The sequence below is a fragment of the Actinoplanes sp. NPDC049118 genome, assembly GCF_040648555.1.
Lineage (GTDB): Bacteria > Actinomycetota > Actinomycetes > Mycobacteriales > Micromonosporaceae > Actinoplanes.
Map to the genome: position 1 here is coordinate 253,754 of NZ_JBEZDY010000007.1, position 56,748 is coordinate 310,501.

The window sequence follows — 56,748 nt, forward strand, 5'->3', positions numbered from 1 at the left end:
GGGTTCGCGTTGCCAGGAGCCGGTGTCGGTGCGGCCGCCGGGCCGACCCCCGACCTCGGGTTCGCGTTGCCAGGAGCCGGTGTCGGTGCGGCCGCCGGGCCGACCCCCGACCTCGGGTTCGCGTTGCCAGGAGCCGGTGTCGGTGCGGCCGCCCGGCCGCCCCTCGATCTCGGGCCGGCCGTTGATCTGGGGGCGCCCGTTGTTCTCCGGTTCGCCCCGCCAGGAGTCCTGGCGCGCGCCGTTCTCCGGCCCGCTCTGCCAGGAGCCGGTGTCGATGCGCCGCTGACGGTCGCCGACCTCGGGTTCGCGCTGCGAGGAGGCCGGCTCACTCTGCCACGAGCCCGTGTCGCCGCGACCCTGCCGGCCGCCGGCGTCTCCACTGCCCGCGCCGGGCTCGCGCTGCCAGCTGCTGGTGTCCGTGCGGCTCTGCCAGCCGCCCGCGGCACGGTCCCGGGGCTGAAGGGGCAGCGGGATGACACCGGTCTCCGCCGCGCTCTGCGCCCACGGGTCCACCGGCGGTCCCGGCTCGGGATCGCGTCGCCACGAGCCCGTGTCACGCCAGCCGTCGGCGCGCGTTTCGCCGGCCCGTGCCTCGTCGCCGCTGCGCCAGCCGTCCGAGGGCGACGACGTGCGCCAGCTGTCGGTGCGTGGCTGGTCGGCGCGGGCCTCGTCGGCGCTGCGCCAGCCGTTCGTCGCCGGCGGGCTGCTCTGCCAGCTGCTCGTCGTCGTGTTGGTGCGCCAACCGTCGGTGGCCGGCGGCTCCGGCGTGTCCCGTCGCCAGCTCGGCTCGATCGCCCCCGGATCCTGGAACACGGGCATGCTGCCGGTGTCGGTGTGCCCCGCCCAGTTGTCGGCTTCCGTTCGGCCGCTCCAGCCCGTACCCCCGCTGGTCCGGGATCCGATGTCGGGCGCGCGACGGCGCCCGCCCTGCACCGGGCCGTCGCTCAGGCCCGCCTGGCCGGCGGCCGACTCGCGGCGCCACGCCGCGCGGTCGTCCTCTCGGACCAGGTGGCGGCCGTCGTCGATCGGCGCCGACCAACCTCCCGGGTACTTCGTGCCCGGAGCCGGCCGACTCTGCCCCGCCTGCGCCTCGGTGCCGGGGCGGGTGGGCTCGGCGAACTGCTGCCAGCTCGGGCGGCTGTCCCAGGCCGGGCGGCTCTCGGGCTCGCGCTGCCGCGGCGGCGGGGCGTCGGCGGGCTGCCAGGTCGCGGCCGGATCGGTGAACTGCTGCCACGCCGGCCGATCCTCGCTGCTCGGCGCCTCCCAGGGCGGGGTCGCGCTGGGCTGGCCGCTCTGCCACGAGTCCGCGGGCCGCTGCTGCCAGGACGGCGTCGCGTCCGCGGGCCGCTGCCGCCAGGACGGTGTCGTGTCCGCGGGTGGTTGCTGCCAGGACGGCGTGGCGTCCGCGGGCTGCCAGGTCGGCGTGCCGGTGGAGGTCTGGTCGTCGGTCGGCGGGGTCGGCCAGGCCGTGCTGGAGATGGCCGGCAGCCGCGTGGGCGCCTCGGCCTGCGGGGGGAGGTTCTCGGCGTCGCCGCCTTGCCAGGCCTCCGTCGTCGTGCGCCAGCCGTGCGAGCCCGAGGCGGAACGCCACTCGGTGGTCTGCCGCCAGCGGGCGCTCTCCGTGGTGGCGCGCCACTCGGAGGTCTGCGTGCGCCAGCCGACACCGTCCGCGGGCAGTACGGGCCTGCCGGTGGCCGCGACATCGGACCAGCGACTCACCGTTCCGGACTGCTCACCCGACGGAGTCTCGGGGTTCTGTGCCCAGGCATCCGCGCGCAACGACCAGGCGACCGCCTCGGGAATCGGCTGCATGCTGCCGGTGTCGGCGGGTGATCCGGTGCCCCAGACGGTGGCCCCCGGCCTGGAAATCTCGGACGAATCGGGATCATCCGGGCGATCTGTGGGTGTCCAGGACCCCGACGCGCTCCTTTCGCGCGGCAGGCGGGCGCCGTAGTCCCAATCCCGTTGGTCCACGGGAAAAGCGTGACGTGCATCCGACCGATCTGCAACGCCCTGGAGCGACGGCTTGGTCACGGAGGCCAGCTTTTTATCTCTCCACACGCTGGGGACGACAAATCTGCTGGTAGGGAAGGCGCGTCCCGCTGCATCCCCAGGCGTTGTACACAGGCTGTGCACAGGGCCGCGCACAGGCCTACGCGACTTGTCCACAGGTTGTCCCGAGACTCGTCCACCGGCGCGCTTGGGTCTGTGACGTGCGGCTTCGTATGGTTACCCGCGCCGGATCATGTCCTCGTCCGGGCTCGTGACGAAAATTTTGCGAATTTGTGGTCCCGGTCACCCAGGCGAGGACCGCGATCACCCGAAAGTGTCGTACCCGGACTGTTCGATCACGGCAGAACGACGATGAAGGGGTAGGTCGGCATGTCGATCACCGACGACGCACGACCGGAGTCCCGGCCGCAGTCATCGCCAGGGGGCAAAGCCCCCGGTGGCCGCCCGCCCGGAGCAGGTGGGCCGCCACAGACCGGCGGCTTCGACAAATCCCCACCGCAGGACATCGCGGCCGAGCAGAGCGTGCTCGGCGGCATGCTGCTCTCCAAGGACGCCATCGCCGATGTCGTCGAGATCCTCAAATCGCACGACTTCTACCGCCCGGTCCACGCGACCGTCTTCGACACGATCCTCGAGCTTTACGGGCGAGGCGAGCCGGCCGACGGCGTCACCGTGGCGGCGGCGCTCTCCGACTCAGGCGACCTGCAGCGCATCGGCGGCGTGCCCTACCTGCACACCCTCATCGAGAGCGTGCCCACCGCGGCCAACGCCGCCTACTACGCCCGCATCGTCTCCGAGCGCGCGGTGCTGCGCCGCCTAGTCGAGGCGGGCACCAGGATCACCCAACTCGGCTACGGCACGGGCGGCAACGGCGGCATGGACGTCGACGACATCGTCGACCTGGCCCAGCAGGCCGTCTACGACGTGACCGAGCGCCGGGTCAGCGAGGACTTCGCCGTCCTGGCCGACATGCTGCAGCCGACGCTGGACGAGATCGAGGCGGTCGGCGCCACCAACGGCATGATGACCGGCGTCCCGACGGGCTTCTCCGACCTCGACCGCCTGCTCAACGGCCTGCACGCCGGACAGTTGATCATCGTGGCGGGCCGGCCCGGCCTCGGTAAGTCCACGGCGTCGATGGACTTCGCCCGCAACGCGGCCATCCGGTCCAACTGCGCCAGCGCCATCTTCTCCCTGGAAATGAGCAAGATCGAGATTGTGATGCGGCTCCTGTCGGCCGAGGCCCGCGTCCCGCTGCACGTCCTGCGCTCGGGCCAGCTCTCCGACGACGACTGGACCAAGCTGGCCCGCCGGATGGGCGAGATCAGCGAGGCCCCGATCTTCGTCGACGACACGCCGAGCATGAACCTGATGGAGATCAGGGCGAAGTCCCGCCGCCTCAAGCAGCGCCACAACCTGAAACTGATCGTTGTCGACTATCTCCAGCTGATGTCGTCCCCGAAGAAGACGGAGAGCCGCCAGCAAGAGGTCGCGGAGCTGTCCCGAGGCCTGAAGCTGCTGGCCAAGGAGGTCGAATGCCCGGTGATCGCGGTGAGCCAGCTGAACCGTGGCCCGGAACAACGTACGGACAAGCGCCCGCAGCTGTCCGACCTGCGTGAGTCCGGCTCGATCGAGCAGGACGCCGACGTGGTGATCCTGCTCCACCGCGACGACTACTACGACAAGGAGTCACCGCGGGCGGGCGAGGCGGACTTCATCGTGGCCAAGCACCGAAACGGCCCGACGGACACGGTGACCGTCGCGGCCCAGCTGCACCTGTCCCGCTTCGTCGACATGGCGATCGTCTAGGAAACGTCCCGGTCGGGCCCTGGCCCGGCCGGGACGCCGCCGGCGAGACGGGCTGAGCTCGTTCGGGAGAGCACGCCTATCGTGGCGCGACCACGAACTCGGAGCCCGGTTCCGGGGGCGAGTAGTTCAGCGGGGACCGGCCCAGCAACGTGACCCTCGTCGGCCGGGCATCGACCCAGAGGGTGAAGAGGCGCCGCTCGGCCCCGTTCGCGACGGCGGAGGCCCCGGCGATCCGATCCGTGAGCCGCCGGCCTCGTTGTTCGAGCAGGCCGCTGACGCTGTCGAGGCCGCCGGCGGCGGAGGAGGCATCGCCGAGGCCGGCGCAGTGCCGCTCGCTGGTCGCCGGTGAGTGACTGAAGGACGCGCTGATCTTGCGGCTCGCGTGTCGACCTCGCGCGCACGCTGGACGGCCGCTCTGGCGCGGGAGGGAATGGCCCGTCAGTCCGCGGACGGCGTTACGTCCGGGGTGGGCCGAACTGCCAGCCCATCCGCTCGCCCTCCTCGCACATCTTCTGCAGGGTCGCCTCGCTCGGAAGCTCCGTTCCCAGCGTCTCCCGGGCGATCCGTTCGGCCGTCGCCCGATCGATCACCTGCGTCCGGTCCTGGTACTTGTCGTCGTAAAGCATCGGAACCGCCAGCGCCGGGGCGTAGATCCATGCCTTCCGGGGGGCGCTCCAAATTACCGCCTGGAACGGCTCCTGCGATTGGACCTGGTAGGCGATCAGGCTGGTTGTCGCGCCCGACTGGTCGGACTTCAGGACCGCCTGATAGTCGAATTTCTCGTCGGCCATCCTCGTCATCCGATCTGGTGCCAGGGAATACTTCATCGTAGGTCAGGCCGTAATGGTTCAGTGCTTCCTCGACGGACGTGCTCTGCCGGTCGAGGTCAAGAGCATACGTCCTCCATACGGAGGGCTCGTCGGCGATGAACCGCTCGAATGTCGTGTCCACGGTCTTATCGATCGGTAGCCGATCCAACTGATCCGGTTGGTGGGACGCCACATACCTTTCCTTGTTCATCGCCAGCATCTTCAGGAAGGCGTCCACTCGCAGGTGGGCCGGCGCGAGCTTAAGGCGCAGGGTCTCGTAGTGGAGATGAGTGTCATCGCTGATGCTCAGCGAGATTTCTGTCGGAAATTGCAGTTCGAACAGGAAACCCTCAGAATCCCTCAACGTGACGTTCAGTCCGTTGTGGCGGCCGCCGCCGTTCCAGAAGTTGACGATGCGGTCCGTCTGAAAGCCTAACTCCCCGAGTCTGCCGAGCACTGATTCGACAGCGTCGACGTATCCTTCCTCGCTGAGCTGCACGGAGAATCGGACCCGATCCTTCACTCCGGACAGGAACTCGGAGACGTCGAGCATCTCGAACTCGGACTCGACGGCGAAACTGCGTGCGAGCGAGTCGGCCGTCTTGACCCGGTGTTCCTCATGCACGACCTCCATCGACGCGTGAAGGCCGCCGTCATTCAACTCCGCGACGACCTCGTGAAGCTGTGCGGAGATGCGCGCTGCGACGGGTTCCGCCTCTCGGACCGACTCTTCGATGGCCTGGCGGTCGTCTGCGGGAAGCGAACGAAGCAGTTGACGTTCGGCCTCTCGGGGGTCGAAGTCGCCCTCGGGTTCGGTGTTGCCCGGGTCGTCGGCGGCGCCGGTCGGTTCCAGGGACGAGCGGCTCCACAGGCCCGCCCGGTGGTAGGGCAGGGGCGCCAGCTCGCCCCGGCCGTTGACGACGACCGCGTCCATCGACACGACGTTGCCGTCGTTCTGTCGGCCCGTATGGGTGTAGAGGGGAACGTCCTCCGACAGCCGGCCGGTCTGTGGATCCAGGAACAGGATGGTGCCGCCCTGGTTGACCGCCGCCCAGGCGTGCGCCGTTCCCTCCTCGGAGTCAGTCACGATGAAGGCGAAGGCGCCGTGGCCCGCGTTGTAAAGGTGGTTGTGCAGGTTGGTCATGGCCGTGTCGACCGCCTGCTTGGCCTGCCGGTGGTCCAGGCCGCCGACGTACGGGCACAGCCCCTGGAACTCGCCGCGCACCGTGTCCTCGATCCGCGCCAGCCCGTGGTCCTCCGCGCCCAGCGGCCGGGTGGGGTCGCCTTGCGCGTACGAGTCGAAGGTGCGCGGCGCCGACACGCGGGGGCGACCGTGCAGGTACGTGTCGAACAGCGAGAGCACGCCGTCCACGCAGTTGATTCCGCGGGTGGGGTCCGCCTGCGGGCCGCCGTCGTTGGCCAGGCCGAACCATTCGCCGATCCGCGGATCGGCCAGTCGTAACACCGTGCCGTCCGCGGCCCGCGGCATGGCGTTTTCCAGATCAAGCTGGTGTACGGCCAGCGGCGCGCGCAGGCCGCCCCGTCGCCCGTACGGCCGGCTGTGTTCGACCGGCGGCGGAATGTCGTCGCCGGTCAGCGCGGACCGATCGCCGGTCTCCACCGCGCCGACCGCCATGGTGCCGACGTCGTCGTTGATGCGGATCCAGTCCGCGGGCTCGACCTCGACCCGGGCCGGCGCGAACTCCCCGGCGAGCACCGAGTCGGCTCGGGCCTCCAACGCCGCGGCGTCTTCGCTGGTGAGTCGCGCCTCCGCGCGCAGATACTCGCCCTGAACGGTTGCGCCGGCGGACAGGGCCGCGTCCGCCTGCCAGCCGAGTTCCAGCACCTTCGCGCGTTGGTCGTGTGCGATTCGCATCAGGTATTCGGCGTACTCCGCTCGCCGGTTCTCCTCGTGCGTCCTCCTGGCATGCGCCATGTACTCGCGGTAGGAGCGGTCCTCGGCGAGCCGCGGGGCCGGAGCATCCCGTAGCGGCGCGGTGTCCGGCGCAAGGGCCCGGGCGATGGGGTCGACCGGAGCCGGCCTGGGTTCGAGGGCTTCCGCGATCCGATCGACCGGCTGCCGCGGCGATGGAATCGGGCGGGGCCGCCGGGTCGGCTCAGGCTCCGGCCGCGGCGGTGTCGGGTCGGGGCGCGGCGGGGGCTCGGGCCGGGGGTTCGGCTCGGGCAGGGAGTGCGGGTCGGGTTGCTCTGCGCGGGTCCGCCGGTCGTCCGGGGAGGGATCGACGGCCGGCGCGGCCCGGTACGCCGCCGAGTAGTAGATCGGCGCCGGTCGCGGGGGCGGAGGCGGCAGCGTCGTCCGCCGCGGTCGCCACGCCCCGTCCGGGCGGTCCAGGAACGGCATCGGGATGCCCTGACCGTTCACGACCAGCGCGTCCAGGGCCACCACGTTGCCGGGATCGGGCCATCCGCGGTGGCCGTACAGCGCCTGCGACCCGGTGACCAGCCCCGACTGTGGGTCGACGAACAGGATCTCGCCGTTCTGGTTCACCGCCGCCCAGGCGTGCGCCGAGCCGCCTTCCCACGCGTTCACCAGGAACGCGAACGAACCGTGGCCGCCGGCCAGCAACTGCGCGGACACGTCCGCCAGCGCCCGGTCGACCCGCTGCCGGGCCACGCCCGGTTCCTCACGGGCCACCATCGGGCACAGTGACTGGAGGCGCCCGCCCGTCGCGTGCTCGACCCGCTCCAGTCCGATCTCCTCGCCGTACAGCGGCTTCTGCGGGTCTCCCTCGCTGTAGGCGTCGAATGTCCGCGGCGCCGAGACCCGCGGCCGACCGTGCATATAGGTGTCGAAGAACGAAAGCACGCAATCCTGGCAATTGATCCCGCGCGTCGGATCGGCCTGCGCGCCGCCGTCGTTCACCAGCCGGAAGTACGGCGCCCGGGGGTCCGCGAGCCGCAACGGGCTGCCGTTCCTGTCGCGCGGCATGGCGTTCTCGAGCTCGGCCTGATGCCGGGCGAGCGGCGGTCGCAGGCCCGCCCGGTACCCGTACCGTCTGGTCCCGTCGATGGACGGCGGATGGTCGCTGTCGGTGAGCATCGAGCGGTTGCCCACCGAAATGCCGCCCAGCGCGAGGTGCCCGCGGTCCTCGTTGGCCCGGTGCCATTCGTGCGGCGCTATCTCGATCAGCGAACCCGGCGGTGGCGTCCAGTTCGGATCCCTCAAGGCTGCGACCTGCGCCTCGGCGCGCTCGGCGTCCGCGACCGCAAGCTCGACGGTGGCCTTGAAGAACGCCGCCATGCCCGGGTCGAGCTTCAGGTAGCGCGCCACCCGGGCGGATCGCCGCGCACTCCTAGCCCGTCGTCGAGCACTCTCCGCTTTCCCCTCGAAGAACTCGAGGGCATCGGATCGCCGTGCCCGCGCATGGGCCAGGCGCAGCGCCCGCACATGCCGCAGGTAGCCGTCCACCTCCGGCGACACCCCCGCGGCCTTCGGCGCGGACCACCCCGCGGGTGGGCCGCCGGCAACGAGAACCGCCGGGTCCGGGTCCGATGACGGTACGTCCACAGCCCCGTCCCGCGGCCCGCCGTGCCCGCCGGGCGCCCAATCGTGTGGCGGTCGCGGGGGCGGGGTCCCACCGGGTTCGGCCCGCCCCGGAAGCACGCCGGCGCCGAGCCCTCCGACCGCCGGCGCCCCGGCGTCGAAGAAGCCCGGGGGAGGCAACCCGCCGCGCGCGGGCCCAGCGATACCGGACCCGGCCCTGCTGCCCGGCTCGGCAGAACTCTCGACAGGCGGGGTAGGGGCGGCCGCGCCGGTCTCCGATGGCGCGACGGTCGGCCCGATCCCGGTTGGAGTGAGTCTGGCCCCGGTTCCGTGTGTGGGCGTGGGCCCGGATCCGGTTGGGGTGGGCGTGGGCCCGGTCCTGGGTGTGAACGCCGGCCAGGTCCCGGTTGGAGTGAGCGTCGGCCCGGTTCCGGGTATGAGCGGGGGCCCGGTCCCGGTTGGGGTGGGCGTGGGCCTGGTTCCGGTTGGGGTGGGCGTGGGCGTGGGCGTGGGCGTGGGCCCGGTCCCGGCTGGAGTGGGCATAGGCCCGGTTCCCGGTGTGAGCGTGGGCCGGGTTCCGGTAGGGGTGGGTGTAGTCCCAGTTCCGGGTGTGGGCGTGGGCCCGGTTCCGGGTGTGGGCGTGGGCCCGGTCCCGGGTGTGAACGTCGGCCCGGCCCCGGCTGGTGTCAGCGTCGGCCCGGTCCCCGACGGTGTGGGGTTCGAGTCGGTCCCGAACGGTGACCAAGGGCTGAGCCCCGCTCCCGAATCCCCCATACCGAACAGCCCAGGTCCCGCGGCCCCGGCGACGGTTGGTCCGGGTGGTGCCGAACCAGCAACCGTGGACCCAGGCGCCAGCGATCCGGTAACGACCGGACCCGGCTGCGCCGATCCGGCAACGACCGGGCCGGGCTGCGCCGACCCCGCGGCAACGGAGGGTTCGGACGACGCCGGCCCGGCACCCGACGGCGCGGAGGCCATCGGTCCGGCAGCAGACGGCGCGGCCCCGGCCGGACCGGAGGAGGGTCCGGTGCCCGTCAAACCGGGATCCGGCAGCGGCGCCGAACCCGACAGGCTGTGCCCGTCAGCACCCACCGGCGAGCCGCCGGGCCCACCGCGCCCGGCGGGCCCACCCGAGAAGTCCGGCTGCGCACCCGACGCGGGATCTGAAGAAAACGATGACGGCCCGGCCCCCGGTGACGCAGCATCTGCCGAAACGGGCACCGGCCCGGAGTCAACCGGGGAGAGGTCGACCGGCAGGGTGGACGGAGCAGGCACATCGAGGTCGCCGACCCGGCCGGCCAGCCCCGTCGAGGCCCCGCCCAGCAACGCTCCGCTCGCCCCCGAGCTGGCCGACTTCGCCACGCTCTCGAGATCCGGCAGGTCGCCACTGACCGCGGCCCCGCCGAACTCGCCCAGCACCTCGGCGCCGGCGCCGCGGGTCAGTCCACTGTGGCGCTGCCCACGCCCGATCCCGGCCCCGCTGGCCGCGAATCCCCCCGCGAATCCGCCGGCCGCGGACATGCCCAGGTCGCGGGCGTCGATCCCGTCGGCCCGCCCGGTCGAGTTCTGGTAGAGCTGGATCCCGCCGCTGGTGGCGAGCTCCTCCCGGGCCTCGTCCAGGCCCTCCCTCAGCCCGTCCCGGCCGAGCTGCTTGAGGCCCGCCTTGGTGGTGAGCTGCCTGGTCGCACGCTCGCCCGCCTCCTTCAGCGTCTTCTTGATCGCCTTCTTGCTCAGCTGCTCGACCAGGCGCTTGAAGATCTGCTGGATGGCGATCCGGGTGGCCGCGATCAGCCCGGCCGCCGCGGGCGACGCCGCGCCCAGCGTCAGGGCCACCGCGACGGCCATGCCGATCAGCTCGATCAGGAACAGCCCGATCTCGATCCAGGCCTCGAGCTTCGCCCCCTCGATGTCGCAGCCGCAATCCTCGACGAGTTTCCCCAGCTCGTCGGCGATCGCCAGCAGCGAGTTGAGCGGCGCGTTCTCGTCGGCGGCGAGCTGCTGCCAGGCGCCGCCGAAGGCCTGCGCGCCGGTGCCGCCGTAGGCCGACAGTACCTGACCGGCCGCGTCGTAGGCCTCGTCGCGGGGCTCCGCGAGCCGGCGGGCGATCGCGTACCAGCGGTCGGCGACGTCCCAGGTGGCCTTCTCGTCGCCTTCCGGCCAGTCGAAGCCCACCACCCATTCGAGCGCCTCGTAGGCCCATTGCGGAACGTCGAACGGGCAGTAGTCCAGCGGGTGGGGTATCGGGCTGGGCAGGATCGTCACGAGCGTTCCCTGTACGTCCGATCCACCCGTACGGCTGCGTGGTGATCCGTCTGCGTGGCCTCGCGGACGGCCTCGACCACCGCGTCGCCGAGGCCTTCGACATAGCCGGCGAGCTTCTCCCAGGCCTCGAGCACCTGCTGCTCGATCGGGCGGTAGTTCTTCTCGAAGGCCTGGCCGATGGCGTCGGCGCCCCACGGGCGTGCGGCGCTCAGCGCGGCCAGTTCGGCGCCGGGACCGGTTCGCAGCCGGGTGAGGTGACTACCTGCCGAGGCCAGGTCGCGCCCGCCGTTCGCCGCGCGATCGGGGTCGAGCCAGAGCTCCGCCTCAGGCATCGCCGTCCGCCTCGCGCATGATCGCGTCCTGTCGGCGCAGCAGCGAGCCGAAGTCGTTGTCCCTGATGTACCGCATGGGGCCCGAGTCCGCGGGAAGATACCCGGCGACCAGCTGCTCTACCTGCTCCGATGTGTTCGCGGCCGCACGCGCCACGGTCGCGACGATCTTGCGGCCGAGCTCGCCGGCGTCCATGTCGCGGTAGATGCGGCGGTCCAGGCGCAGGTCCAGGAGCTGGCCGCGCGGGCCGACGGTCGCGCGGATCAGGCCGTCGTCGGAGTCGGCGCTGACCCGCAGCTCGGCGAGCCGGCGCTGCATGTCGTCCATTCCGGACCGCAGCCGGTTGTACTGGCCGTACACGTCGTCGAAGCGCGCTCGCAGCGCGTGGTTGGCATCGCGGTCCGCCATGTCCGCCACGGTCGTCCTCCCCCAACACCCGACCCATCGATCGTGGTGACATTACCGGGCGGCGCCACGCGGCGTGGTCCGGTAGTTTCAGTCCGCACACGGATCGCGGCGACAGGGGGTCTGATGATCACGCTGGAGGACGCCGAGGAGATCGCAGCCGGCTGGGCCCGGGGCGAATCCGAGCGCCGGGGGTACGAGTGCACGCCCGTGGTCTCCGAGTTCGACCTCGGTTTCGTGGTGTGGACGAAGCAGCCGCCGACGGTGCTGCCGATCCCGGGCGACGGCGCCCGCACGGTCATCGACCGCGCGACCGGCGCGCTGTCCACCTACCCGGGCGTCCCGGCGAACGTGATCGCCGAGCTGTACCGCACCCACCAGCCCGCGGTGGCCGCGCGGCGGCGGACGGTCGACCCCGAGGTCGAGTTGCGGCGCAACGCGCGGCGCCGGCCGGCGCCCACCACGGCCGCGCATCTGACCGTCGACGGGCAGCTCTTCATCGCCCGGGGCGCCAAGGGCGATCAGGAGATCGACCATCACCCGCTGGTCGCGGACCGGCTGCACGGTCTGGATCCGGCCGAAACGGTACGCGGCGCCGAACGGCACGCCGAGCTGATCGTGCTGTCGGACGCGCTGCACGAGGCGGACCGGCAGCGCGGCGAGCCGTTGACGCTGGACGACGCGCGCACCCTGCTCCGTACGGCCGACTTCGAGGCCTTCTTCGTCCGGGACCAGGGGGACCCCCTGGGCGGGACGGCCGCCCGGCCGTGCGAATCGTGCATATCCGTCCTGGTCGACTTCGCGCTGTTGCCGTGGTCGCAGCTCGCGTTCGTGGAGCCGTTCCGGCCGTATTCGGACAACATCGCGCAGCCGGGCCGCTTCCCCGATCACGTGGCCGGGGCGCTCGCGGACGCGGGCTGGCGGCCGATGCAGCAGGTCGTCGCCGAGGTGCTGGCCGACGGCCTCATCGACGACGTCGTGAGCGTGCCCGGCAAACGCTTCCGGCACCGCGCGTTTCCGGCGGCGCGGGAGGCGATCATGGCGTTCCCGGGGATCTTCTGCGGGCTGCGCGGTCCGGGCGTGCGCCGGTGGGTCCGCTGGCTGAACCTGGAGCCGGCCGCGGCGGCGCACTCGGCGGACGTGCTCGGCGAGTTCGCCGAGGTGATCGGGGCGCCGCTGTTTCCGATCGGCGTCGAGGCCAAGGGCGACGCGATCGTGGCGATCGACGAACGCGGCCGGGTCTTCGCGCTGGACCAGGGCGGCGAGTGGTTCCTCGGCGAGACCTTGGACGAGGCCGTGCTGAGCCTGCTCACCGGCGACGGACCGGCGGAGCGGGTCCGGGACGACGGCACCTGGTAGCGCGGCCGCCCGGACCGGAGGGCGCGCGCCACCCGGGACGCCGGACATGGTCCAGGTCCCGGGCGGGTCGCTCCGGGCTCAGTCGAACAGTTCGTTGAGGAAGCTCTTCTTCTTCCGGCCGCGGTAGTGGCCGTGGTAGCCCTGCTGGCGGTAGTGGCCGTGGTATCCGCCGCCGTGCGGCTGGTGCGCACCGTACGGCGCGGCGGCCGCCGGGTAGGCCGGCTGGCCGTAACCGGGCGGCGGCGGGGCGGCGTAGCCACCGCCGTGCGCGGGCGGCGGCGGGGGCGGCGCGGCGTAGCCGCCGGGCTGCGGGGCCTGAGCCGGGCGGGGCGCCGCGGGCGCCTGCCGGCTGTTCCAGTTGGCCTCGGCCTCGAAGAGCTTCTCCAGCTCACCGCGGTCGAGGAAGATTCCGCGGCACTCGGTGCACTGGTCGACCGTGACGCCGCTGCGCTCGTAAACCCGCATATCGCCGTGACACTTCGGACAGGTCATCTGCATCTCACAAACGGTACAAGGCCGGGTCACTTCGCGGTGGCGCTGTTCCTGTGGGTCTGCTGAGTGACTCGGCGAGTGCGGGCGCCCAGACCAGCAGCGCGAGAGGGTACAGGAGGTAGCCGAAGCGGGTGGTCGGCATCAGCAGGATCGCGGCCAGCAGGCCGTACCCGCAGAAGAGCGCCGCGGTCGCGGCCGCGCGCGGCGGCCGGCGGACGAGCCGGACGGAGATCGCCAGGGCGACCGTGACCAGCAGCGCGACCGCGACGTACCGGCCGCCCGGCACCGCCTGGGAGATCAGGTAGCCGGGGAACGGCGACTGGGCCGGGCTGGTCACGAGGCCGTGGCCGAGCGGGAAGCGGATCACGTTCTCGACGAATGCGTCGGCGTCCACCAGGAACGCCGGTGCCAGGGCCAGCACGGGCAGGCCGAGCGCGCCCGGCAGGAAGCGGCGGCCGTTGCCGGTGACGACCGCCAGGACGGCGAGGACGACGACGACCGGCAGGGCGAACAGTTTGAGCGCGGCGGCGGCGCCGACCGCGAGACCCGCGGCGCCGTAGCGGCCGGTCGCGCAGCAGGCCAGGGCGAGCAGCGCCAGGGCGAGGACCGGGAGGTCGTCACCCCCGGTGGCCAGGGTCAGGGCGCAGACGGGCAGCACGGTGGCGAACTGCACCGCCCGGACCAGGCTCGCCGGCGCCGCCCGGTCGCGACCAGCGAGCAGCCACACCGCCGCCACCAGCGTCGCGGCCGTCGCGACCGCGAACCAGACCCGTGCGTCGGTGTACCAGCCGTCGCCGAGGGCCGCCCTGGGCAGGCCGAAGACGGCCATGCCCGGCTGGTACGGCGCATAGCCCAGCAACTGGTCGCCGGGCGGCAGCGCGGCGATCGCGTCCGGACCGAGGTACGGCGTCCCGGTGCTCGCCAGCCGCTCGCCCATGTGCTCGACGACCAGCACTTCCTCCTGCGCCCGGCCGGCGCGCCCGGCGGCGCGCTGCACCGCCTGGACGATCAGCGGCAGGATCACGGCGCCGCACCACGCCGCCCATGCCAGCTCCATCCGCCGGCGCGGCCGCCGCAGCACCAGCTGCACCACGACGACGGAGAACGCGGCGAGATACGCACACACCGCCCAGGCACCCCACGCCCGATGCGACGGCAGGGTCGAGGTCAGCGCGGTGACGAGGGCGAACGCCGCCGCGAGGCCGTACAGCGCGGCGTCGGCGGCGAGGCCACCGAGGGCCCGGTCGAGGCGCGCGAGCAGGTTCACGCGGGCAAGTGTGGCAGAGAGGATCTCCCGTGCCCCGGTGACCTGCGATGCGGCATCCGGACGACCGACCCCGCGGTGTGCAGGACGTCGGCGAGCGCGCCCGGGCGCCCGCCCGAGCCGCGTTGCAGGGCGGCGAGCAGCCGCCCGGACCGCATCGGCCGCGCGAAGAGGTGGCCCTGGCCGGCGACGCAGCCGAGCTCCCAGAGCGCGTGACGCTGCGGTTCGCTCTCGACGCCCTCGGCGACGACGGTCAGGTGCAGGCTGCGCGCTAGGTCGACGGTCGAGCGGATCACGGCGGCGGCCTCGGACGAGGTCTCGACCGCGGTGACGAACTCGCGATCGATCTTGAGCTGATGCACCGGGATGCGGGACAGCACCGAGAGCGACGACACCCCGGTGCCGAAGTCGTCGAGGGCCAGCCGGACGCCGGCGTCCCGCAGCTCGCTCAGCGCCCGTTCCACGACCTCCAGCTGACTGATCGTGAGCGTCTCGGTCAGCTCCAGCACCAGCCGGTCCGCCGCGACGCCGTGGCCGGCGAGCCGGGACAGCACGGCGCTCGGGAACGTCTCGTCCAGCAGGCTGCGCGGCGAGACGTTGACGGCCACCGGCAGATCAAAACCCGCTTCGCGCCATATCCCGTACGCGGTGAGCGACTGCTCGAGCACCGCGTCGGCGAACGCGGGCAGCTGACCGGAGCGTTCGACGGTCTCGAGGAACTGCATCGGGCTCAGGTTGCCGTGCTCCGGGTGGTGCCAGCGGGCCAGCGCCTCGGCGGAGATCACCTCACCGCTGCCGAGGTCGACGATGGGCTGGAAGTCGACCACGAACTCGTGTTCCGCGACGGCCCGGCGGAGCTCGCCGCCCAGCATCAGCCGGCCGATGTCCGCGGTGTCGCGGGCGTGCTCGTAGGTCGCCGTACGCTGACCCGAGCGTTTGGCCTGGTACATGGCCACGTCGGCGCGGCGAAGCAGCTCGGTGACGCCGCCACTGCCCGGCGCGGACGCGATGCCGCCGCAGGCCTCGACGGTCAGGCGCATGCCGTCGACCTCGATGCCGCGGTCCAGGCAGCTGAGCAGCGCCTCGGCCCGGTGCGCCGCCAGCGCGGGGGTGGGCAGGCCGGTTAGCAGCACCGCGAACTCGTCGCCGCCGAGCCGGGCGACCAGGTCGCCGGGGCGGGCACCGCGATCCAGCATGGTCGCCACCGCCTGGAGCACTTTGTCGCCGGCCTGGTGCCCGAGGGTGTCGTTGACCTCCTTGAAGTGGTTGAGGTCGATCAGCAGCAGCGCGACCATGCCCTGGTCGGTGCGGTTGTCGAACGCCGCCTCCGCGCGTTCGAGCAGCTGGCGGCGGTTGGGCAGGCCGGTGAGCGAGTCGTGCGCGGCGGCGTACGCGTGCTCGTCCGCGACCCGCTGCAGCTCGGCGTACGCGTTGGCGTTGCGGATCGCGGTGTACAGCGCGGAGGCGAGGGCCTTGAGCTTGTAGTGCTCGGACTCGCGGAACTTGACGGCCTTGGAGAAGCGCAGCCGCAGGACGCCGAGGTCGTGGCCGCCGTCGTGGCCCTCGAGCGGTGCCTCGATCACCGAGGTTGCCACCGGGTTGGGCGCCGACGCGCGGGTGCCGTCGTAGAAGTGTCCGGGGGAGCCGCGCACGAGGCGGCTGTTGCCGTCGTCGCCGGGCAACTCGACCTCGACCTCGTCGGCGGAGAACAGCTTCGGCGCCTGGGTGGCGACGGAGCGCAGCACGTCGGCGAGGTCTTTGACGTTGAGCTCGTCGATGGTCTGCGCCAGCCGGCGCCAGTCGTCGCGCTCGGCCCGGCTGCGCATCATGTTGCGGGCGACCAGGTGCAGCGCCCACAGCACCGGCGGCAGCGCGATCAGCATGCGAAGGTCCCGGGCGATCGCCTGTGCGGCCACCACGGCGACCGCGAGGTTCGTCAGCCGGCCGACGAGCTTGATGTCCCAGTCGCGAAGGGTTATCTGTAGCCAACCGGTTCGGGTGGCCATGGCCAGCACCTGGTTGCCCAGCCCGTCGTCGACGATGGCGTAACAGATGGCGCCGGCCGTCAGCCCGAGGGCGAGGCGGACCCAGGACGGGTCGGTCGCCGCACCGAGGCTGACCGGGCCGACACCGAACAGCCCGGCGCCGAGCACCGCGAGGGCGGCGCCGTGCACGTCCTTGGCGACGTTGAAGGAGATCTTCATCGCCTCGCGCTGGGTGATCAGCTTTGCGCCGAGGACGCCGACCGCCGTGCAGAGGATGACCCAGGGTCCCGGCACGCTCGCGATGGCGATCAGGATCGCGCCCGAGGTCGAGGAGTAGTACCGGTGCTGGGAGCGGAGCCGGATCTTCACGACGGGACCGTTGGCGGCCATGATGATCAGCGCCATGGTCACGGGGTACAGCAACTCCGCGGGGGCGGCGAATTCTGCGTGGGCGGTGGCCCAACCCAATATGGCGATTGCCGCAAATACGACGAGACCGACATACAGCCGGAGCCGTCTGTCGGTCCTCTCGTAAGTCACTTCTGCCCCCTCTGCTGACCATGGTGACCGACTCTCGGTATCCCATGTCAAGACGCAGCGTGGGCAAAGCCGCTGTGCGCGCGAACGGGCTCAGCCCCAGTCTGATTCGTTCATGGTGCACCCCCAACTCCCAGAATCGATTCGGATCGTCGGATCAGCGATAGAACATCGCCGTTCATCGATTCGTCTCGCTCAGTTCGATGCCCAAACGATAGGAAGCTGGCACGATTTAGGGAAGGAGTATTTGTCGCTCGTTTCAGGAAATGCGAGTATCCGGAGGTATGTACCAAATGCGTGACGGTTAAGCAACGCTCCGCAACCGTTTGGAGATCAGTTCTTCCCATGCCCGGCAATGCCCGAACGGCCGTAAATGCCCTGCTGCCGACGGTTGCCGCATCGAACTGCAATGTACGTCCAATCGCATTGGTGTGGGCTGCCGATAAAGCGCTCTATGGATCGATTCACTGCGTAGAACGGATTGCCATCTGAAATGGCTACGGAAAGTGGAGGATTGCTGACTATCTGCCGCGACGCCGCCGGAAATTCCAAGACCAACTGTGTAGTGGATACGCTGTGACACGTGACGAACGCAGCGAAAATGACTCATGTCGACGCCGAAGGTGCAGCTCGGATGGTCGACGTGTCGGCCAAGGAGATCACCGTCCGCCGCGCGGTAGCCGCCGGCCGGCTGGTCACCACCGCGGAGGTGGTCGCGCTGCTGCGCGGCGACGGCCTGCCCAAGGGTGACGCCCTCGCGGTGGCCCGGATCGCCGGGATCATGGGTGCCAAGCGCACCCCGGACCTGGTGCCCCTGTGTCACCCGATCGGGCTGCACGGTGTCACCGTCGACCTGCACATCACCGGCACCGGCGTCGACATCACCGCGACGACCAGGACCGCCGACCGCACCGGCGTCGAGATGGAGGCGCTGACGGCCGTGGCCACCGCCGGGCTCACCCTGATCGACATGGTCAAGGCGGTGGACCCCGCGGCGAGCCTCGAGGCCGTCCGCGTCCTGCGCAAGGAGGGCGGCAAGACCGGCGAGTGGGTACGCCCCGAGGACCGCCCGTGATCCGCGCCCGGGTGATCGTCGCGTCGAACCGTGCCGCGGCGGGCGTCTACGCCGACACCAGCGGCCCGCTGCTCGTCGCCGGCCTTCGTGACCTCGGCTGCGAGGTGGACCGGGAACCGGTCGTCGTGCCGGACGGCGAGCCGGTGGCCGAGGCCCTGCGTGCCGCCGTCGCCGAGGGGATCGACGTGGTCGTCACCAGCGGAGGCACCGGCGTGACCCCGACCGACCGAACGCCCGAGGCGACCCGGCCGCTGCTCGACTTCGAGGTGCCCGGCATCGCGGAGGCCATCCGCGCGTACAGCAGGGACAAGGTGCCGGCGGCGGCGCTCTCCCGCGGGCTCGCCGGCGTCGCGGGCCGCACGCTCGTGGTGAATCTGCCCGGCTCGACGGGCGGCGCGCGGGACGGACTGGCGGTGCTCGGCCCGATCCTCGTACACACGGTGGAGCAGATCGGCGGCGGCGACCATAGGCTCTCCTCGTGAGCGCAGAGAACATCCCCGTCGACTGGGTCAAGGCCCGCACCATGGCGTACGAGGCGGGGCGCGCCGCGGTGGGCGCCGCCGAGACCGTGCCGCTGGCCGGCGCCGACGGCCGTACGCTCGCCGAACCGCTGGTGACCCTCACCGACCTGCCGGCGTTCCCGACCTCGAGCATCGACGGCTGGGCGGTCCGCGGCCCGGCACCGTGGCGGCCGGCCGGCCGCGTGCTGGCCGGCGGCACGGCCGCGCCCCTGACGGCGGACGGCACCTGCGTCGAGATCGCGACCGGCGCGATGGTCCCGGCCGGGACGGAGGCGCTGATCCGCGTCGAGGAGTCGACCCGCGACGCCGACGGCCTGGTCGGCGGCGCGCCGCGGCCGGTGCCCGAGTGGCGGCTGCCGGGCGACGAGGCGCACCGGGGCGAGGAGCTGCTTCCCGCCGGGACGCCGGTCGACCCCGCGGTCCTGGGCATGGCCGCGACCTGCGGCTACGACGCGATCGAGGTCCGGCCCCTGCCCCGCGCGGCGCTGCTGGTCTTCGGCGACGAACTGCTCACCAGCGGCCCGCCCGGCGAGGGCCGGGTCCGCGACTCCCTGAGCCCGCTCGTGCCGGCCTGGCTGCGCCGCTACGGCGCGACGGTCGACACCGCGGCCGTACGCGGCCCCGTGCGGGACACCCTCGAGGCGCACGTCGCGGCGATTCGGGACGCGCTCACGGTCGCGGACGTGGTCTGCACGACCGGCGGCACGATGAACGGGCCCGTCGACCACCTGCACCCGGCCCTGGCCGAGCTGGGCGCCGAGTACGTGATGAACACGGTCGCGGTGCGCCCCGGCTTCCCGATGCTGCTGGCCCGGGTGCCCGGCCCGGACGGCCGCACCCGCTTCCTCGCCGGCCTGCCCGGCAACCCGCAGTCGGCCGTGATCGCCCTGATCTCGCTGGTCGCGCCGCTGCTGGCCGGCCTGCACGGCCGCGACCTGCCCGTGCTGCCCCGGGTCGAACTGACGGCGCCGGTGCCGGGCCGGGGCGCCTACACCCATCTCGCGCTGGCCGCCCTGGACCACGACGGCCGCAGGGCGACGCCGGTCGGGCACGTCGGGTCGGCGATGCTGCGCGGGCTGGCCGGCGCGCACGGTTTCGTGGTGGTCCGCCCGGACACCGAGGCCGGTGCCGGCGAGCTGGTCCCGTTCCTGCCCCTGCCGCTCTACGCCGGAGAACGCTCATGAACACGATCGAGACGGTACGGATCGCCGAAGTCCAGGACTCGGCGCTGGACCTGGCCGCGCACGAGCGGGCGGTCGCGGGTCCTCAGGCCGGTGCGATCGTGTCGTTCCAGGGCGTCGTCCGTGATCACGACGACGACCGCGGCGTGACGCTGCTCGAATACGAGGGACACCCCACCGCGGCGGCGGTGCTGCGCGAGGTGGCGCAGGAGATCGCCGCGGACCCGGACGTGTACGCGGTCGCGGTGTCACACCGCGTCGGAGTCCTGCAGATCGGCGACGTGGCCCTGGTGGCGTCGGTGAGCACGGCGCACCGGGCGGCGGCGTTCGCGGCGTGCGCCCGCCTGGTCGACGAGGCGAAGGCCCGCCTGCCGATCTGGAAACGTCAGGTCTTCACCGACGGCACCGAGGAATGGGTCAACTGCCCCTGAGCCGAGGGCGTCCAGGCTCGGCTGTTTCCCGGATCAGCGGCCCGGATCGCGCGGCGGCGGGATCGTCGCCGCCGGCAGCGGCCCACCCGCGACGCCGGGTCGGCCCCCGCTCGCGAACTGCGCGACACCGGGCTCGTGCGCGAACCCCCCGGTCCGGGCCCGCCGGCCGGCCCGGCGCGACGAGGACGAACGCCCCAGCCACCGGTTGACCAGAAAGGCCGGAGCCACCCCCGGTCGCCACGGCAGCGCGTTGACCAGCAGAATCGCCGCCAACGCGTAGGAGTTGCGGGAGAGCGCGTCGTGCCCGCTCCACATCGGTGCCAGCACGAACAGCAGATACGTCGCCGCGGCCGCGACCGCGAAACCCAGCCCGGGTCGCCGGTTGCGCCCCGGCAGCGCGCGACCCGCGGTCACCCGCCGCCGGGCGGCCGCGTCGACCAGGATCAGCATGGCCGGCAGCACCCAGACCAGCTCGTGCGTGTCGGTGACCGGCCCGACGATCGCCGCCGTGAGCCCGACCAGCGTGAACGCCGCGATCTCGTCCCCGTCCGCGTGCGCGGCCCGGGCCCTGATGAAGCCGACCGCGACGAGCAGCAGCGAGAACGACAGCCACAGCAGCACCGGTGTGGTCGCCGACTCGTAGATCCGGGCCAGCACCCCGGCGAGCGACTGGTTGCCGACGGCGTCGACCGGCCCGGCCCGGTCGATGCGCCACAGCACCTCACCGAACCAGGCCGCGGTCTCGCGCGGCGTGATCATCAGAGCCGCGAGCGCCGCGACCGACGCCGCGCCGGCGGCGGTGAACGCCGCCCGCCACTGCCGGGTCACGGCCAGATACGCGATGAAGAAGGCGGGGGTGACCGTCAGGGCCGTGGCGATCCCGGTGCCCAGACCCGCCCAGGCGCCGGTGGCCCAGCCGCGCCGGAGAAGATCGCCGACCGTACGCCCCTGCGGCGGCGAGCAGGCGCGACGCCCCGGCCACCAGGCGGCCCGGCTGCGTGCCCAGGCGCTGCGCCGTAGGGCAACGATGTCGGCCGTGACCATCCCGAACACCAGCAGGTCCAGCGCGCCGAGCCCGAGCGTGGCCCGCACCGGCTCGACGGTCAGGGCCAGCGCGCCCGCCGCGAGCACGACCGGCCAGGGCCGCCGCCCGTAACGCCGGGCGACCGGCCCCACCAGCGCGACCAGGGAGAGCCCGAGCGCGGCGACCCCGGCCAGCGCGGTCAACCACCCGGCCAGCCGCAGCGGCATCAGCACGGCCGGCGACACGAAGAACAGCGCCGGCGGCGCCAGCTCGGTACCGAGCTGGCTCGACGGCGAGCGGTACGCGTACAGCCCGTCTCCGTCGAGCCAGCTCTGCACCGCCGCACGGCCGACGGCGAGGCCGCTGAACCCGTACCGTTGGGCGATCGTGGTGATCGCGGCCAGGATGCCGACGCAGGAGAGGGCGACCACGACGGACCCGGTCGTTGCGGGACGCGCGGTGGTCCGCCTCGCGGGCATGGCGCGTCCTCCCCGTAGCTCGACCACCGGCGCCGGTCGAGAGCGCTTCGACCACTTAACGCCGGGCGAGCCGGTTAGGTGATTTACCCGGGGATCTTGCGCGCGGCCGCGGCCGAACGTCGAGCGATCTTCGCCTCCCGTCGGGCGGTCCGGACGGCTCGCCGCACCGACCGCTGCGAGCGCTCGACGGCGTGGCTGGTCCGGTAGCCGATGCTGGGCTTGCCCTGCGTGTCGGCGGCGGCGAGCAGCAGCCCGCCGAGCAGGCCGAGATTCTTCAGGAAGTGCCCCTCGTGCTGCGAGCGCTCGGGCTGCGGCATCGTCCAGAACGCGTGCCCCGCGACGGTCGTCGGCACCAGATTGGCGGCGAGCACCGCGGCGGCCGGACGGGTGAACCGGCCGCTGGCCAGCAGGAGCCCGGCGACCAGATCGGTGCCGGCCTTCAGCCGCACCAGGGTGCGCGCGTCGCTGGGCAGCCGCGGATCAACCCGCTCGATCAGCGGCCCGATCCTGTCGGTGACGCGTTTGGCGGTCTCGACCTTGGCGTCGGGGTTGAGGACGACACGAACTCCGCTGACCACGAAGATCGCACCGAGCATGGCGCGGGCTGCGGTACGCACAGGCTTCATAGCCTGTTTATACCCGGACAGCGAAGGTCACTCCATGAACATCGAATCTGTCCGGGATCGATACGGCCGGGTCCGGAGTCCGTATCGTGGCTGGACATGACCGAGGTTCGGGCCGAGCGCGAGGAAGACTTCGACGCCGTTCGGCAGGTGCTGCTGGCCGCGTTCGAGACCGACGGCGAGGCACGGCTGGTCGAGGCCTTGCGGCTCAGCCACGCCTGGCTGCCCGACCTTTGCGTCGTCGCCGAGGAAAACGGCGCCGTCGTGGCGTTCGCCCTGCTCAGCCGGATCATGATCGGCGGTGACGCCGGCCTGGCGTTGGGACCGGTCGCCGTGCTTCCGGACCTGCAGAAGCGTGGCCTGGGCGGGGCGGTCATCCGGGAGTCGCTGCGCCGCGCCGCCGCCGCCGGCGAGCGGCTGGTCCTGGTGCTCGGCGATCCCGCGTACTACGGCCGCTTCGGCTTCGTCCCCGCCGCGCCGCTCGGGATCACCAGCGAGTGGTCCTCCTTCGGCGACGCCTGGCAGGTCCTCGCCCTCAACACGGTCGAGGCCCGCTACCCCGCACCCTGGCACGGTCTCTAAGGCTGGGTGCGCAGGTAGCGACCGAAGTGCGGCACGGTGAAGGCCACCGTGCCGCGCTCGCCCGAATAGATCAGGCCCTTCTTGATCAGGGCGTCCCGGGCCGGGGACAGGCTGGCCGGGCGCCGGGACAGCGCCGCAGCGATATCCGACGTGGGCACCGCCGCGTCCATGTCGTTCTCCGAGTCCCCCGACAGCGACGCCATCGACCGCATGTATTCGCGCTCCGCCGGCGTCGCCCGTTCGAAGCGGGACCCGAAGAATCCCACGGCCAGCTCGGCCTCGGCCTCCGGCGACGCCACCCGTACGTCCTCGGCGGTCACCGGCGAGGACGGCGCGTGGTCCCAGGTCGCCTTCCCGTACGCCTGGACGAAGTACGGGTATCCGCCCGACTTCTCGTAGAGCAGGTCCAGCGCCTTGGCCTCGTACTCGACGTCCTCGCGTGCGGCCGGCGCGCACAGCGCAAGATCGGCGGCGATCCGGTCGAGGCGGTCGATGCGCTGATACCGGAAGAGCCGCTCAGAGTAGGACTTCGCCGCGGACAGCACGGCCGGCAGATGCGGCAGCCCTGCGCCGACGACGATGAGCGGCGCGCCCAGCTGGGACAGCTCGTGGCAGGCGGCGCACAGCGCGGACACATCGGTCGGGCCCAGGTCCTGCATCTCGTCGATGAACAGGGCGATGCCCGTACCCACGTCCGTGGCGAGCGAGGCCGCGTCGGTGAAGAGCTCGACCAGGTCGATCTCGATGTCGCCGGAGTCGGCGCGCCCCCGTGCCGCCGGCACGTCGATGCCGGGGGTCCACCGGTCGCGCAGCTTGGCCGAGGAGTCGTTGGCCCGCAGGGCGAACGCCTTGAGCACCGCCAGCACCTCGTCGACCCGCTCGGGGTTGCGGTGGTGCGGCGCCAGCTCGCGGATCGCCATGTGCAGCGCGGCGGACACGGGCCGGCGCAGCGACTGGTCCGGCCGGGCCTCGATCTTGCCGGTGCCCCAGAGCCGGCCGATCGCGGCCGAGCGCAGGGTGTTCAGCAGGACGGTCTTGCCGACGCCACGCAGGCCGGTCAGGACGAGGCTGCGTTCGGGGCGGCCGCGGGCGACGCGCTCGAGAACCACATCGAAGGCGTCCAGCTCGCGCCCACGTCCGGCCAGCTCGGGCGGGCGTTGGCCGGCGCCGGGCGCGTACGGGTTCCGAACCGGATCCACGGATAGCACCGTATCGGGCTCTCTAGCCGAAAAGCTAGAGATGGGATTCGAACACTCTCTACGGCTCTCTAGCGTCTCTGCTAGAGAGGGCTAGTCGACGCCATACTCCTTGAGGCACAGCACGAAGTCGAGGCTGTCCAGCTCGCTGTCGTAGAAATACCACTTCGTGTACTTCGAGACCTTTCCGCACTTCGACTCGGCGTCGGCCTCGCCGGTGGTGCGGCCGTCGACCCGCTTGAGCACCTCGTAGGTGCCGCTGGCGCAGGACACGATCTTGAGGTCGGGGCTGTCGTCGGCCGAACCCTCGTTGCGTACACATTGGCCCTTGTTCACGAACCGCGCGTCCTCGCTGCTCTGCGGGTCGGGCACGGCGCCGGCGGTGGTTGCGGTCGGCGCGGCCGTCGGCTGCCCGGCGCCGCCCGACTTCTCGTCGTCGCGTTGCAGGAGCCAGCCCGCGGTGCCGAGGCCGCCACAGATGAGCAGGACCAGCACGATCACCAGGGCGATGATCGGGCTGTTGCGCCGCTTGACCGGAAGCGGGGCCGCATGCGGCGGCTGCCACACCGGCGGCGCGCCGTTGAGCGGGGCGCCGGGGTAGCCGTAGGCGGACGAATTCTCGTTCACCGGGGGCACCGACATCGGCTGGCCGCCCCAGGCGACCTCGGGCGCGGGCGAGGACTGGGTGGCGGCATCACCCCAGGGGTCGGCCGGCTCCGTGTACGGTTCGTCGGAACCCGACGAACCGCCGGCCGACCAGCCTTGGCCGGGGTAGGGGCCGTTCTGCGACATCGGGGTTCCTCCAGGCGCGGGTTCGCTGTACGCCACCGTAGCGTGGACCCCCGACGCGTTCCCTCCCGGAATCGCGCCGTCCTGGGCTCAACTCGGTGACAACAGGGCTAATCGCCGCATGTGTCGGCAAGGCGACCCACGCGGCACCCACCGGACCACTACCGTTCAGCCCCATGTCGCTCCCGGTCGCCGTCCTCGCCGCCACGTTCGGCGGCGCGGCGTCCGCCTTCGTCCCCCGCATCGCCCACCGCCTGGCGGTCCCGCGGGGAACCCCGCCGAGTTCCGCGTGCGCCGCCTGCGAGACCCCCACCGAGACATGGGTACGGGCGGGAGCGTCGTGCCGCTGCGCCCCGCCGCCGGTGTGGACGATCGCCGCGGGCACCCTGACGGCGGGACTGCTGGGTACGGCGATCGGCCCGGCACCGCTGCTGATCGTGCTGCTGCCGGCGGCGGTTCTCGGCGTACTGCTGGCGGCGATCGACCTCCGCTGCCTGCGCCTGCCCGACCCGCTGGTGGCGCTGTTCGCGGCCGCGACGGTCGTTCCGCTGTCCCTGGGCGCGCTGGCAACCGGCGAGCCTGGGCGCCCGGTCCGCGCTCTAATGGCGGCGGCCCTGACCGGTGCGATCTACCTGTTCGTCGCGCTGCTCCCGGGCGGTGGCCTCGGGCTCGGTGACGTGAAACTGGCGGCGGTGCTGGCCTTCACCCTCGGCAACGCCGGCTGGCCGGCCGTCGCAATCGGCCTGCTCGCCCCGCACCTGATCAACGGACCGGTGGCACTGTCGCTGCTGCTGACCCGGAGGGCAGACCGCCGGACGCCGCTTCCCCTCGGCCCGGCGCTGCTGGCCGGGGCCCTGGTAGCACTGATCGCCGCCGGTTAGAGCAGCCTCAGCTGCCGGTCCTTCGGGCGCGAAGGAACCTTGTCGCCCATCCGCTCGAACAGCCCAACGTCGATCGCGTCAAGGAACGGGGTCGGCGACTGCTCGCGCTCCGTGCCGTGCCGGAAGCGGCGCGCCGCGTGGCTCACGTAGAGCCGGTCCTGCGCCCGGGTCAGGCCCACGAAGAACAGGCGCCGCTCCTCGGCCGTCTCGTCATCGGTCGGTTTGGCGCCGGGCCAGCGCAGCGGCAGCAGCCCGTCCTCGCAGCCGACCAGGAAGACCACCGGGAACTCCAGGCCCTTCGCCGCGTGCAGGGTCAGCAGGTTGACCGCCTCCGCGCGCGGGTCGAGGGCGTCGACCTCGGCACCCGTGGCGATCTCCTGCAGGAAGCGGGTCATGTCCTCGCCGGTCCGGTGTGCGAGCGGCATCAGCAGGTCGGCGGCCGTCCAGATGTCCTCCGGCGCCAGGTGCTCGGCGTCCAGCGTCGGCGCCGCGTAGCGCTGCGCCAGGACCTGGGCCGTCACCTTGACGCGCGCCGCCGGCGACCCGGCGAGGCCGTCCGCGTGGCGCAGTTCGCGGGCGATCACCTGGACCCCCGGCCGATCCCGCAGGCGATTATGTGACCGCTTTTGCACGGGTACGCCGGCGCGCGACAGCGCATCCACGACGACCTGAGCCTGCGAGTCGGTGCGGTAGAGGACCGCGATGTCCGAGAAAGACAGGGTTCCGGGTGCGACCGCCCGTGAGTCGATACGGCCCGAGTCCAGAGAGCGGTGCGAGAGCCCGCCGACCAGTTCGTCGATCGTGCGGACCACGAAGTCGGCCTCGTCCGCGACGCTGGCCGCGAAGTAGCGGCCGACCAGCGGGGACTCCGGGTTCACCCGGGCCGGGTCGAGGCGGCGGCCGTTGACCAGGGTGGTCGGGGCGATCGCCTGCACCGCCGCGGCCAGGATCGGCGCCGACGAGCGGTAGTTGCGGGTCAGCCGGACCAGGCGCGCGTCCGTGAAGTCGCGGGAGAAGCGCAGGAAGTAGCCGACGTCCGCGCCGCGGAACGAGTAGATCGCCTGATCCGGGTCGCCGATCGCGCACAGGTTCCCGTTCGCCGGCGAGAGCAGCCGGAGCAGCTCGTACTGCACGTCGTCGACGTCCTGGTACTCGTCCACGAAGAGCCACTGCCAGCGCTTGCGGTAGCGCTCGACCAGGTCCGGTTCGTCGCGCAGCAGCGCGACGGGCATCGTGAGCAGGTCATCCAGGTCGACCAGGTCCTGCTGGCGGAGCAGCTTCGTGTACGCCTGATCGTCGTCGCCGGCCTGCTCGCGGGCGGCGGCGCGCTCGGCGTCGTCGGCGATGCGCCAGTTGGCGCCCAGCCCGGCGGTCTTGGCGTTCTCCTTCAGGATGGTCAGCCCGACGGAGTGGAACGTGCCGACCGTGATGTCCTCGGCGACGTCGCCCATCAGGGCGTCGAGGCGGTGCCGCATCTCCTCGGCGGCGCGCCGGGTGAAGGTGATCGCCAGGCAGCGCTCGGGGAAGACGCCCAGCTCGGCGCAGAGATAGGCGATCCGGTGCGTCAGCGTGCGGGTCTTGCCGGTGCCCGGCCCGGCCACGATCAGCAGCGGGCCGCCCGGCGCGGACGCGGCGACGCGCTGCATGGCGTCGAGGCGGTCCAGCAGGCCGGTGCCGACCTCTTCCATGCCGGCCAGCATCGGCTCGAACGGCTCGTGCGGGCTGGCCGGCGGCGGCAGCGGCGGTGCCTTCTTCTTCGGCTCCTTGGCCGCCTTCGGCACGGGCGCGCGGCCGACCGCCGGCTCGGCCCTGCGCTGCTGCGGCACCGGGATGGGGATCATGTCGAACAACGTCTCGGCCTGCGGAGCGTTCTGCTTGTTCCGCAGCTCGCCGGGCTCGAAGAGCGTGATGACGCCGTACTCGCCGTCGTACCCGGAGAGCCGGCGCACGTCGCCGCGGCGCAGCCGGTCGATCGCCTCCCGCAGCTGCTCGCCGCCGGTCACACCGATCTCGTCGAGCGGGACGTTCCGCAGGATGTCCAGCTCGGCGCCGAGGCCGGCGACCAGGTGGTTGAGCTGCCCGTCCACGGTCTTGGACTTCGGGCCGACGCCGTTGATCTCGCCCAGGATCTCGGCGAGCTGGATCAGGTGGACGACCTGCTGCGGCCGCTCGCCGCCGCTGGTCCGGTCCGCGAGATCCTCGACGCGGCTGAGCACGCCGACCGTCAGCGGTTTGCCGCACTCCGGGCAGCGGCCGCCGTGCTCCCGGGTCTGCTGCGGCGACCAGTTGATGCCGCAGGCGCGGTGACCGTCGGCGTGGTATTTGCCCTCTTCCGGGAAGAACTCCAGGGTTCCGGCGAGGGTGTGCCCGTCCTTGATCGCGAAGTAGTCCGGCGCCCCGGTGAACAGGGTCGCCTCGCGGGCCAGCGCCGCCGGCGAATGCGCGTCCGAATTGGACACCAGGCGGTAGCGGTCGAGGCTCGACACCCGCCAGTTCATCTCCGGGTCGGAGGAGAGGCCGGTCTCGACCGCGGTGATGTGGTCGGCGAGGTCGGCATAGCAGTCGGCGATCGCGTCGAAGCCGGACTTCGAGCCGAGCGCGGAGAACCAGGGCGTCCAGATGTGCGCGGGCACGAGATAGCCGTCCGGGCTGGCCTCGAGCACGATCTCCAGCAGGTCGCGGGAGTCGAGGCCGAGGATCGGCCGGCCGTCCGCGGTGAGATTGCCGATCCGGCCCAGCGCGGTGTTGAACCGGGCGGCGGCCTCGAGATCCGGCAGGTAGATCAGGTGGTGCACCTTGCGGGTGCGGTCGTCCCGCTTGTAGATCGTGGAGATCTCGACGCTGAGCATGAACCGCGCGCTGTCGGTGCCCTGCAGGATCGGCGGGAGCCGGCGGCTGACCTCCTGCTCCGCGTCTCCGCTCAGCCGGAACAGCCCCGGCTCGTCGGCCGGGTGCAGGTTCTCGCGGAGGTGGTCGAACCAGGCCGGATGCGTGAAGTCGCCGGTGCCGAGCACCGCGATGCCCTTGCGGCGTGCCCACCAGGCGAGGTTCGGCAGGGTCAGGTCACGGCTGCAGGCTCGCGAGTACTTGGAGTGGATGTGCAGATCCGCGACGTATGTGTCCGCGGCGACCGAGGACCCTTCGCTAACCGAGGGCACGCTGCATCCTGTCACGACCGCGGGGCGCGCCACGAGCCGCCACGCGCGAAGTGACATAACCGATCCACTATTGAATCCTGTGGAGATCCGAGCCGTGGCTCAGTAGAACACCGAAGATTCACTTCTAAGGGGTACGCAGTTCGATGACGGTGACCTGTGGCGGAGCGCCCACCCGGACCGGCGGCCCCCAGAACCCGGCGCCGTTGGTCACGTAGACGGGCACGCCGTCGACGTCGCCGAGCCCACTCACCACGGGCTGCTGCAGCGGCACGAGCAGGTTGAACGGCACCATCTGGCCGCCGTGCGTGTGCCCGGAGACCTGCAGGTCGACCCCGAACGGCGCGGCGTCGCGGGCGACGACGGGCTGATGGGCCATGAGCACCACGGGACGGCCCGGGTCGCGGTCGCCCAGGGCACGCTGCAGATCGGGCCCGTCCCCGAAGTCCGCGCCGCCCAGGTCGTTGACGCCGGCAAGGTCGATGCCGTCGATCTCGAGCCGCTCGTTGCGCAGCGGCCGCACGCCGAGCCGCGCCACCTCGGTGATCCACTCCTGGTACCCGGAGTAGTACTCGTGGTTGCCGGTGACGAAGTAGGCGCCACGCCGGGACCGGATGTCGGCCAGCGGCGCGGCGAACCTGCCCAGCTCCGCGACGCTGCCGTCGACCAGGTCCCCGACGATGCAGACGATGTCGGCGTTCACGGAGTTGATCAGCTCGACGATGCGACCGGCGTGCCGGGTACCGGTGAGCGGCCCGAGATGGATGTCGGAGACGACGGCGAGCCGGGTCCCGTCCATGGCGCGGGGGAGCTTGGCGAGGGGGAACTGGACCCGGTCCAGCTGCGGCGGGCCGAGGGCGGTCTTGACGCCGTAGCCGGTGATGGCGGCGGCGGTGAGACCGGCGAAGATCGCGGCGCCGCGGGCGAGCAGGAGCCTGCGGTCGATCCCGGGCTGCTGCGCCGGGACCTCAGCGCCGGTGGCGGCGCCCGGCGTGGTCACCGCGTCCTGAGAGTTCGCCGCCGGGGTCGCGCCGGGTGTCGAGTCCACGGGCGCAGCCGTGGCCTGAGCCGGTCCTGCCGCGGTGGTTGGCCGCGCCTCGTTGGTTTGTGTGCCCCCGTTGATTGGTTCTGCCGGGTTGGCTGGTCCTGTCGTGGTGGTTGGCCGCGCTTCGTTGGTCGGCCCGCCCTCGGTGGCCGGCTGTGCCGGGTTGGCTCGCGCTGTCGCCGTGTTCGGTGATGCCATGGCTGGTGCTGTCGCGCTGGGTGGCAGCGACGCGTTGGTCGACGACGCCGGGTAGAACGCCGGCTGGGTGCCGAGCTCGGCGGCGGCGTTCTCGGGGCTCGCGTCCCGTTCGAGTGGGCGGGCGGCTGATGATCGGTCTGGTTGTTCGGCTGCCGCGTGGACGCTGTGCTCGGCCGGGGCCGAGGCGGGTGCCGAGGCTGACGCCGGGTCTGGGGCGGGTGCCGAGGCTGACGCCGGGTCTGGGGCGGGTGCCGAGGCTGACGCCGGGTCTGGGGCGGGTGCCGAGATTGACGCCGGGTCTGGGGACGCGATGAGACGGGTGGATTCGGAGTCGGTTGCCGCGCGCTTCGCGGCGGCGGTGATCCACAGGTTGATGACCAGGCGGGGGATCTCGAGAACCGCCAGCGTCACCAACAGGTAGAACATCAGCGCGATCCACAGGAAGCCCGGCCAGGCCAGCCACTCGAGGCCGAGCCGCGTGCCGATCAGCGTGGCCGGGACCAGCACTGCGAGCATGACCGCAGCCCAGCCGCCGAGCTTCCGGATCCGGCCCGGCCGCAGCGGGTCACGAACCAGCCGTTTCCACAGGTAGAAGTGGATCAGGCCGATCACAACGATGATCAGCCCAACGAACGCGAACAAGCTCAACCCCCAGCAAACGGCGGCAGGACGTCCACCGTCGCGCCGGCGGGCAGCGCCGCCTGCCGATCATGACAGGCGAGGCCGTCGACCAGGAAGCTGGCGGCCTTGAGCACCACGGCGAGTCGCTCCCCGTGCCGCTCGGTCAGGACGCTCGTCAAATCGTCGAGAGAGGTGGCGGCGATGCGCTCGACCTGCGTCCCGGCCGCGGCCCGGGCCCCGGCGAAGTAACGAATCTCGAGCATTCCGCTCACCTCCGCGCCAAGAACATCGAACAACCGGGATCCCCGCCCACCGGCGTGCTGGTAGCGGGCTCCGGTTCGGTCGAAGACATCTCAGCCGCCGATCGCCGACATCGGGCGGGCAGGCTGCAGGAACGACGGGTCGTCGATGCCGTGACCCGCGCGCTTGCCCCACATCGCGGCCTGCCAGGCCGCCGCGATCTCCGCGTCGGATCCGCCGGCGCGCAGCAGGCCGCGAAGGTCGGACTCGTCCGTGGCGAAGAGGCAGTTGCGGACCTGTCCGTCGGCCGTGAGCCGGGTGCGATCGCAATCGCCGCAGAACGGCCTGGTCACGCTGCCGATCACACCCACCCGGGCCGGGTTGCCGGCCGCGTCGCGGTAGCCCGGCACGATCCAGGTCTCGGCCGGCGCCGTTCCACGTGAAACCGGATCGGGTTGGAGCCCGAACGGCTCCAGCGACGCCAGGATCGCCTCGGCGGTGACCATCTCGTGCCGGTCCCACTGGTGCTGGGCGTCGAGCGGCATCTGCTCGATGAACCTCAGCTCGTATCCATGATTCAGCGCGAAGCGCAGCAGGTCCGGCGCCTCGTCGTCGTTGATCCCGCGCATCAGCACGGTGTTGATCTTCACGGGCGTGAGCCCGGCCTGCGCGGCGCCGGCCAGGCCCTTCAGGACGTCGGCGTGCCGGTCCCGGTGGGTGAGCTCGCGGAAGCGCTCGGGCGAGAGTGTGTCCAGCGAGACGTTGACCCGGTCAAGCCCGGCGTCGAGCAGCGGCCCGGCCATCCGCTCGAGACCGATGCCGTTGGTGGTGATGGACAGCTTGGGCCGCGGGCTGAGCGCCGCGGCGGCCGAAACGATGCCCAGCAGCCCGCGCCGGATCAGCGGCTCGCCCCCGGTGAACCGCACGTCGGTCACGCCCAGCTGCTCGACGGCGATGCGGATCAGCCGCCCGACCTCGTCGTCGGTGAGCTGCTGCTCCCGCGGCATCCAGGCGAGCCCTTCCTCGGGCATGCAGTAGGTGCAGCGCAGGTTGCAGCGGTCGGTCAGCGACACCCTCAGGTCGGTCGCCACCCGCCCGAACCGGTCGGCGAGCACGCTCATGTCGGCCCCCCGCCCCGCCGGGCACCCACGCCCGCGGAAACCAGGAGCCGCCTGTACGACCCGCCGAGGTTGCTCACTGGTCGAACCTAGCGCTTGAGTACGACATTCGCCCCTGCCCGCTACCCGGTGGGACGCAGGCCACCGCCGGTCCCGGGAGCCGGGCCGGCCTCCCAGGCGACGAGGCCCGGGAACGACGAGATCCTCGCCCTGCTCGGCCACGGCGGTGCGCTCGGCCCGCGACGAAGCCCTGGGCGGGCGTCAGCCGTCGAGCGCCGCGTCCGCCGCGGCGCGCACCGCGCCCCGGTATGCACCCCCGAACGCCGCCGTGTGCACAAGTAGAAGGTGTAGTTGATGCAGCGGCACTCGCTCCCGCCAACCGTCGGCCAGCGGCCACACCTCCCCGTACGCGGAGATGATCGCCTTGAGGTGCGGGGCCCCGCCGAAGAGCGCCAGCTGAGCCAGGTCGGTCTCCCGATGGCCACCGTGCGCGGCAGGGTCGACAAGCCACGCCCGCCCGTCGGCAGCCCAGAGCACGTTCCCCGGCCACAGGTCCCCGTGGATGCGGGCAGGCGGCTCCTCCCCGCCGTATCCCTCGATCCTCGAGATGACCCGCTCCACGACCGCGACGTCCGCCGCCGACAGCGCGCCGGCGTCGGCCGAGATCTTCAGGTACGGCCGCAGCCGCCGTTCCGCGAACCACGGCCCCCAGGGCCCCCGGGAGGGAGTGTTGTCCTGGGCCAGCGGGCCGATGAATCCCGTCCAGTCGGCGCCGAAAGCGTCCGCACCCTTGCGGTGCAGCCCGGCCAGGTCCCGTCCGAGCCGTTCGGCGGCCTCGGACGACGGGGGGCCGGCATCGATCCACTCGAGCGCGAGCATCTCCGGAAGTGCGACAACAACCTCCGGGACCGGCGCGGTGCCCGCCTCCCGGAGCCACTCCAGCCCAGCCGCCTCGGTGGCGAAGAACTGCTCGGGAGCGTCTCCGGAGGGCCACGTCTTCGTGAACAGCGACGTGCCGTCGTCCAAGGTCAAGCGGGATGCGGCGCACACGTCACCTCCACCGACGGGTGTCTCCCGGATCCGCTGATGCGTGAGAAATGTCGGGAGGTGCTGGGGGTGCGCGCGCAGGTACGCCAGATCCACCGCCTTATCTTCCACTTCGGGTTACGGCGTGCCCGATTCGGAGTCAAAATGTCGGCATGACACCTGTCGCGGTGCGTCCGTACCGGCCGAGCGACCACAGCGCTGGCCGCCGCCTGTGGTCGGAGCTGACCTATCAGCACAACAAGATGTACGGCGATGCCGCGGACGACGGCGGGGCCGGCTTCGAGGAGTATCTGACCCGGCTGGACCTGAGCGGGCTCTGGGTCGCCGACCACGCGGACGACGGAGTGATCGGGCTGGTCGGCCTGATCATGCGGGGTCGCGCCGGCGAGGTGGAGCCGGTCGTCGTCACCGGCTCGCACCGGCACAAGGGTGTCGGCCGCAAGCTGCTGCGTCACGTAGCGGCGGAGGCCAAGAAGCGCGGCATGGTGTCGCTGACGATCTCGCCGTCGTCGCGGAACGTCGATGCGATCCGCAGCCTGCACGCCGCGGGATACGACGTGGTGTCGTCGATCGAGTTGACCATGGACCTGGACCGGCATGCCCACGAGTGGCAGCAGGACGGGCTCGAGTTGCATGAGTTGCAGTTTCGTTCCTGAACGGGCTCCCGCGCTCACCCCCTGTGGATAACCGAGTTATCCACAGGCACGATCTTCGGCACTCGGCGAAGGCGCCGACTCCGCCACGCTGCTCGGCATGACGAAGCTGAAGGTCAGTTCTCCCGCCGAACTCATCTCCGCCGTGCCGTTCCTGATCGGCTTCCATCCGGCGGATAGCTTGACGGTCGTGGCGATGCGAGGCCCCGAGATCGCCTTCGCGGTGCGAGCCGACCTGCCCGAGCTGGACGCGCCGGCCGACGAGGCGAAAGCGGCGGTGCTCCACCTGGCATCCGTGGTGATCAGGCAACAGGTCCAGGCCGTCGCGATCATCGGATACGGCGACAAGGAGCGCGTGACGCCCGCCCTCCTCCGCGTCTCGGACGTCTTCCGCAGAGTCGGCCTCGTGATCATCGAGGAGCTGCGGGTCGAGGACGGCCGATACTGGTCATTCCTCTGCTCGGACCCGGCCTGCTGCCCGCCCCAAGGTCAGCCGTGCGAGCCGCCGGACAGCGTGGTGGCGGCCGAGGCGACCTTCGCGGGCGCGGTGGCCCTGCCGAGCCGAGAAATGTTCGCGGCGCAGGTGACACCGGTGACCGGCGACGACCGTGAGGCGATGACGGGGGCAACGGCACGTGCGGTCCTGCGCCTGGCAAGCCTCGCCGCCGCGGACTTAACGCCGGAGGACTTCACTTTGGTGGACTCCGCGCCGGCAACCGGCCAGCCGGAGTCCGTGCCTGCGGCGTCCGTGCGGCCTGAGTCCGTGCCTGCGGCGTCCGTGCGGCCTGAGTCCGTGCCTGCGGCGTCCGTGCGGCCTGAGTCCGTGCCTGCGACGTCCGTGCGGCCGGATTCGGAGACTGCGGCGTCCGGGCGGCTGGAGTCTGTGCCTGTGGCGGTCGCGGGGCCGGATTCGGAGGCTGCGGCGTCCGCAGCGGCTCCGGTAGGCGTCGTCGCCTGCCCGGACGACAGTGAACCGGATCCGGCGGCCGGAGCCGCGGCCCCGATGCCAGGCCAGGTGCCCGACGCGCCGCAGGCGGAGCCGGGCCAGGCGGATGACGAGGTTCCGTTCCTGCCGGACCAGTCGCGCTTCTTCCAGCGGGTGCGGCAGGCGGGCCGGAAAGCGGTGCGGGAGGCCGAGCGCTGTTACCGCTCGGGCGGGCGTCTCACCGACGACGAGATCGCGTGGCTGGGCCTGCTGCTCCTGCACGTGCCGGTCCGCGACTACGCCTGGACCAGGACGCGCACCGCGGAATGGGAGCTGGCGCTCTGGTCGGACGTGATGCGCCGGGTAGAGCCGACGTACACCCCGGCGCCGGCCTCGCTGCTCGCCTTCGTGGCCTGGCGATCCGGATCGGGTGTGCTGGCAAGCGTCGCCGTGGAACGGGCACTCGACGAGCAGAGGGACTACTCGCTCGCCATGCTGGTCCACCAGGCCCTGGTCAACGGGGTGCACCCGGCGGTTCTGGACGGCTGGCCCGCGGTCGCCGGGGCCCCCGAAGTCCCCCGCGACCCTGACGAGGACTCCGAGGACGGCCCAGAGCCGCACGCACATCCCGACCGCGAGGCCCCAGGTCACGCCGAGCCGGCTGACCACCCGCAGCGAGCAGACCGCTCGGAGTGGGTTGAGCCCCCGGAGCGGACGTCTCACGCCAGCCGGTCCCCTCGCGCTGAGCGAGCGGATCGCGCCGAGCGGTCCACTCGTGCTGAGCGAGTGGATCGCGCCGAGCGGTCAACCCACGACAGGCGGCTTGATCCCTCGGAATGGGAGGCTCACGCCCAGCGATCAACCCGTGCTGAGCCGTCCACCTGCGCTGAGCGGGCGGATCCAGCTGATCGGTCAACCGGCGTTGAGCGGTCAACCCACGATGGGCGGCTTGAGCCCCCGGAGCGGGAGGCTCACGCCCAGCGGTCTACCCGTGCTGAGCGGTCCCCTCGTGCTGAGCGGTCTAAGCGTGCTGAGCGGGTGGATCGTGCTGGGCGGTCTACCCGTGCTGATGGGGTGGACGGTGCTGGGCGGGCAGGTCACGTTGAGCGGTCAACCCGCCTTGAGCGGGCGGGTCACGCTGAGCGGGATGGCGACTCCGAGGCACCGGCCCGGTCCGCGGAGCGGGTGGCCCGGCCGAGAATCTTCCGCCGGGCCACCCGTCACCGCATTTGATCGTCGAAGCGGCTCAAGGCCGCTGGCTCTCCTGCCGGACCGTCTCCGGTCCCAGGTCACCGGCCCGCAACGTCGCACCTCCGGCCGGCGTCGGGTTGTCGGCGACCTGCTGCAACCCCGGCACCCGGTCCTCGATGACGAACGTCGCCCGCGTGTGTACCGGAGCCCCGGCCTGGCTCACATACGGCAGTACCTGGAAGTCGGCGGTCAGTGAGTCCTTGGTGATCGTCGTGCGGACGTAGCCGCGCTGACTGTTGTAGAAGCGCAGGTGCGGGTTCCAGGCAGCCCACGGGTGCGTGCCCCCCACGACGTCCGCACCGTCCCCGTTGGAGGTGATCGATGAGCACACCAACTCGGTACCCACCGTTCGCGACGTCGGGTCGGCGTAGTCCAGCTTCAGCTCGTCCGCCCAGTGCGCGTGCACGTCACCCGTCAGCACCACCGGATTGCGTACGCCCGCGTCCACCCAGCCGCGCGTGATCCGGTCGCGGGAGGCCGCGTAGCCGTCCCACGAGTCCATGCTCACCACCTTCGCCGGGCCGGAGTCGTTGTCGCGCTGGCCGAAGAAGACCTGCTGGCCCAGGATGTCCCAGCGGGCCGAGGAGCGGTGGAAGCCGTCGAGCAGCCAGGCCTCCTGCTTGGCGCCGGTGATCGAGCGGGCCGGGTCCAGCGCGGCCGGGCAGTCCTTGTAGCCGTCGCCGCAACCCTGGTCGTCGCGGAACTGCCGGGTGTCGAGCATGTGGAACGTGGCCAGCCGGCCCCAGTGCAGCCGCCGGTACAGCCGCATGTCGATGCCGCGCGGAATCGAGGTTCGGCGCAGCGGCATGTTCTCGTAGTAGGCCTTGAACGCGGCCGCACGCCGGGCGAGGAACAGGGGATCCGGCTGCTCCGGTACCTCGTCCGCCCAGTTGTTCTCGATCTCGTGGTCGTCGAAGACGACGGCCCAGGGTGCGACGGCGTGCGCCGCCTGAAGGTCCGGATCGGTCTTGTACTGCGCGTGCCGCTGCCGGTAGTTCGCCAGCGTCACCGTCTCCGGACCGGAGTGGTCGCGCGGATTGCCGCCGGGGGTTTTGTACGTGCCGGGCGCGTACTCGTACTGGTAGTCGCCCAGGTGCAGGACGAGGTCCGGTTCATCCTCCGCCATCCGCCGGTACGCGGTGAAGTAGCCGTGTTCGAACTGAGAGCACGATGCGAACGACATCGCCAGGGTGCCGCCGCTCGCCCACGGCGCCGGTGCCGTGCGGGTCCGGCCGACCGGCGACACGTACCGCTCGGCCTTGAAACGGTAGAAGTACTCGCGTCCGGGCAGCAGGCCGTACAGCTCGATGTGGACGGTGTGAGCGGCGGAGACGCGAGCCACGGCGACGCCGACGCGTACGACCCGGCGGAATCCGGCGTCGGCGGCCAGTTCCCACCACACGGGTACGTCGCGGGACGGCATCCCGCCGAGGCCGTCCTCCGCCAGCGGAGTCGGTGCCAGCCGGGTCCAGAGCACGAATCCGTCGTGCTCGGGATCGCCCGACGCGACGCCGAGGGTGAACGGGTCGCTGCGTAGCGACCCCCGGTAGGGCGGGGCTGACGCCGTGGCCGCCTGTGGCCAGGTCGTCACCGCGCCCGCGGCGCCGGCCACGGCGCCGCCGAGCAGGAGGTTACGTCGTGAGATCGTCATGTGAGGCTCCCAGCACTTGCGGTGACGCGGAGATTGGAAAGCCTCATGAACGTGAATGTCCCGGCCGCATGGAAGCGATTGATTCCCGTCGAAGACCGAATGAACTCAGACAATGACGCGTTGCGTTCCGGCATAGACGTTCATCGACGGTCCTCGCAGGAATCCGACGAGCGTCATCCCCGCCTCGTCGGCGAGTTCCGCCGCCAGGGTGCTCGGCGCGGACACGGCGGCGAGCAGCGGTATGCCGGCCATCCAGGCCTTCTGGGTCAGCTCGAAGCTGGCCCGCCCGGAGACGAGTAGCACGTGCCCGGCGAGCGGCAGCCGCCCCTCGCGAAGCGCCCAGCCGATGACCTTGTCGACCGCGTTGTGCCGCCCTATGTCCTCGCGCAGCGCCAGTAGCTCGCCCTCGGCGGTGAACAGGCCGGCCGCGTGCAGCCCTCCCGTGCGGTCGAAGGTGCGCTGTGCGGCCCGCAGCCGGCCGGGCAGTTCGGCGAGGACCCGCGCGGGTACCGTGCAGGCGTCCGCGGCCACGTCGAACTGCGAGCGGGTACGCACGGCGTCGATGCTCGCCTTCCCGCACACCCCGCACGAACTGGTCGTGTAGAAGTTCCGGCTCGGGTCGGTCGCGGGCGGCGGAACATCGACGCCCAGCACCACATCGACCACGTTGTACGTGTTCGGGGTGTCCGTGCCCGCGCACAACTGCGCCGTGACCACGTCCGTTGCCGTGCGGATGATGCCCTCTGTCAGCAGGAATCCCATCGCGAGATCGATGTCCTGGCCCGGGGTCCGCATGGTCACGGCGAGCGCCGCCTTCCGGAGCCGGATCTCCAGGGGCTCCTCGGCGGCCAGGTCGTCGGGCCGCCGGCGCGGCTCGGCGTCCGTATCCAGGTTGATTTTCAACACCGGTCGCCGGTTCGTCGTGCGCGCCATGGCGACGAGCGTATTCCGCCCGGCGCCAAGACCGCCCGACGCGCGAAGCGACACGGACGGGAGTCGCCCGAGAGGCGAACCCCACCGCCGAACGGAAGCCCTACAACGGACGCCAGCCCCGAACAATCCAGCCCCGAACGAACACCGTCCTGCCGGGAGCGCCCGTCCTGCCGGGAGCGCCCGTCCTGCCGGGAGCGCCAGCCAGCCCTGGGGAAGAGTGCGAGCTTGCCGGGAGCGCGGGCTGGTCCGGGACGGGTGCCAGCGTGGCCGGGACGAATGCGGGCCTGGCGGGAGCGTGGGCTGGCCCGGGACGGGTGCGCCAGAGCGGCCAGGCCGAATGCGAGCCTGGAGGGGGCGCCGGTCGGCCCGGGAAGATTGCGGGTCTGGCCGGAACGAGTGCCAGCCCGGCGGGAGCGCGGGCCGGTCCAGGACGGGTGCCAGTGAGCCCGGGACGAAACCGAGCTTGCCAGAGCGTCGGCCGGCCCAGGGCGATGGCGGGTCTGGTCGGAGCGAGTGCGAGCTGCCGGGAGCGCAGGGCCGGCCAGGACGGGTGCCGGTAAGGCCGGGCCGAATGCGAGCCCGACGGAAGCACCGGCCGGCCGAGGACGATTGCCGGTCTGGCCGGAGCGGGTGCGAGCCTGATGGGAGCGCGGACCGGCCCAGGACGATTGCCCGTCCGGCCCGGAAGGAATGCAGGCTGCCTGGAACGCCGATCGGCCCCGGGTGGCCGGCTGGCAGGGCTGCGAAGCCGGTCCGGAAGCGCAAAGGCGTCCGCACAGTCACGCTCATGTCGCCAACGGGATACGGTACGTACGTGGGGGGATTCGCGGCGGTGGTGTTGGCCGGCGGTGCGGCGCGTCGGATGGGTGGTGCGGACAAGCCCACCATCCCGGTTGCCGGCCAGTCGATGCTGACGCGTGTCCTGGCCGCGGTGCACGACGCCGACCCGCAGGTGGTGGTCGGCCGGGTGCCGCCCGATCTGCCCGTCCCGGTCTCCTCCACCAGCGAGCAGCCGCCCGGCGGCGGCCCGGTCGCCGCGACCGCGGCCGGTCTCATGCTCGTTCCCGACGACGTCAGTTTCACCGCGCTGCTCGCGGCCGACCTGCCCCTGCTCACGGGCGAGGCCATCGATGTGCTTCGGCTCACCGTCGAGTCGGCGCCGATGCAGGGCGCGGTCTACCGGGACGCGGAGGGCCGTCGCCAGTCGCTCTGCGGGGTTTGGCGTACGACGGCGCTGCGCCAGGCACTCGACCTGGTGGCCGAGGAACGCGGCAGCCTGCACGGCGCCTCGATGCAGACCCTCATGGAGCATCTGCGCTTCATAGAGGTGTCGTGGCGACGTCCCGGCCCGCCGCCGTGGTTCGACTGCGACACCGACGACGACCTGCGGACCGCGGAGGAATGGGCCCGGTGAACGTGCTTGACGCCTGGATCAGGGCAGCCTGCGCCGAGTTGGACCTCGTACCGGCTGACGTCGACTCGACGGAGGTGCTCGATGTCGCCCGCGATGTCGCGCACAACGTGCTGCGGCCGGGTGCGCCTGTCACGACGTACCTGATGGGGGTCGCCGTGGGTCGCGGCGCGGACCCGGCCGACGTGGCCGCGCGGCTCACCACCCTGGCGGCCGGCTGGACCGTCGACGGTCAGGAATGAGACGCGGCCCTATGGGCCGGCCGCTCGCTCGATAGGGTGACGGAGCGGAGGTAACGATCATGATGGCGGAGAACACGGCTGACCAGCCTGAAGGCGTCCTGCTCGACGAGCCGACGACTGCCGACCTGCGGGCGAAGGTGACCGAGGCCTGGCGGGAGTTCGCGGGGGCGCTGGGCACGCTGCTGCCCACGTTGCCCGACGGCGCGCACGTCGACATCACGCTCGATCCGACTGCGTCGGGCACCGGCACGGCCGTGTATTCGGTGAGCATGCGGGTCCTGGCCGATGGTGTAGTCGAGGCGCTGGCGGTCGGTAACGCCGGCCTGCCGGAGGGCTTCCGGATGAACCGTTCGTCGGTCGCCGACCTGGTCGCGCTGGGCTGGTCGCCGCCCGGTGTGCTGCCCGACTCGGGTGACTCGTTCGGCCTCCGCTCGACCACCGACGCCGCGAAGCAGATCGGTGCGATCGTCTCCCGCACGCTGCGCGACGTGTACGGCGCGCCGCACCCCGCCTTCCTGGTCTACCTCGTGCACGACGGCGCGGACGAGCCGATCGAGACCGCGCCACTCGGCACGGCCCGGCACGAGCCCAGCATCACCGACGAGTTGAGCCTCGACGACCTCGACGAGGACGGCGTGCTCTCCGAGGCGCTCGCGAACGCCGCCGACGAGGTCATCCCGCTCGAGGAGCGGGTGCGCACGGTGGTCGCGACGATGTCCAAGACCACCGTGGACCAGCTTCAGGTCGACAACGACGGTGACATCGGCATCCGGGCCGGCTCCGCCATGGTCTTCGTGCGGGTGCGCGACAACCCGCCGCTGGTCGACGTCTTCTCGCCGATTCTGACCGAGGTCGAGCCGACCGAGCAGCTGTACATGAAGCTCTCCGAGCTGACGAACAGGATGCCGATCGGCCGGCTCTACTGCGCGCAGGACACCGTCTGGGCGTCCATCCCCGTCTTCGGCCGCAACTTCCAGGCCACCCACCTCATGCTCGCCGTGCAGGTGATGACCGGGCTCGCTGACGAGCTGGACGATCGGCTGCACGGCGAGTTCGGCGGCAAGCGCTTCTTCGGCGAGGGCGACAAGCCGGTACCTCCCAAGGACGCGAAGGACGGCGACGACCACCGCACGGGGATGTACCTCTAGGGCGTGTCCTAGGCGCTGGGCAGCCAGCCGACCCGGTCCATCGTGGACAGGTCCGATGCCTGCAGGCCCGATTCCGACACCGTCCAGAGCACGTTCCCGATGACCAGCGAGCGTTGGATCATCGGCTGGTAGGCGGCGGTGGTGGGCTGGGTGATCCGGTCGGTGAGCGCGATGCCGTCGGTCACCCGCAGCGCCAGCGCCTCGCTTTTCGAGCCGATGCTGTCCCAGGTGTTCACCGGCACCACCAGCAGGTTGGTAGCCGGCCACCAGAGCAGCGCGTGCGGGTCGTACTCGGCGTCGGAGTAGGCCTGCGGGAGGTGGTACCGGGCGAGTCGCTTCGGCTCGGCCGGGTCCGAGACGTCGAAGAGCGAGATCTGGGTGCCCTGGGTACGCCCGTCGGCGTCGGCCTCCTGGCCGATGCCGATCAGCCGGTCCTCGCCGACCGGCTGCAGGTGCGCCGAGTAGCCGGTGATCTTGAGTTCGCCGGTGACCTCGGGCTTGGCCGGGTCGCTCAGGTCGAGGCTGTACAGCGGGTCGGTCTGCTTGAAGGTGACGACGTAGCCGCGGGCGCCGATGAAGCGGACGGAGTAGATCCGCTCGCCCTTGCCGAGGCCGTCGACGATCCCGGTCTGTACGAGCTTGCCGTCCCGCTCGGCCAGCACCCGGACGGCCGACCGCTCGGTCTTGGCGTTGGTGGTGGCGGCCCGCAGGTGTCCGTCCCATTCGGACAGCGCGTACTGGTTGATCAGGTAGCCCGGCACGGCACCGGCGGCCCGGTACACCGGCGGCTGGTTGCCCTGGATCGTGAACTTGTAGAGGTCCGTCTCTTCGCGTACGGGCATGGCCGCGCGGCCGGCGAAGCGGTCGAGCCGCCAGCGCTGGTCGCTGGCCAGGTAGAGGCTGTCCGCGGTGCCGTAGACCGTGTCGCCGTCGGCGACGATCGTGACGGGGTCTCCGCTGCCGAGGGCGGGCCGGGCCAGGTCGAAGGTCATGATGCTGACGAGGGAGCCGCCCGAGTAGTCCGTCGGCCGGCTGACCCGGCCGCAGTCGACGTTGCCCTTGGTGGTCTGTGCGCCGTCGGTGACCTCCCAGCCGGGCAGCCACGCCGCGCCGGGGGCGCGGTCGATAGCGGCCTTGTTGAGGGCGAGGCGCTTGCGCTCGTCCGAGACCCTCGGCGCGTCCGGGAACTTGATCCGCGGCGTGGTCCGGAGCACGATCCGCGCGGTGCTGCCGGTCATCCGGGCGTCGACCAGGTTGCCTTCGGCCCGGTAGCGGCTGACGATCTTCGGCGTACCGGCCAGGTCGACGAGCAGCACCTGCGGGCCTTCCGGCATCGCCGCCCGCTTGTCGATGTAGCGCCGGTAGAGGTATCCCGCCGGCACGAGCACGAGGGCCCGGTCGCCGGAGAGCAGCAGTTGGAGCTGGCCTTGCACGTCCAGGTCGAGCCGGCCGGTCTCCCGGCGGCTGGCGGCGTCCACCACCCGCAGGTAGCCCTGGCTGATGGTGACGATCCGCCGCCCGTCGGTCTTGACCAGGTCGGGTTCGTCGGCGCCCTGCTCGTGCACGTTGGTGCCCGAGTACTGCGGCGGCGCGGCGGCCCCCGATGCCTCCTTGGCCGCCGCGGCGTCGGCCATCGTCCGGGCGCCGCCGCGGGTGAACGCCTCCGGCATGCCCATGCCGCCGCCGAAGCCGTACGGCTCGACGTTGGCCTTCGCCGCCTTGCGCAGGTCGGCGATGAGTTGCTCGCACGAGTCGAACGCGACCAGCCGCATCGCACCGGCGGCGCCGGTGGCGGGCGGGACGGCTGGCGGCGCGGGCCTAGCGGGGTCCGAGGTGCAGCCGGCGAGCGGGGTCGTGAGGGCCAGAACGGCGCAGAGGAGCAGACGGCGCGACATGGGTGTGTGACGCCCGCGGGCCGCCGGCGGTTCCTTGCTAATTCGGGGCGGGCACCGGCGTCGGCACCTCGACCAGCCGCGACAGCACCACCATGCTGCGGGTGGAGGTGACGAACGGCTCCGCGCGCAGCCGCTCCAGCGCCTGTTCCAGGTGCCCGATGTCGGCGGCGCGCAGGTGCACGAGCGCGTCCGCCTGCCCCGACACCGTGTACGCCCCCACGACCTCGGGGTGCCGCCGGGTGGCGACGGTGATCTGTGCGGGTGTGGTCCGGCCGGTGCAGAAGAGCTCGACGAACGCCTCGGTCGTCCAGCCCACGGCGGCGGGCTCGATGACGGTCGTGAATCCCTTTATCACCCCGCTGGAGCGCAGCCGATCGACGCGCCTCTTCACCGCCGGTGCGCTGAGGGAGACCTTGGCGCCGATCTCGGCGTACGACGCCCGCGCGTCTGCGATGAGCAACGCAATGATTCGCTGGTCAACGGCGTCTATCTGCAACGATTCGCCTCCGACGAGCAAGACTTCGAGCTGTTTCGGTCGTGCCAGCCTACCTACCCTTTACCTCATGAGCTACACGGAGCGCTTGCCGCGTATCAGGACATATCTGATGTGTCCGCCTGAGCACTTCACGGTCGAATACGCGATCAACCCCTGGATGGACACCACCGTCCCGGTTGATCCGGCCCTCGCGCTCAAGCAGTGGCAACTGCTCCGGGACACCCTGACGGACCTCGGCCACACGGTCCACGTCCTGGACGCGCGCCCCGGCCTTCCCGACATGGTGTACGCGGCCAACGGCGCCTTCTCCGTCGACGGTACGGTCTACGGCGCCCGCTTCAAGCACCCGGAGCGTTCCGCCGAGGCGGCCGCCCACCAGCTCTTCTACGCCGGGGGCCCCTGGACGTTCGCCGATCCGGTGCACGTCAACGAGGGTGAGGGCGACTTCGCCTACGTGCCGGGCGCGTACGGCGGCCTGATCCTGGCCGGGCACGGCTTCCGTACCGATCCGGCGGCGCACGCCGAGGCGCAGGAGATCCTCGGCCGCCCGGTGATCTCGCTCAGGCTGGTCGACCCGGCGTTCTACCACCTCGACACCGCGCTCGCCGCCCTCGACGACAAGCACATCACGTACTACCCGGAGGCGTTCTCGGAGGCGTCGCAGCGCGTCCTGCGTCAGCTCTTCCCGGACGCGGTGATCGCGGACCGTGCGGACGCCGAGGCGTTCGCCCTCAACCTGGTCAGTGACGGACGCCACGTCGTCCTCAACACCGAGTCGACCGCGATGGCCGAGAAGGTCCGCGCCGCCGGCTACACCCCGGTGCACGTCGAGTTGAGCGAGCTCAAGCGGGGCGGCGGCTCGGTGAAGTGCGCGGTGGCCGAACTACGCCCTTGACGGTCGCCTGGCCGGCGTGCGGGAAGATGGATCGCATGACCGACGACACCCGCACCCCAGACAAGCAGGAAGACGGTTCCGTCATGGTGGTAGGCCCCGATGGCCGCCCCCTGGGCACGGTGGAGTCCGACGGCACCCTCAACCCCGAGGAGCCCGGCAACCTGATCGAGCAGCCCGCCAAGGTCATGCGGATCGGCAGCATGATCAAGCAGCTGCTCGAGGAGGTCCGGGCGGCGCCGCTCGACGAGGCCAGCCGGGGGCGGCTGCGGGAGATCCACCAGCGCTCGATCAAGGAGCTCGAGGACGGCCTGGCGCCGGAGCTGCAGGAGGAGCTCGAGCGGCTCTCGCTGCCGTTCGAGGGTGAGGCCCCGCCGAGCGAATCCGAGCTGCGGATCGCGCAGGCACAGCTCGTGGGCTGGCTCGAGGGCCTGTTCCACGGAATCCAGGCGGCGCTGGTCGCGCAGCAGATGGCAGCCCGGCTCCAGCTCGAGCAGATGCGCGGCGGCAACGCCGGCCGCCCGGCGCTGCCGATGAGCCCGAACGGCGTCATCCCCGGCATGCCCGCACAGGGCGGCGACGGCTCCGGCCGCACGGGCCAGTACCTCTAGAGGTCGAAGACCTTCTCGAGGTAAACCGCGACGCCGTCCTCGTCGTTCGTGAGCGTCACCTCGTCGGCGACCTCCCGGACGGCGGGGTGGGCGTTGCCCATCGCCACGGAACGGCCTGCCCAGGCGAGCAGGGGCAGGTCGTTCGGCATGTCGCCGAAGGCCACCACGTCCTCCGCGGTGAAACCCTCGCGCTCGCAGAGCCAGGCCAGCCCGGCGGCCTTGGTGACGCCGGCCGCGGAGATCTCCACCAGCGCCGACGAGGACGAGTGCGTCGCCTCGGCGAGCCCGCCCAGCGTGCTGCTCACCAGCTCGGCGAACTCGTCCGGCCCGTAGCTGGCGGAGCGGGCCAGCAACTTCACCGCCGGCACCGAGGTCAGCTCCTCGTGCGAGGCGAGCACGCGGACCTCCTTGTGCGCGCTGTCCCAGTGCAGGGGCCAGCTCTCCTCGTGCCAGAAGCTCCTGCCGTTCTCGACCTCGATGGCGAGCGCGATGTCCGGCACGGCCTCGCGCAGCTGCTTAACCACGTCGAGCAGCAGATCGACCGAGAGTGGCGCGGCGTGCAGGATCTCGTCGGTCTCGGGGTCGTAGACCACGGCGCCGTTGGCGCAGACCGCCGGCAGCGGCTCCACCATCTGGTCGTAGAGCTGTCGCAGCCAGCGCACCGGGCGGCCGGTCACCAGGACCGTCGGCACCCCGCGCGAGTAGAGCTGGTCGAGAACCTCGATGGTACGGGGGCTCAGCTTGCCGTCGGCCCGGATCAGGGTGCCGTCGATGTCGGAGGCGACGAGGCGAAAGGGTGGCATCACCTCGACAGTAGCCGGTCCAGATAGACGGCCACTCCGTCCTCGTCGTTGGTCAGCGTGACCTCGTCGGCGACCGCCAGCAGCGCCGGATGGGCGTTCTGCACGGCCACCCGGCTCCAGCCGGCCCAGGCGAACATCGGCAGGTCATTGGGCATGTCACCGAAGACCAGCACGTCCGCGGGATCGACGCCGACGGCCTGCGCCACGACCGCAAGGCCGGTGCCCTTGTCGACGCCCGGCGGGCAGATCTCCACATAGTTCAGACCGGCCTGAGTGACCGATGCCACGTGCGGCGGCACGATCCGCTGTGCGGCGGCGAGCAGGTCGTCGACGTTCCGGTCGAAGGAACGGGCGAAGGCCTTGATCACATCGCCGGTCAGGCACCCGGCGCGCGGCCGCCGCTCGACCACGACCGGATAGCGCCAGGTCGGGTCGTAGTCGCCCCAGAGCGGCGAGTCGTCGTGCTCCAGCGCCTCGACCATCACCGACAGCGGCCCGATCTCGGCCTCCAGGTCCGCCAGCACGGCGGCGAGATCCTTACCGGGTAGCCGGGCGCTGCGCAGGATCTGGCCCTCGACCTGGTCGATGACCCAGCCGCCCTGCGCCAGCACGAGGAAGTCGGCGTTGCGGATGTCGTCGCGGGTCAGGCGGGTTAGCCGGGGGCCGCGGCCGGTGGCGGCGACGAGCCGGATGCCGGCGGCCCGGACCCGGTCCAGGACCTCGTGCGTGTAGGCGGACACGGTGTCGTCGCTGCGTACCAGGGTGCCGTCGAGGTCGGTCGCGATGAGCTTCGGGAGACCGGGGTTGGCCATCAGAACCTCCGAGGGGTGACGGCCCCCGCGGAGGGCGGAAGGAAAACGTTACACTGGCCCGGCTACCAGCGGCTATGACTTCTGGTAACGGGCCGGTGTCTCACTCGTTAGCGTCCGGGTTCGAGGACGTCACGACCGCCGAGGTACGGCTGCAGCGCCTTGGGTACCCGTACCGAGCCGTCCGGCTGCTGGTGGTTCTCCAGGATCGGAATCAGCCAGCGGGTCGTGGCGAGCGTGCCGTTGAGCGTCGCCGCCGTCTGCGCCTTGCCGTCGTCGTCGCGGTAGCGGATGTTGAGCCGCCGCGCCTGGAACGTGGTGCAGTTCGACGTCGAGGTGACCTCGCGGTAGCGGCCCTGCGACGGCACCCACGCCTCGCAGTCGAACTTGCGGGTCGCGCTCGACCCGAGGTCGCCGGCCGCCACGTCGATCACCCGGTACGGTATCTCGACCTTGGCGAGCATCTCCTCCTCCATCGCGAGCAGGCGCCGGTGCTCGTCGGCGGCCTCCTCGGGCCGGCAGAACGAGAACATCTCGACCTTGTCGAACTGGTGCACGCGCAGAATGCCGCGGACGTCCTTGCCGTACGAGCCGGCCTCCCGGCGGAAGCACGACGACCAGCCTGCGAAGCGCTCCGGCCCGTTCGCCAGATCCAGGATCTCGTTCGAGTGGTACGCCGCCAGCGCCACCTCCGATGTGCCGACCAGGTAGAGGTCGTCGGCCTCGAGCCGGTAGATCTCGCTCGCGTGCGCGCCGAGGAAGCCGGTGCCCTCCATCGCCTCCGGCTTGACCAGCGCGGGGGTGATCGACGGGGTGAAGCCGTGCTCGACCGCCTGTGCGATCGCCAGCTGGAGCATGCCGAGCTGCAGCAGCGCACCCACGCCGGTGAGGAAGTAGAAGCGCGAGCCCGACACCTTGGCGCCGCGCTCGGTGTCGATCGCGCCGAGCGCCTCGCCGATCTCGAGGTGGTCCCTCGGGTTCTCGATCTTGGGCAGGTCGCCGACCTCGCGCAGCACGACGAAGTCGTCCTCGCCGCCGGGCGGGACGCCGTCCTGTACCAGGTTGGGCACGGCGAGGTGTGCCTGGCGCAGGGCCTGGTCGGCCTCGGTCGCCGCGGCCTGCGTCGCCTTCACCGAGGCGGCGAGCTCCTTGGTACGGGCGAGCAGCGCCGCACGCTCGTCGCCCTTGGCCTTCGACACCGCGGTGCCCAGGGACTTCTGCTCCGCGCGCACCGCCTCGAACCGCTGGGTGGCGGCCCGGCGCTCCTCGTCGGCGCGCAGCAGGTCGTCCACCTTCGAGGGGGACTCGCCGCGCAGCTCTTGGCTGGCACGGAAGATGTCGGGGTTCTCGCGAAGCAGCCGCAGGTCAATCACGACGTCGAGCCTACCGGCGCCGATGTCCCGCTTTCACCCCGATATGCCTCAGCTGGGCTTGTCCCGGTTGTCCTGAGACGCGGTGAACGGCTTGGCGGGGGTCACGGTGAGGCCGATCGGCGCGTCGGGCGGCCCGTCCTCCGCCTCGTCCCGGCGCCAGGACCAGACCACCGGCGGCTCCTCGGCCGGTGCCTCCTCCTGCTGCTGCGGCGGCCCGGCCCTGAGCTCCCGGCCCGCCAGGTACATCGCCACCAGCGTCAGCGCAACCCCGGCGGCGGCGCACCAGATGCCCCGGCCGTGCGAGATGGTGACCTGGTCCTCCTCGAGGTTGGAGGCACCCAGCTGGCCGACGATGCGGCTGGTGTCGCCCAGGTAGGACCCCACGGCGGCGAGCATCCCCAGCAGGACGCCGCCGATGCTGAGGGCGGTGAGCCGGGCGTATCGGCGGCCGGCGGCCGGCCCGAACATGGTGAGGACGACCGAGGGCACCAGCAGGAGCAGCCCGGTCAGGTACCCGCCGCCCCAGCCGCTCAGGTCCGCGACGGTGGTCTCCAACGGCCGGGTGCCGACCTCGCCGTCGCCCCAGAAGGCGCCGTCGACGCTGGTGATCTGCCACTCGGACACCAGCGAGCCGAACAGCGCGACCCCGCCGAGCGCGGCGGCCAGCGGCACGATGCGGCGGTCCCCCGCGAGTTCGGCCAGCTGCGCGCCGGGGCGGATGCGGTTTCGCTCCCGCGCGGCGCCGTCATCGGGGCCGAACTGGACGACGGCCTCGGCTGGTGTCTCCGGCATGAGATCCATCATCGCCCCCGGCCCGTCCACCGGCCAGCGTCCCCAGTCATGGACTAGCGTCAGGCTATGCCTATTCGCACTGCTTCCGCCCGCTGGTCGGGCAACCTCACCGAGGGCTCCGGAACGATCAAGACCGGTAAGGGCGGGTACGAGGGGAACTACTCCTTCAAGTCCCGCTTCGAGGAGGGCGAGGGGACGAACCCGGAGGAGCTGATCGGCGCCGCGCACGCCGGCTGCTTCTCGATGGCGTTCTCCAAGGGCCTCGCCGACGCCGGCTTCACGCCGACCTCCGTCGAGACCACCGCCAAGGTCCACCTGGACAAGGGCGACGCTGGCTTCGGCGTCACCCGCATCGACCTCGAGACCGTGGGCAACGTCCCCGGCATCGACGAGGGCACCTTCCTGAAGCTCGCCGAGGGCGCCAAGGAGAACTGCCCGATCTCGCGCCTGCTGTCGCCCGGCGCCGAGATCACCCTGAGCGCCAAGCTCGCCTGACGCTGTGACGTGCTCCACCCGCGCACGCTCGCGGGTGGAGCACAATGGGCGGCGTGCCGGTCGAGATGAGCCGTGAACGCTTCGAGGACCTGGTCGGCGAGGCGCTGGACGAGGTGCCGCCCGAACTGCTGAAGGTTATGAACAATGTGGTCATCCTCGTGGAGGATCTGCCGCCCGACGGCGGCATGGACCTGCTCGGCCTCTACGAGGGCACGGCCCTGACCGAACGCGGCTGGGACTACGCCGGCGTGCTGCCGGACCGCATCACCATCTACCGCCTGCCCACGCTGCAGGTCTGCGACACGGAGACCGACGTCATCGATGAGGTGGCGATCACAGTCGTGCACGAGATCGCGCATCATTTCGGCATCGACGACCAGCGACTGCACGAGTTGGGATGGGGCTGAAAGGCCGAACTGCATCGTTGCCGCCTGCGCCTACCCTGGTGGTCCACGCTAACAGGAGGACCTTGATGCGCAGCGAACTGTTCTCGGCGGAAAACCTCGAGAAGGAGTCGAACCAGCCCGGGCTCCGGCTGCAGAATTCCAAACTTCTCAAGGCCGAGCTCAACGGCGAATTCATGGCCCGGGTCGGGTCGATGGTCGCGTACCAGGGGCAGGTGCAGTTCGAGGCGCTCGGCTCGGGCGGCCTCGGCAAATTCCTGAAGCAGAAGCTGACCGGCGAAGGCGTCCCCCTGATGAAGGTCAGCGGGCGCGGCGACGTCTTCCTCGCCGAGAACGCCGCCGACATCCACATCATCGATCTTGAGCCCGGCGACGCCCTGTCGATCAACGGCGCGAACGTGCTGGCCTTCGACTCGACCCTGAACTACGACATCAAGATGGTCCAGGGCGTCGGCATGATGTCGAATGCGGGCCTGTTCAACTGCGTCTTCTCCGGCTACGGCCGCATCGCGGTGACGACCAAGGGCACGCCGGTCGTGCTGAGCGTCGACCAGCCGACCTATGTCGACCCGCAGGCGGCGATCTGCTGGTCGGCCAACCTGCAGACGGGCTACCACCGGGCCGAGCAGATGGGCCTCGGCACGCTGCTCGGTCGCAGCACGGGCGAGCGCTTCACGATGAGCTTCGCCGGCCAGGGCTTCGTGGTCGTGCAGCCGTCCGAGGAGCCCCCCGGCGGGCTCATGGGCGCGGCGCAGGGTCAGCAGCAGCAGGGCGGCCTCCTCGGCAACCTGCTGGGCTGACCGGGAATGGCCCGGCGGGGCGCGGATCATCGCTCCCCGCCGGTACGGGCCGGCCGCGGCCGGTCAGCTGGGCTCGCCGGAGCGAAGTCGGGACAGCCAGGCCGCGCTGTCGGCGAAGTCCGCGTTCGTGAGTCCCGGCTGCGACGGCAGCGGTTCCTCGGCCGCCGCCCGCGACCAGCGATGCCGCGGGTAGGACCCGAGGAACCGCACCTCGGCGCAGATCCGCCGCAGCCCCTGCAGCGCCTCGCCCAGCCGCGGCTCCGCCACGTGTCCGGTGCAGTCGAGGAAGAACATGTAGACCCCGAGCTGCTCGCCGGTCGGCCGCGACTCGATGCGGGACAGGTTGATGCCGCGGACCGCCAGCTCGGTGAGCACCGACAGCAGCGCGCCGACCCGGTCGCGGTCGATCAGCACCACCAGCGAGGTCACGTCGTCGCCCGTCGGGGGGCCCGGTGGCGCCGGGCGGGACAGCAGCGCGAAGCGGGTCACCGCGTCCGCATGGTCGGCGATCTTGTCCGCCAGCACCGTCAGGTCGTTTCGCGGCACCCCGATGGGTGCGCAGATCGCCGCGTCGTGCTCGCCGGCCGCGGCGCTGATCGCCGCGGCGGCGTTCGACAACACGTCGACCACGACGGCGTCGGGCAGGTTCGCCAGCAGCCAGTTGCGGCACTGCGCGGACGCCTGTGGGTGCGCCGCCACCGAGCGGATCTGGGCGAGCGGCAGCAGGCGGGGCGCGGCGAGCACGAACTCCACCGGGAGCACGACCTCGCGGGTGATCACCAGGGGGCCGCCGGTGCCGATTTCGTCGAGGGTGACCGGGACGGCCCCGCCGACGGAGTTCTCCAGGGGCACCAGCGCCGCGTCGGCGTCACCGGAGCGCACCGCCTCGAGCGCCTCGGGCACGCTGCGGGCGGGGGTCCGGATGCCGTGCTCGGCGGCGGGAATCGTCCGCAGCGCCTGCTCGGTGAAGGTGCCCTCCGGGCCGAGGTACACGAAACGGGTGGGCGGGGTTCCCGGCATGCCACCCACCTTAAGGGCCCGGTCCCCTCAGGCCCCGCAGGCCCATACGCGGATGCCGACCGGCGCCTCGTTGCGGACCTTGACGCTGCACACGTCGGTGCCGGCCTCGATCACCTTGAGGGTCGCGGGGCTGCCCTTGGTGACGACCAGCAGAGGCTCGGCGGGGGTGTCCGCGTCGGCCTCCGCGATCTGCACGATCGTGAACTGCCATTTGCCCGAGCAGAACGGCCCGTCGATGACCTTCAGATCGGTCGCCGGTACCCCGGGGCGGCCCTTGACCGCCGTGAGCACCTGCTGCCTGCTCGGCCCGTTCGCGCACCTCGGCGCGGGCGACGGCCCCGATGTCGTCGGTGCGGTGGTGATCGTCGTCGGTGGCGTCGTAGCCGTCGGGTAGGTCGGCACGCCCGCGGTCGGATAGGTCGGAATCCCGGCGGTGGGCAACGCGGTCGGCAGCCCCGGTATGACGCCCGACGGCGGGGGCGCGGAGGCCGCGGCCGATCCGACACCCGGCGCCTCGGGAGGGGCGGTCAGCGGGGGCTCCGGCGGCTGCCCACACGCGGCTAGAAGCGCCAGCGCGGTGAGGACCACCGCTACCGGCGGCACGCCGCCGCAGACGCGCAGACGGCCGCTCAGGGTGCCGGAGGCGTCCGGGCGGCGAGGGCCGGCCGGGAAGCCGGGGCCGGCCGCTGAGCGTCGGGCGATGCGGAGCACGCGAACATGTTAATGGCGTACCGGCATCGATGGCCGTCACGATTCGCCGTGCGGCGCGTCCGTGTACTACGCGGCGATGCGGTGCCCGGCCGCCGTGAGCGTGTCGAGGCCCTCGGTGAGGCGAACGGCCGGGATCAGCAGGTAGTCCGTGTCGTAGGTCGAGAACGCCACGATGTTGACCCGGGCCTCGGCCAGCGGGCCGACCAGCGAGGCCAGCACCCCGGTGAGCGCCAGGTCCAGCGGTCCGACGACCCGCAGGCAGCGCCAGGACGCCTCGACGGCGGCATCCTCCGGCACGCGGTCGGCCGGACAGATGATCGAGAGCTCGTCGGGTGCCCAGGTCACCGAGATGACGCCCTTATCGTCCGGACCGCTGCTCAGCGAAGTCGGCAGGGCGGAACCGGCCGGCAGCCGGCACACCGCGTACTCCTCTGGTAGCAGATCTAGATCGAGCATGGTGGGAACACTACGGTCCAGACCCCCACGATCCCAATGGGTAGACGGTGCGTTGATCGCCACACGAGCGCGACTAGTATCGGATCGCCGAGAAGAAGGTCAGAGACGCGACCACGCGGCCGGCCTCCGACAGGGGCGCGGCGATCGCGTCCACCGTCAGATGGCTCTCCTCGTCGGTCGGCTGCACCCGCATGAGGCCGCGGGCCAGCCGCTCACTGGTGAGCGCGAGCAGCGGCGGAATCTTCTCGATCTCCTGCTCGGTGAGCTCGCCGCCGCCGGCCGTGAAGTCGATCAGGCGGAGCGCGCCCTCGCCGCCGAGCAACGGCTGTCCGACGGCCTCGAGTCCCTTGCCCAGGCCGAGCAGGTCGCTCGCCGAGGGTGACACGGCCACGATCCTGAACGCCGTGTCGATGACCAGACAGGGCTCGACGGCCTGCCAGACCGTCGCCGCCCAGCGGTCGACGCTCGAGACGAACTCGGACTCGTCCGGCGTACGCGCCTGCGGCACAAACGCTCCCGAGAGTGAGAGCTCGACGTGCGCCACCCGCACCTCCCTCATCATCCGTGCCGTCGACCTGACCTGACTCCGGCCGGACTTGCTCGGGTCCGAAGCTTAAGCCTCGACTCCTCGAGTGTCCGGCCGGCGTTGCTCACGTCAACCCTCGACGGCAAGCGGTGCTCCGGAAGAAACGTTACCGGCGGGTCGCCCGCTTGTCAGCGGCCGTTTGGCCGCTCGCGTGCCACCGGTAGTCGCCAGCGGGCCGATAGGGGGCGTTTGCCCAGGTCGCGGAGCGCTGTGCCACAGCCGAGAGTTTACTCGCCGTCGCGGGTGAAATCCGCGCACCACCGGCGATCAGCAGCCGGTCGAGCTCCTTGTGGGTGGCCACCAGGCAGTCTTTCGGCAGGCCGTGCACGCTGATCACGCCGGAGCCGACGAACGCCAGCACGGGGGTGACGGGCACGCTCAGGCCGACGGCGGAGCTCATGGCCCGGCCGGCGCGCTTGGCGTCGCGGCGGGCCTCGGCGACGTACGCCGGGCGCTTTCCGTTGATCTGGACGACGTCGCCGGCGATGAGCACCCGGGCCCGGCCGTGGTCGGCGACGGTGACGGCGTAGACGCCGCCCGGGCCGATGGCGAGGAACCCGGCGCGGTCGTCGCTGGGGTCGTGTTCGTAGCCCTGGGAGTCGGTGCGGGGCCAGTCGACGACGTGCCAGGCGGGTCCGAGGCGGTCGAGGCGGGTGAGTGCCCGGGCACCGGCTGCCTCGAGCCGGCGGGCCTCACGCTCCGCGCGACGACGACGGGCCCACTCGACGGGGCTCTGACGAGGCTCGAGCGCCGCGGGTGGTGCCGCACGTCGGGGGTCGATGGCGGGGGGATAGCTGCGAGATGGGACGGGCAGGGCGGGACGTGCTGGGAAGACAGTCACTGCGACCTCCGGCAAAAGGTCCATCGGGCTCTCTTTCCACTACGGTAAGTGTTTGACCCGGTACACAAGCAAGTCATCGAAACGGAAAGAAAGCGGAATGAGTAGGGATGAATGCCGCATTCACGCAATAGCTCTTTTTCCGTATGGTGCATCACGCGACCTAGGGCTCCCCTGGAATCCGAAACGTCCCTGCCAAGTTAGCCTTACCTACCTTGATCGCGCAGCGTTGTCTCAAAATCAAGAGCGCAAAGTCACATGACGGCTGCTGGGTGTGTGCGGTCTACGCCGGTGCGCGCGCCTGATCGCCTCCCAGCACCTAGGCTCGACCCGTGGTCCACTACGTCGACAGCGAAGTGAGCCGGCTCGCCACGGTCATGCTGCACCGGCCGGGCGCCGAGCTTGCCAGGCTGACCCCGCGCAACAACGACTCGCTCCTCTTCGACGCCATTCCCTGGGTCGGCCGCGCGCAGGAGGAGCACGACCGGTTCGCCGCCGCGCTGCGCGATCGCGGCGTCGAAGTCCTCTACCTCGGTGAGCTGCTCGAGCAGACGCTCGCCGTGGCCGAGGCGCGGACGGTGCTGACCGAGAGCGTCCTGGTCGACCCGCGGCTCGGCGACACCCTGCGGGAACGGGTCGCGGGACACCTCGCCGACCTCGGCCCGCGCGAACTGGCCCGGGCGCTGACGGCGGGTCTCGCGCACGAGGAGATCAAGCCGGGCGCGGGCCGGACGGGCGGGCTGGTCTACCAGCTCATGGACCGGCACGACTTCGTCATCGACCCGCTGCCCAATCTGCTCTTCACCCGCGACTCCTCGGTCTGGGTGCGCGACCGGGTGGCGGTGACCAGCCTGGCCATGCCGGCCCGCGGCCGCGAGACCACGCTGACCAGGGCGATCTACACCCACCATCCGCGCTTCGCGGGCACCGAACTGCTGTACGAGCCGGGCCTCGAGCACGTCGAGGGCGGCGACGTGCTGCTGCTCGCGCCGAACGTGCTGGCGATCGGCGTCGGCGAGCGCACCACCCCGGCCGGTGCCGAGCGGCTGGCCCGGCGGGTCTTCGCGGCCGGCCTGGCCGACACGATCCTGGCCGTGCCGATCGCGCAGGAGCGCGCGACGATGCACCTCGACACGGTCTGCACGATGGTCGACGTCGACGCGGTGGTCATGTATCCCAACATCGCGGACACCCTGCGGGCGTACCCGGTGACGGCCGGATACGACGGCGAGCCGATGGTGGGGCCGTCCCGGCCGTTCCTGGACGCGGCCGCGGAGGCGATGGGCATCGACCGGCTGCGCATCATCGACACGGGCCTGGACCCGGTCACCGCCGAGCGGGAGCAATGGGACGACGGCAACAACACGCTGGCGATCGCGCCCCGGCTCTGCGTGGCCTACGAGCGCAACGTGGAGACCAACGCCCAGCTGGAACGCGCGGGCATCGAGGTCATCGCGATCAGCGGCTCGGAGCTGGGCTCCGGCCGCGGCGGCCCGCGCTGCATGAGCTGCCCGATAGAACGGGCGCCGCTCTAGCTAGGGGGTGTCTCGCGGATCACGGCGGCCTGCGCCGAGGTCCAGCTTCAGCCCGCTTGCGACGCGAAACCTGGACCTCGGCTCGGCGACGCCTACCGCAGGGTGAGCTGCCGGCCCACGAGTCCCTGCTTGGCCCGGCGTCCGGCCGAATCCAGCGGGCCCGTCTCGGCGAGGACGTCCGAGTAGCGCTTGGCGAAGTCGCTCAGCGGGGCCTCGAAGTCGACGGCCTCCGGCTCGCCCGGCACATCCCAGACCGGGACGAGCAGGCCGTGCGCGCGGAACATGCCGGCGAACTTGGTGTTCTCGCCGAGCAGCAGGTCGCCGGCGGCGGAGAGGCGGGCCAGCGCGTCCAGCGCCGCGTCCTCGTCCTGCGGCAGCACCCAGCGCACGTGCGACTTGTCCGGCTGCACCCGGCACCAGTACGCGGCCGGCACGCCGAGCCGCACGGTCGGGTAGATCGACGCGTTGGCCCGCTCGAGCGACGCCTTGACGTTCGCGTCCTCGGCCTGCTCGGCGTCGAGCCAGTACTCGAAGCCGTCGTGCATCGCGATGTCCAGCGGGCCATCCACCAGGATGTCCTGCAGGCGCGGGCCCTCGCCGGGCAGCGCGGGCACGGCCACGGTGCCACCGGGCTCGGTCTTGAGCGCGCACAGGATCGCCACCGCGAGGTCGCGGGACACGTCGCCGGACTGCACGTGCCGCTGCAGGCCGACGAAGACCCGGCCGTCCTGGCGGGTCATCGCGGGCCAGGCCATCGGGAGGACCGTCGAGAGCGTGACGGAACGGTCCCCGTACTCCTCGATGATCTCGGGCTTGAGGGTCAGCGGCGCGGAGGCGGCCGGAACCAGCTCGCGCAGCGCGATCCATTCAGGTTCGTCGGCCAGGCCCTCGAACGGTCGGGCGACGAAGATGTCGCGCACCTTCTGGCGCTTGGGGGCCGCGTTCGCGGTGGCTCTGGGGTTTCGACGCTTGCTCACGGCGAACCAGCCTAGGCGGTGACCGGTCGATCCGGGCACTCCCGGCGCCCGTGTCTGTCCATATC

The 56,748-nt window shown here is 71.7% G+C and carries 48 protein-coding genes and 2 pseudogenes; 20 read left to right on the forward strand and 30 right to left on the reverse strand.

The features are described from left to right. Positions 1 to 1,812 (reverse strand): annotated as a pseudogene (locus AB0B58_RS13335) (hypothetical protein); the annotation flags it as partial. A gap of 570 nt (positions 1,813 to 2,382) precedes the next feature. On the opposite strand from AB0B58_RS13335, the gene dnaB reads away from it, so the two are divergent. After that, positions 2,383 to 3,822, forward strand: a complete 1,440-nt coding sequence (dnaB, locus tag AB0B58_RS13340) for a replicative DNA helicase (RefSeq protein WP_360222427.1) — start codon at positions 2,383 to 2,385, stop codon at positions 3,820 to 3,822. 438 nt (positions 3,823 to 4,260) lie between these two features. Here dnaB and AB0B58_RS13345 read toward each other — a convergent pair whose 3' ends face one another. Then, a complete protein-coding gene (locus tag AB0B58_RS13345; RefSeq protein WP_360222430.1) occupies positions 4,261 to 8,061 on the reverse strand; it encodes a toxin glutamine deamidase domain-containing protein in 3,801 nt (1,266 codons plus the stop codon). A 1,524-nt stretch (positions 8,062 to 9,585) separates the two neighbouring features. Here AB0B58_RS13345 and AB0B58_RS13350 point away from each other — a divergent pair. Next, a complete protein-coding gene (locus AB0B58_RS13350; RefSeq protein WP_360222433.1) occupies positions 9,586 to 10,443 on the forward strand; it encodes a hypothetical protein in 858 nt (285 codons plus the stop codon). Here the strand turns inward: AB0B58_RS13350 and AB0B58_RS13355 are convergent. Further along, positions 10,395 to 10,730 (reverse strand): hypothetical protein, encoded by a 336-nt coding sequence (locus tag AB0B58_RS13355; protein ID WP_360222436.1) that lies wholly within the window; start codon positions 10,728 to 10,730, stop codon positions 10,395 to 10,397. The two genes, AB0B58_RS13350 and AB0B58_RS13355, sit on opposite strands and share 49 nt — an antisense overlap. Continuing rightward, positions 10,723 to 11,136, reverse strand: a complete 414-nt coding sequence (locus AB0B58_RS13360) for a YbaB/EbfC family nucleoid-associated protein (RefSeq protein ID WP_360222439.1) — start codon at positions 11,134 to 11,136, stop codon at positions 10,723 to 10,725. The genes AB0B58_RS13355 and AB0B58_RS13360 overlap by 8 nt, the downstream gene beginning before the upstream one ends. Positions 11,137 to 11,259: 123 nt before the next feature. On the opposite strand from AB0B58_RS13360, the gene AB0B58_RS13365 reads away from it, so the two are divergent. Next, positions 11,260 to 12,492, forward strand: a complete 1,233-nt coding sequence (locus tag AB0B58_RS13365; protein ID WP_360222442.1) for an SUKH-3 domain-containing protein — start codon at positions 11,260 to 11,262, stop codon at positions 12,490 to 12,492. Positions 12,493 to 12,570: 78 nt separating this feature from the next. Here AB0B58_RS13365 and AB0B58_RS13370 read toward each other — a convergent pair whose 3' ends face one another. The 3 genes from AB0B58_RS13370 to AB0B58_RS13380 are packed head-to-tail and all read right to left on the reverse strand — an operon-like array spanning position 12,571 to position 16,638. After that, on the reverse strand, positions 12,571 to 12,984 hold the full coding sequence (locus AB0B58_RS13370) for a zf-TFIIB domain-containing protein (protein WP_360222733.1): 414 nt from the start codon (positions 12,982 to 12,984) through the stop codon (positions 12,571 to 12,573). Between the two features lie 7 nt (positions 12,985 to 12,991). Beyond that, positions 12,992 to 14,251: a glycosyltransferase 87 family protein gene (locus AB0B58_RS13375; protein ID WP_360222445.1), complete on the reverse strand. Its 1,260-nt coding sequence runs from the start codon at positions 14,249 to 14,251 to the stop codon at positions 12,992 to 12,994. Further along, the gene (locus tag AB0B58_RS13380) at positions 14,248 to 16,638 is read right to left on the reverse strand and encodes a bifunctional diguanylate cyclase/phosphodiesterase (RefSeq protein ID WP_360222448.1); all 2,391 of its coding nucleotides are present in this window, start codon (positions 16,636 to 16,638) and stop codon (positions 14,248 to 14,250) included. Before AB0B58_RS13380 ends, AB0B58_RS13375 begins: the two co-directional genes overlap by 4 nt. Before the next feature lie 715 nt (positions 16,639 to 17,353). Between AB0B58_RS13380 and moaC the strand changes: the two genes are divergently transcribed. Genes moaC through AB0B58_RS13400 form a run of 4 tightly spaced genes read left to right on the forward strand, consistent with a single transcriptional unit; the run spans position 17,354 to position 19,978 of the window. Next, the gene (gene moaC, locus AB0B58_RS13385; protein WP_360222451.1) at positions 17,354 to 17,845 is read left to right on the forward strand and encodes a cyclic pyranopterin monophosphate synthase MoaC; all 492 of its coding nucleotides are present in this window, start codon (positions 17,354 to 17,356) and stop codon (positions 17,843 to 17,845) included. Then, a complete protein-coding gene (locus tag AB0B58_RS13390) occupies positions 17,842 to 18,327 on the forward strand; it encodes a MogA/MoaB family molybdenum cofactor biosynthesis protein (RefSeq protein ID WP_360222454.1) in 486 nt (161 codons plus the stop codon). Before moaC ends, AB0B58_RS13390 begins: the two co-directional genes overlap by 4 nt. Before the next feature lie 41 nt (positions 18,328 to 18,368). After that, positions 18,369 to 19,550: a molybdopterin molybdotransferase MoeA gene (locus tag AB0B58_RS13395; RefSeq protein ID WP_360222736.1), complete on the forward strand. Its 1,182-nt coding sequence runs from the start codon at positions 18,369 to 18,371 to the stop codon at positions 19,548 to 19,550. Then, the gene (locus AB0B58_RS13400; RefSeq protein ID WP_360222457.1) at positions 19,547 to 19,978 is read left to right on the forward strand and encodes a molybdenum cofactor biosynthesis protein MoaE; all 432 of its coding nucleotides are present in this window, start codon (positions 19,547 to 19,549) and stop codon (positions 19,976 to 19,978) included. The genes AB0B58_RS13395 and AB0B58_RS13400 overlap by 4 nt, the downstream gene beginning before the upstream one ends. A 33-nt stretch (positions 19,979 to 20,011) precedes the next feature. Here the strand turns inward: AB0B58_RS13400 and AB0B58_RS13405 are convergent, their stop codons facing one another. Both AB0B58_RS13405 and AB0B58_RS13410 read right to left on the reverse strand, forming a co-directional pair. Beyond that, positions 20,012 to 21,481 (reverse strand): glycosyltransferase 87 family protein, encoded by a 1,470-nt coding sequence (locus AB0B58_RS13405; protein WP_360222460.1) that lies wholly within the window; start codon positions 21,479 to 21,481, stop codon positions 20,012 to 20,014. Positions 21,482 to 21,564: 83 nt separating this feature from the next. Continuing rightward, complete coding sequence (locus tag AB0B58_RS13410) at positions 21,565 to 22,107, reverse strand: DoxX family protein (protein WP_360222463.1); 543 nt, start codon at positions 22,105 to 22,107, stop codon at positions 21,565 to 21,567. A gap of 96 nt (positions 22,108 to 22,203) precedes the next feature. On the opposite strand from AB0B58_RS13410, the gene AB0B58_RS13415 reads away from it, so the two are divergent. Then, the gene (locus AB0B58_RS13415; protein ID WP_360222466.1) at positions 22,204 to 22,686 is read left to right on the forward strand and encodes an N-acetyltransferase; all 483 of its coding nucleotides are present in this window, start codon (positions 22,204 to 22,206) and stop codon (positions 22,684 to 22,686) included. Here the strand turns inward: AB0B58_RS13415 and AB0B58_RS13420 are convergent. Next, positions 22,683 to 23,885 (reverse strand): ATP-binding protein, encoded by a 1,203-nt coding sequence (locus AB0B58_RS13420; RefSeq protein WP_360222469.1) that lies wholly within the window; start codon positions 23,883 to 23,885, stop codon positions 22,683 to 22,685. The two genes, AB0B58_RS13415 and AB0B58_RS13420, sit on opposite strands and share 4 nt — an antisense overlap. 90 nt (positions 23,886 to 23,975) lie before the next feature. Beyond that, a complete protein-coding gene (locus AB0B58_RS13425) occupies positions 23,976 to 24,674 on the reverse strand; it encodes a hypothetical protein (RefSeq protein ID WP_360222472.1) in 699 nt (232 codons plus the stop codon). Between the two features lie 173 nt (positions 24,675 to 24,847). On the opposite strand from AB0B58_RS13425, the gene AB0B58_RS13430 reads away from it, so the two are divergent. Further along, on the forward strand, positions 24,848 to 25,552 hold the full coding sequence (locus tag AB0B58_RS13430) for a prepilin peptidase (protein WP_360222475.1): 705 nt from the start codon (positions 24,848 to 24,850) through the stop codon (positions 25,550 to 25,552). Here AB0B58_RS13430 and AB0B58_RS13435 read toward each other — a convergent pair. From AB0B58_RS13435 to AB0B58_RS13455, 5 genes and pseudogenes are all read right to left on the reverse strand, one after another. Then, entirely contained in the window at positions 25,549 to 28,710 is a 3,162-nt protein-coding gene (locus tag AB0B58_RS13435; RefSeq protein WP_360222478.1) for a UvrD-helicase domain-containing protein, read from the reverse strand. The two genes, AB0B58_RS13430 and AB0B58_RS13435, sit on opposite strands and share 4 nt — an antisense overlap. A gap of 124 nt (positions 28,711 to 28,834) precedes the next feature. Next, a pseudogene (locus tag AB0B58_RS13440) lies at positions 28,835 to 29,749 on the reverse strand (metallophosphoesterase); the annotation flags it as partial. A gap of 845 nt (positions 29,750 to 30,594) precedes the next feature. Further along, positions 30,595 to 30,834 (reverse strand): MoaD/ThiS family protein, encoded by a 240-nt coding sequence (locus AB0B58_RS13445; RefSeq protein ID WP_360222481.1) that lies wholly within the window; start codon positions 30,832 to 30,834, stop codon positions 30,595 to 30,597. 90 nt (positions 30,835 to 30,924) lie between these two features. Then, positions 30,925 to 31,932, reverse strand: coding sequence for a GTP 3',8-cyclase MoaA (gene moaA / locus AB0B58_RS13450; protein ID WP_360222484.1), 1,008 nt, complete (start codon positions 31,930 to 31,932; stop codon positions 30,925 to 30,927). A 258-nt stretch (positions 31,933 to 32,190) separates the two neighbouring features. Further along, positions 32,191 to 33,072: a fructosamine kinase family protein gene (locus AB0B58_RS13455; protein ID WP_360222487.1), complete on the reverse strand. Its 882-nt coding sequence runs from the start codon at positions 33,070 to 33,072 to the stop codon at positions 32,191 to 32,193. Between the two features lie 56 nt (positions 33,073 to 33,128). Here AB0B58_RS13455 and AB0B58_RS13460 point away from each other — a divergent pair, with 56 nt between their 5' ends. Further along, positions 33,129 to 33,632: a GNAT family N-acetyltransferase gene (locus AB0B58_RS13460; protein ID WP_360222490.1), complete on the forward strand. Its 504-nt coding sequence runs from the start codon at positions 33,129 to 33,131 to the stop codon at positions 33,630 to 33,632. A gap of 97 nt (positions 33,633 to 33,729) precedes the next feature. Next, positions 33,730 to 35,787 (forward strand): DUF4192 family protein, encoded by a 2,058-nt coding sequence (locus AB0B58_RS13465; protein WP_360222493.1) that lies wholly within the window; start codon positions 33,730 to 33,732, stop codon positions 35,785 to 35,787. A gap of 13 nt (positions 35,788 to 35,800) precedes the next feature. On the opposite strand, the gene AB0B58_RS13470 is transcribed toward AB0B58_RS13465, so the two are convergent. Further along, the gene (locus AB0B58_RS13470; protein WP_360222496.1) at positions 35,801 to 37,456 is read right to left on the reverse strand and encodes an alkaline phosphatase D family protein; all 1,656 of its coding nucleotides are present in this window, start codon (positions 37,454 to 37,456) and stop codon (positions 35,801 to 35,803) included. A 105-nt stretch (positions 37,457 to 37,561) separates the two neighbouring features. Then, entirely contained in the window at positions 37,562 to 38,389 is an 828-nt protein-coding gene (gene fdhD / locus AB0B58_RS13475; RefSeq protein WP_360222499.1) for a formate dehydrogenase accessory sulfurtransferase FdhD, read from the reverse strand. 814 nt (positions 38,390 to 39,203) lie between these two features. Here fdhD and AB0B58_RS13480 point away from each other — a divergent pair. Genes AB0B58_RS13480 through AB0B58_RS13490 form a run of 3 tightly spaced genes read left to right on the forward strand, consistent with a single transcriptional unit; the run spans position 39,204 to position 41,190 of the window. Beyond that, on the forward strand, positions 39,204 to 39,803 hold the full coding sequence (locus AB0B58_RS13480; protein WP_360222502.1) for an NTP transferase domain-containing protein: 600 nt from the start codon (positions 39,204 to 39,206) through the stop codon (positions 39,801 to 39,803). Then, a complete protein-coding gene (locus AB0B58_RS13485) occupies positions 39,800 to 40,042 on the forward strand; it encodes a DUF6457 domain-containing protein (protein ID WP_360222505.1) in 243 nt (80 codons plus the stop codon). Before AB0B58_RS13480 ends, AB0B58_RS13485 begins: the two co-directional genes overlap by 4 nt. 59 nt (positions 40,043 to 40,101) lie before the next feature. Next, positions 40,102 to 41,190 (forward strand): T3SS (YopN, CesT) and YbjN peptide-binding chaperone 1, encoded by a 1,089-nt coding sequence (locus AB0B58_RS13490; RefSeq protein WP_360222508.1) that lies wholly within the window; start codon positions 40,102 to 40,104, stop codon positions 41,188 to 41,190. A gap of 8 nt (positions 41,191 to 41,198) precedes the next feature. Here the strand turns inward: AB0B58_RS13490 and AB0B58_RS13495 are convergent, their stop codons facing one another. Next, entirely contained in the window at positions 41,199 to 43,085 is a 1,887-nt protein-coding gene (locus AB0B58_RS13495; RefSeq protein WP_360222511.1) for a beta-propeller domain-containing protein, read from the reverse strand. 37 nt (positions 43,086 to 43,122) lie between these two features. After that, positions 43,123 to 43,581, reverse strand: coding sequence for an Lrp/AsnC family transcriptional regulator (locus AB0B58_RS13500; protein WP_360222514.1), 459 nt, complete (start codon positions 43,579 to 43,581; stop codon positions 43,123 to 43,125). A 67-nt stretch (positions 43,582 to 43,648) separates the two neighbouring features. On the opposite strand from AB0B58_RS13500, the gene ddaH reads away from it, so the two are divergent. Further along, positions 43,649 to 44,476 (forward strand): dimethylargininase, encoded by an 828-nt coding sequence (ddaH, locus tag AB0B58_RS13505; protein ID WP_360222517.1) that lies wholly within the window; start codon positions 43,649 to 43,651, stop codon positions 44,474 to 44,476. 35 nt (positions 44,477 to 44,511) lie between these two features. After that, positions 44,512 to 45,084: a bacterial proteasome activator family protein gene (locus tag AB0B58_RS13510; protein WP_360222520.1), complete on the forward strand. Its 573-nt coding sequence runs from the start codon at positions 44,512 to 44,514 to the stop codon at positions 45,082 to 45,084. Here AB0B58_RS13510 and AB0B58_RS13515 read toward each other — a convergent pair. The 4 genes from AB0B58_RS13515 to AB0B58_RS13530 all read right to left on the reverse strand — a co-directional run bounded on the left by AB0B58_RS13515 (position 45,081) and on the right by AB0B58_RS13530 (position 48,861). After that, the gene (locus AB0B58_RS13515; RefSeq protein ID WP_360222523.1) at positions 45,081 to 45,887 is read right to left on the reverse strand and encodes an HAD family hydrolase; all 807 of its coding nucleotides are present in this window, start codon (positions 45,885 to 45,887) and stop codon (positions 45,081 to 45,083) included. The genes AB0B58_RS13510 and AB0B58_RS13515 overlap by 4 nt on opposite strands. Then, positions 45,887 to 46,699, reverse strand: coding sequence for an HAD family hydrolase (locus AB0B58_RS13520; RefSeq protein WP_360222526.1), 813 nt, complete (start codon positions 46,697 to 46,699; stop codon positions 45,887 to 45,889). The genes AB0B58_RS13515 and AB0B58_RS13520 overlap by 1 nt, the downstream gene beginning before the upstream one ends. 107 nt (positions 46,700 to 46,806) lie before the next feature. Then, positions 46,807 to 48,069: a serine--tRNA ligase gene (serS, locus tag AB0B58_RS13525; RefSeq protein WP_360222529.1), complete on the reverse strand. Its 1,263-nt coding sequence runs from the start codon at positions 48,067 to 48,069 to the stop codon at positions 46,807 to 46,809. Between the two features lie 48 nt (positions 48,070 to 48,117). Continuing rightward, a complete protein-coding gene (locus AB0B58_RS13530) occupies positions 48,118 to 48,861 on the reverse strand; it encodes a hypothetical protein (RefSeq protein ID WP_360222532.1) in 744 nt (247 codons plus the stop codon). Positions 48,862 to 48,927: 66 nt separating this feature from the next. Here AB0B58_RS13530 and AB0B58_RS13535 point away from each other — a divergent pair, with 66 nt between their 5' ends. From AB0B58_RS13535 to AB0B58_RS13545, 3 genes are all read left to right on the forward strand, one after another. Continuing rightward, positions 48,928 to 49,356: an OsmC family protein gene (locus tag AB0B58_RS13535; protein WP_360222535.1), complete on the forward strand. Its 429-nt coding sequence runs from the start codon at positions 48,928 to 48,930 to the stop codon at positions 49,354 to 49,356. A 44-nt stretch (positions 49,357 to 49,400) separates the two neighbouring features. Continuing rightward, on the forward strand, positions 49,401 to 49,763 hold the full coding sequence (locus AB0B58_RS13540) for a metallopeptidase family protein (RefSeq protein WP_354722341.1): 363 nt from the start codon (positions 49,401 to 49,403) through the stop codon (positions 49,761 to 49,763). A 65-nt stretch (positions 49,764 to 49,828) separates the two neighbouring features. Then, the gene (locus AB0B58_RS13545) at positions 49,829 to 50,560 is read left to right on the forward strand and encodes an AIM24 family protein (RefSeq protein ID WP_360222538.1); all 732 of its coding nucleotides are present in this window, start codon (positions 49,829 to 49,831) and stop codon (positions 50,558 to 50,560) included. A 63-nt stretch (positions 50,561 to 50,623) separates the two neighbouring features. On the opposite strand, the gene pheA is transcribed toward AB0B58_RS13545, so the two are convergent. From pheA to AB0B58_RS13570, 5 genes are all read right to left on the reverse strand, one after another. Further along, positions 50,624 to 51,580 carry a prephenate dehydratase gene (gene pheA / locus AB0B58_RS13550; protein WP_360222541.1) on the reverse strand — a complete coding sequence of 319 codons (957 nt, stop codon included), beginning with the start codon at positions 51,578 to 51,580 and terminating at the stop codon, positions 50,624 to 50,626. A gap of 27 nt (positions 51,581 to 51,607) precedes the next feature. Next, entirely contained in the window at positions 51,608 to 52,291 is a 684-nt protein-coding gene (locus AB0B58_RS13555) for a hypothetical protein (protein WP_360222544.1), read from the reverse strand. Positions 52,292 to 52,357: 66 nt separating this feature from the next. Beyond that, positions 52,358 to 52,747 (reverse strand): ACT domain-containing protein, encoded by a 390-nt coding sequence (locus tag AB0B58_RS13560; RefSeq protein WP_360222547.1) that lies wholly within the window; start codon positions 52,745 to 52,747, stop codon positions 52,358 to 52,360. A gap of 73 nt (positions 52,748 to 52,820) precedes the next feature. Next, a complete protein-coding gene (locus AB0B58_RS13565) occupies positions 52,821 to 53,291 on the reverse strand; it encodes a hypothetical protein (RefSeq protein WP_360222550.1) in 471 nt (156 codons plus the stop codon). 148 nt (positions 53,292 to 53,439) lie between these two features. Then, a complete protein-coding gene (locus tag AB0B58_RS13570) occupies positions 53,440 to 54,174 on the reverse strand; it encodes a hypothetical protein (protein WP_360222553.1) in 735 nt (244 codons plus the stop codon). Positions 54,175 to 54,503: 329 nt separating this feature from the next. Between AB0B58_RS13570 and AB0B58_RS13575 the strand changes: the two genes are divergently transcribed. Next, positions 54,504 to 55,706 carry an arginine deiminase gene (locus tag AB0B58_RS13575; RefSeq protein ID WP_360222556.1) on the forward strand — a complete coding sequence of 401 codons (1,203 nt, stop codon included), beginning with the start codon at positions 54,504 to 54,506 and terminating at the stop codon, positions 55,704 to 55,706. A 92-nt stretch (positions 55,707 to 55,798) separates the two neighbouring features. On the opposite strand, the gene AB0B58_RS13580 is transcribed toward AB0B58_RS13575, so the two are convergent. After that, entirely contained in the window at positions 55,799 to 56,683 is an 885-nt protein-coding gene (locus AB0B58_RS13580) for a DUF5926 family protein (RefSeq protein ID WP_360222559.1), read from the reverse strand. Between the last annotated feature and the right edge of the window lie 65 nt (positions 56,684 to 56,748).

Coding starts and splice junctions, on each gene's coding strand:
- dnaB (WP_360222427.1), top strand. CDS start 2,383: ATGTCGATCACCGACGACGCACGACCGGAGTCCCGGCCGCAGTCATCG.
- AB0B58_RS13355 (WP_360222436.1), bottom strand. CDS start 10,730: ATGCCTGAGGCGGAGCTCTGGCTCGACCCCGATCGCGCGGCGAACGGC.
- AB0B58_RS13360 (WP_360222439.1), bottom strand. CDS start 11,136: ATGGCGGACCGCGATGCCAACCACGCGCTGCGAGCGCGCTTCGACGAC.
- AB0B58_RS13365 (WP_360222442.1), top strand. CDS start 11,260: ATGATCACGCTGGAGGACGCCGAGGAGATCGCAGCCGGCTGGGCCCGG.
- AB0B58_RS13370 (WP_360222733.1), bottom strand. CDS start 12,984: ATGACCTGTCCGAAGTGTCACGGCGATATGCGGGTTTACGAGCGCAGC.
- AB0B58_RS13380 (WP_360222448.1), bottom strand. CDS start 16,638: ATGGCGCTGATCATCATGGCCGCCAACGGTCCCGTCGTGAAGATCCGG.
- AB0B58_RS13395 (WP_360222736.1), top strand. CDS start 18,369: ATGGCGTACGAGGCGGGGCGCGCCGCGGTGGGCGCCGCCGAGACCGTG.
- AB0B58_RS13400 (WP_360222457.1), top strand. CDS start 19,547: ATGAACACGATCGAGACGGTACGGATCGCCGAAGTCCAGGACTCGGCG.
- AB0B58_RS13405 (WP_360222460.1), bottom strand. CDS start 21,481: ATGCCCGCGAGGCGGACCACCGCGCGTCCCGCAACGACCGGGTCCGTC.
- AB0B58_RS13410 (WP_360222463.1), bottom strand. CDS start 22,107: ATGAAGCCTGTGCGTACCGCAGCCCGCGCCATGCTCGGTGCGATCTTC.
- AB0B58_RS13415 (WP_360222466.1), top strand. CDS start 22,204: ATGACCGAGGTTCGGGCCGAGCGCGAGGAAGACTTCGACGCCGTTCGG.
- AB0B58_RS13425 (WP_360222472.1), bottom strand. CDS start 24,674: ATGTCGCAGAACGGCCCCTACCCCGGCCAAGGCTGGTCGGCCGGCGGT.
- AB0B58_RS13430 (WP_360222475.1), top strand. CDS start 24,848: ATGTCGCTCCCGGTCGCCGTCCTCGCCGCCACGTTCGGCGGCGCGGCG.
- AB0B58_RS13445 (WP_360222481.1), bottom strand. CDS start 30,834: ATGCTCGAGATTCGTTACTTCGCCGGGGCCCGGGCCGCGGCCGGGACG.
- moaA (WP_360222484.1), bottom strand. CDS start 31,932: ATGAGCGTGCTCGCCGACCGGTTCGGGCGGGTGGCGACCGACCTGAGG.
- AB0B58_RS13460 (WP_360222490.1), top strand. CDS start 33,129: ATGACACCTGTCGCGGTGCGTCCGTACCGGCCGAGCGACCACAGCGCT.
- AB0B58_RS13465 (WP_360222493.1), top strand. CDS start 33,730: ATGACGAAGCTGAAGGTCAGTTCTCCCGCCGAACTCATCTCCGCCGTG.
- AB0B58_RS13470 (WP_360222496.1), bottom strand. CDS start 37,456: ATGACGATCTCACGACGTAACCTCCTGCTCGGCGGCGCCGTGGCCGGC.
- fdhD (WP_360222499.1), bottom strand. CDS start 38,389: ATGGCGCGCACGACGAACCGGCGACCGGTGTTGAAAATCAACCTGGAT.
- AB0B58_RS13490 (WP_360222508.1), top strand. CDS start 40,102: ATGATGGCGGAGAACACGGCTGACCAGCCTGAAGGCGTCCTGCTCGAC.
- AB0B58_RS13495 (WP_360222511.1), bottom strand. CDS start 43,085: ATGTCGCGCCGTCTGCTCCTCTGCGCCGTTCTGGCCCTCACGACCCCG.
- ddaH (WP_360222517.1), top strand. CDS start 43,649: ATGAGCTACACGGAGCGCTTGCCGCGTATCAGGACATATCTGATGTGT.
- AB0B58_RS13510 (WP_360222520.1), top strand. CDS start 44,512: ATGACCGACGACACCCGCACCCCAGACAAGCAGGAAGACGGTTCCGTC.
- AB0B58_RS13515 (WP_360222523.1), bottom strand. CDS start 45,887: ATGCCACCCTTTCGCCTCGTCGCCTCCGACATCGACGGCACCCTGATC.
- AB0B58_RS13520 (WP_360222526.1), bottom strand. CDS start 46,699: ATGGCCAACCCCGGTCTCCCGAAGCTCATCGCGACCGACCTCGACGGC.
- AB0B58_RS13530 (WP_360222532.1), bottom strand. CDS start 48,861: ATGCCGGAGACACCAGCCGAGGCCGTCGTCCAGTTCGGCCCCGATGAC.
- AB0B58_RS13535 (WP_360222535.1), top strand. CDS start 48,928: ATGCCTATTCGCACTGCTTCCGCCCGCTGGTCGGGCAACCTCACCGAG.
- AB0B58_RS13540 (WP_354722341.1), top strand. CDS start 49,401: ATGGGCGGCGTGCCGGTCGAGATGAGCCGTGAACGCTTCGAGGACCTG.
- AB0B58_RS13545 (WP_360222538.1), top strand. CDS start 49,829: ATGCGCAGCGAACTGTTCTCGGCGGAAAACCTCGAGAAGGAGTCGAAC.
- pheA (WP_360222541.1), bottom strand. CDS start 51,580: ATGCCGGGAACCCCGCCCACCCGTTTCGTGTACCTCGGCCCGGAGGGC.
- AB0B58_RS13560 (WP_360222547.1), bottom strand. CDS start 52,747: ATGCTCGATCTAGATCTGCTACCAGAGGAGTACGCGGTGTGCCGGCTG.